The sequence below is a fragment of the Bacillus cereus group sp. N6 genome (genome assembly GCF_016483705.1).
Lineage (GTDB): Bacteria > Bacillota > Bacilli > Bacillales > Bacillaceae_G > Bacillus_A > Bacillus_A wiedmannii.
The window spans coordinates 1-41,624 of the sequence record NZ_JAEHBI010000048.1; the positions used below are offsets into that span (position 1 = coordinate 1).

Here is a 41,624-nt window from a genome sequence, read left to right on the forward strand (position 1 = left end):
CTCAGTATTTACAAATGAGAGGCATATGAAACTAGTAAAATTAAAAAAGCTTCCGTGAGGAAGCTGAGTAGTTACAATAGTTTTATAATACGAAACATAGTTTAGTTGAACGAATTATATATCGGCTTTGAAGGAATACTAGTAGCGACTTATATCCCTGTCTCAGAGAACTGATGGTTGGTGCGAATCAGTACATATACAAGCGTGAATTACAATTCTGGAGCTTCTTTCCCGTAGTGCACATAATGCATGAAGAGAAAGACGGATCTTTCCGTTATCTTAAAGTGAGTGGTAAACAATTTTTCTGTTTACAATTAGGGTGGTACCGCGATTTTTATCGTCCCTATCGGATTTTCCGATAGGGGCTTTTTTGCGTCCTTCCCTTTTGCACAATTTCATATATACGCGTTGAAAGAATCGCAGTAATATCTTATATCCCTGTTACAGAGAGCTAATGGTCGGTGGAAATTAGCACATATATAAATATGAATTACAATTCTGGAGCTTCTTTTTCGTAGTGCTTGTACGCATGAAGGAAAAGACGGAGTTTTTCCGTTATCATTAATTGAGATTTAAGTATTTTTTCACTTACAAATAGGGTGGTACCGCGATTCTTTCGCCCCTATCGGATTTTCCGATAGGGGCTTTTTCTATTTCTCACAGAAACAAATGTTAAATAATTCCGAATCTTATGATAAAATTTTATAAGCGCTTACAATTTTGAAAGGTGGTGGTTTCAGCTATACCCAACCAATATTCAATTTTATAGAAAACAAGGAGGATGTCTAAATGACAAAGAAAACAGAAATTCCATCGCATTTAAAACCATTCGTATCCACGCAGCATTATGATCAATATACACCGGTGAATCACGCTGTTTGGCGTTACATTATGAGACAAAATCATAGTTTCTTAAAAGACGTTGCTCATCCAGCCTATGTGAACGGACTACAATCATCTGGTATAAATATAGATGCAATTCCAAAGGTAGAAGAAATGAATGACTGTTTAGCACCAAGCGGATGGGGAGCTGTAACAATTGATGGACTTATTCCCGGCGTAGCATTCTTTGATTTCCAAGGACACGGATTACTACCAATCGCAACAGATATTCGCAAAGTAGAAAATATCGAGTATACACCAGCTCCAGATATCGTACACGAAGCAGCAGGACACGCACCTATTTTACTGGATCCTACATATGCGAAGTATGTGAAACGCTTTGGACAAATTGGTGCGAAAGCTTTCTCCACAAAAGAAGAACATGATGCTTTTGAAGCTGTTCGTACATTAACAATCGTAAAAGAAAGCCCTACTTCTACTCCTGACGAAGTTGCCGCTGCTGAAAATACTGTAATTGAAAAACAAAAATTAGTTTCTGGTTTATCAGAAGCTGAACAAATTTCACGTCTTTTCTGGTGGACAGTAGAATATGGGTTAATCGGAAATATAGATGCTCCAAAAATATATGGTGCTGGTCTCCTTTCTTCTGTTGGCGAAAGCAAACATTGCTTAACGGACGCTGTAGAAAAGGTTCCATTCTCTATCGAGGCATGTACAGGTACAACTTATGACGTAACAAAAATGCAACCACAACTATTTGTTTGTGAATCATTTGAAGAGCTGACTGAAGCACTTGAGACATTTGCTGAAACGATGGCCTTTAAAACAGGTGGAAAGGAAGGTTTAGAAAAAGCGATTCGCTCTGAAAACTATGCAACTGCTGAACTAACTAGTGGATTACAGATTACAGGTACATTCAGCGAGACAATTGAAAACGATGCAGGTAAAGTGATTTACATGCGAACAAATTCACCAACTGCATTAGCAATTCATAATAAACAACTAGCGAATCATTCTACATCTATACACAGTGACGGCTTTGGAACACCAATTGGATTACTCACTGAAAATATTGCATTAGAAAATTGTACAGATGAACAACTACAATCATTAGGAATTACAATTGGAAATATTGCTGAGTTTACTTTTGCAAGTGGTATTCATGTAAAAGGAAAAGTAACAGATATTATAAAAAACGATAAGAAAATTGCTCTTATTTCCTTTATCGATTGCACAGTTACTTATAACGCCCGCGTATTATTTGATGCTTCATGGGGCGCATTTGATATGGCTGTTGGCTCACAAATCATTTCAGTATTCCCAGGAGCAGCAGATGCAGCATCATTTTTCCCAATTGATGAAGAAACAGAGGAAACTCCAGCACCTCTTGCATTAACTGAGCTGGATCGTATGTATCAAACAGTTCGTGATATTCGAGGTGGAGGTATTTTACACGACGCACATGTCGATCAATTAGTAGCAATTCAAGAGGTATTAAATAAATTTTATCTGAAAGAATGGCTGCTTCGCCTTGAAATATTAGAATTACTTTTAGAGCATAACAAAGGACACGAAACATCAGCAGCATTATTACAACAACTTTCTACTTTCACAACTGACGAAGCTGTAACACGCCTTATTAACAATGGTCTTGCACTACTGCATGTAAAGGATGTGAAAAATGATGCTACGATTAACTGAAGAAGAAGTTCAAGGGGAATTATTAAAGGTGGATAAATGGATGATAAAAGATGAAAAATGGATTGAACGAAAATATATGTTTTCCGACTACTTAAAAGGAGTCGAATTTGTCTCTGAAGCCGCCAAACTATCAGAAGAACGTAATCACCATCCATTTATCCTTATCCAGTATAAAGCAGTCATTATTACTTTGTCATCTTGGAATGCAAAAGGTTTAACGAAACTAGATTTTGAGCTTGCAAAGCAGTTTAATGAACTATTTTTACAAAACGAAAAAGCAATTATAAGAAAGTAAAAAAAGAGAAGCCTTTTTTAGGCTTCTCCTTTAATTTTGAAATGGATACAATGTCCAAATGGATCTTGGGCTTGTAATATTCCATCTTTGTACGTAGCAATCTTGCCAATATTTTTTAAGCTTTCACATACTTGCTCTTTTTGTTTTTCATCTGCTAGTACAATTGTGAAATATTTCAAGCCAACAGAATTTGGCATTTGCGGCGGTATTCCTTCACCTTGCCACGTATTTAAACCGATATGGTGATGATAGCCACCTGCCGATACGAACAACGCGCCATTACGAGCTGGGATTGTTACTTCAAAACCAAGACCATCCACATAGAAACGTTTCGCTTCTTCCAAATCAGCTACATGGAAATGAATATGCCCCATCACAGTACCAGCTGGAAAACCATTCCACGCAATTCCTTGCTGCAATAATTCTTCACCAGCTAACGGGTTACTAACAAATGGTAGTTCTCCATTCTCATCACGCCAAACTTCTTTTTGGCGATCATGATAAATTTCAATCCCGTTTCCATCTGGATCAGCTAAATAGAGGGCCTCACTAAAGTAATGGTCGGCTCCGCCGTGCAGTGGATATACCATTTCTACAAGATGACGAAGAATATTCGCTAAATCCTGTCTACGTGGTAGTAAAATTGCGTAATGATATAACCCCGTTCTCCCTCTTTGCTTTGGTAAAGCTTCTGTCTTTTCTTCAATGATAAGGAGTGGTTCGTTATTTTCATTCCCAAATGTAACGACCATTTCATCTTCTTTTAGTACTTTCATACTTAGTACTTCTGTATAAAACTCTAGTGATTTCTTTATATTTGATACATATAAATGAACAACATCAAGTGTTGTATCGGGATGAAGTTGAAAACTCATCTTGTTAGCCCCCCATTTAATTTAGTTCTTCTTTGACATTTTCTCTTTTAAGAAATTATCTACAAAACCGTCTGCTTTCGCAACAAATAAGTACGCACCCATTGCTAACAATGCAAGTTCTAATTCGAAGCCAGGATTTTTTCCATCCCCTAATAAACCAGCTGACCATTTTACTTTTACAATTGCTCCAACCATTACAAGTGCAAATAATAATCCAATATATCTTACACCTAAACCTAGAATTAACAATATACCACCAACTACTTCCGCTGTTGCTACACCGTATGCAAGACCTCCTGGTAAACCAATGCTTGTAAACCACCCTGCAATATTGTCAATCCCCGATTGGAATTTTGTTAAACCGTGCATAAAGAATGTTACCCCTAACACGATACGAATAATTAAGTTACCGATATGTTGATTCATTTCATTCTCTCCTTTATAGTTTTCTTATACAAAACCTTTATTTACATTACAAAACATACACTAATTTTTTTTATTCGTCAATTCATTTTCACTGGGAAAAAATATATTTTTTTTGCTATGATACAAATAGTTGTTTACAAAAAGGAGCTTGATTTTATGAATATTGGTTCTGCAATACGTGAAATTCGTCAACGTAGAGGCATAACAATCGCACAAATTTGTGAGGGAACAGGTCTTTCTAAAGGATTTATGAGTCAGGTTGAAAATAATAAAACATCACCATCTATCTCAACTTTAGAAACAATCTCCAATTTTTTAAACGTTCCCCTTCCCTATTTATTATTAGAACAAAAAGATCGGTTGAAAGTTGTCAAAAAGGTAGAGCGTAAATACAGTGTATACGGAAAAGATGAACAAAGAATTGAACATGTTGCAGAGCAAGGTGGCCTCCGCCTAAACCTCGTGGAAATTCCTGCTGGGTTTCCGAAAGAAAATATACCAAATGCCCATGAAGGGGAAGAATGTCACCTTGTATTACGCGGAAAACTAGAAGTTCAACATGGAGAAGATATTGCAATAGTAGAAGAAGGTGATTCTTTCTCCTGGAATGCATGTGTTCCTCATATCGTTCGTAATATAGGGGAAGAAACTGCATTATTACTCATCTCTAGTCATGCAGAAAATCGAAAACGTGTTTATTAAATAAAAAAGAAGCCTGTAAATCAGGCTTCTTTTTTATCCCCTTATAACGCCATAACTTGTTCCAACTAGTACAGTCTTTTCATGTTGATTGCGATAAACTGACTCGATTGAAACCTTTTTATATCCTTCCATCTGTTCAATATTTGTTAAAGTTAATTCACAAGTGATCGTATCTCCTGTAAAAACCGGTCTAATAAACTCACTTACTAATTCTCTTGCTATGTAATGTAATTCTTCTCCTACTTTCGTTCCAATACTAGCAGTTAATAAACCATGAACCATTAAACGTCCTTTTTCATCATATTCCATATGATGCCTACCTTTATCTCCTGTAATATTTGCAAATTCAAAAACCTCTTCCTCAGTAAATCTTCTTTCGTATTTAAATACATCCCCAACTTTTACATTCATTTTTATCCCCCGTTTAATAAACAGAATTTTCTTTTATTTTATCATAAAATGAGTCTCAGTTCAGTTTATATTATTAAATAGCATCCTTTTTCTACACTATCTTACTTTTATCGGTGCCCATCTTTTTTTGCTACTTGATACCCGTAGTACGCACATGTTCCATTTCTCGATAATTCTCTCACCTCAAAACCACAACTTCTATAAAAATCAAAATTACTCGCAGATGTATGTGCAAACCAGTCTCCATGTGGCAACTTTTGCAAACAAAGAGCGACAAGTTTCTTACCTAATCCCTTCCCTCTATATTCACATTTCACAACTAAATTTACTATGTTCGCGATCATGATTCCATCAGAAATGACTCTAACCATCGCAATCATCTCTTCTTCATCCCAAATTGTGAATGCCCATGTTGAATTTTCAAATGCTATCGTGAATTTTTCAATTTGCCAAGAAGGGATATCATCATTACTCCAACCAGCATCTTCGAATAAAGTTTTAATTGCATATGCTGGCACACCATTCGTTCCCTCACGAATAATAAGGCCATTATGATAAATATACATGTAATCCCCCCTTTATTTTTATATACCATTCTTCAAAAGATGCAATTTACCTTTTTTCATCCAACGCGTTTAATGGAATAAACAAGAACGTCCATCCCATGAAATGAAGTTGTTTTCTCATAACTAAGCCCTGTTTTTCTAGCAACAAAGATTGAGGCGGGGTGATCCGGATTAATAAGAGAAATTAATTTATTCATTCGTAACGCTTGGAAACCATAGTCTCGAAATGCTGCCGCTGCTTCTTTCGCATACCCTTTTCCCCAATACTGAGGTAATAACCAATAACCAATTTCAATTTCTTCTTTTCCATCTATCTGCTGCTTTACTAACCCTGCATGACCAATTCGTATTCCCGTTTCCTTTTCAATCAATACAAATAAACCAAGACCGTTTTTATAGCTAGGAATCACCCACTCCTCCAAACTTTTTTTACATTGCATATATGTTTTTAACGTCCCATTTCCAATATAGCGCATTACCTTCTCATTTCCCCATAGCGAAGCATAGAACTGCAAATCATCCATTGTATATTTGCGAATTTGTAAACGATCTGTATGAAACATCTCTGCACTCCTTCCCACGAATTTGTACTTACCTACACGATCATGTTTTGTATGTATACTAAAATGTTACTATCTATTATAAATGAACCAAGAATAAAATACAGAATATTCAATCCCTCAAGAATCTAAAAAAGGCAGTAGACAAATATTGTCTACTGCATCCATATCATAACTAGCATAAAGAAAACTACAATTGAGGGGGGTGTAGGATTTTCAAATATACTAGATACTTATCCCGTTCTAACGGGCGGTAAACTTTTCAATTATATGAAAGTGAAAAGTTTACCGCACATAAGAACCTTTGCGGTCATTAAGAGATCACCGTTAAGTACTCAAATACACGCTGTGCTTGTTCTCCACCCATTCGTGCATGTTGAAGAAGGGAAATACCATGTGGACCCGATGCACGCAATGCCTCTGGTTGTGCTACTAAAATAGCTTGTACAACTTCTAATTCTCCAAGCATCGCGGCCGCGAAAATGTCCATTCGAGCACCCTTTTCTAGTAAATAGAGAGCAATATCTTTACGACCTACATGTGCCGCCGCTCCTAACGCACTTTCCCAATCTGATCCGCCCCAATTGTAAGAGGCATGAAGTAAGCTTGGCGATTCAGCCAACAGTTCTTGTACTTTTTCTAAATCTCCGTGAGCTGCCATAACAAATTCTCTTACTAACTCAGTGGTAATACATTCTTCTGTTCGCATCTTGCTCCTCCTTTTTTAGAAATTCGTTTTGGTGTGAAAAATGGCTTGTCACCTCCTTGAAAAATATCTACCTCTATGCCGAACACACGTTGAAACATTTCATGACATAACACTTCTTCTGGTATACCGTCATACTGAAGCTGCCCTCGCTTTAATACGAGTAAACGATCACTATATTGAGCCGCTTGGTTAATATCATGTAAAACCATTACAATTGTCATGCCAAACTCCTCGTTTAACCGTTTCACAAGTTCCATTACTTCCAACTGATGAACGATATCTAAAAAGGTTGTTGGCTCATCTAATAATAAGACATTTGTACGTTGTGCTAGCGTCATTGCAATCCAGGCACGTTGTCTTTCTCCTCCTGATAAAGATTGCAAAAGGCGATATTCGTACCCTTCAAGATTTGTAACAGACAATGCCCAATCAACAATTTTTTCATCGTCTTTATTTAAGCGACCTCTCCATGATTTATGAGGTCCTCTTCCAAATTCGATTAATTCTTTCACTGTTAAATCTAATTGATGATCATGCATTTGTGGTAACATCGCTAATTGCTTCGCTACATCGGCACTTTTCATCGTATGAATACTTTTTCCATCTAAAATGATATCCCCTTCGCTTTGTTTAAGTAGTCTTGCCATTAAACGAAGCAAAGTAGATTTCCCCGATCCATTTGGCCCAATTAAACTAACGACCTCTCCAGCTTTAATATGTACATTCATATTTTGCATTTGAAACCTTTCAGAATGTGCATAAAACACTTTGTTAACGGAAATCACTCTGTTTCCCTCCTCTATAAATTAAATATAAGAAGAACGGACCGCCTAAGAAGGATAATAAAATACCAACAGGCAATTCAATTGGATCGAACCAACTTCGAGCTATCGCATCCGCGAAAACAAGTAATATACCTCCGCCAAGGCATGATAATGGCAGTAAATATTTATAGTCATTTCCAACTAATAAACGTAACATATGTGGTACAACAAGACCGACAAATCCAATAAGACCAGAAACACTAACTGCAATTCCAGCTAATAGTGTACTTACTACTATTAAATAAAACCGGCTTTTCTCCACGTTATGACCTAATAATTTCGCCATTTCATCTCCAAGCATTAATACTCGAATATGTTTTATACCAAAGAAGGCTAATATAATAGCGAATATTGCATAATAAATAATCATGTTTAAATGTGCCCAACTTACACCACCAATGCCACCTGCTAACCAGGGTAACACCGATTGTACTTTGTCACTATGTAATAACATTAACGCTGACGTCGCTGCACCAATTAATGCATTTATTGATACACCTACTAAGACAATCCTTGAAGGCGGCGCCCCTTTTTGCCATGATAAAGCATAAATGACCATCGCCGTTATGAAAGCTCCTATAAACGCCCCGAGCGGTAAAAATGCCATATGCTGAGGGAATAAGATCATAATTACAATTGCTACAAGGCCTGCTCCAGATGAAACCCCGATAATACCAGGGTCTGCAAGAGGATTTCTCATAACCCCTTGCAGCAGTGCACCAGATGCTGCTAAACATGTTCCTACTATAAATCCAACGAGCACTCTCGGTATACGAAGGTCCCATACAATTCGATGAACCGTCGAACCTTCATCTTGTATCCCTGTTAGAATTTCTCGTAAAGAAAAGGATAGGCTTCCTGCGAAAAGACCGTAAAAAAGACCTAGAATCGTTAATACAACTAAAGTAACTGCTATTATCCATCTTTTTTTCGCAAAAGGATGTTCCTTTTCCCTTACTACTTCACTACTTTCCATACTTATCATTTCCTTACATCTTGTATACTTTTATACATAAAGTCCATTGCTTCTGTAACTTTTGTTCCAGGATTTGATCCAAATAAGTCTGGTGGCAAAATAACTACACGATTTTGTTTTACTGCATCTAAATTTTTCCACGCTTCATTTTTCATCATTTCGCCTTCAAATGCTTTTTTAACGCTATTTGGATCTCCATGTGTAATTAAATAAATCACATCTGGATTTGCCTCAATAATACGTTCTACACTTAGCTGCGCATATTGCGGATATTCCTTCATTTCCGGAAAATCAGCTGCAATATTTTTTCCGCCTGTTTTTTCTAAAATATTACCTGATAAAGATGTTGGTAATGCTGCTAAATAAGTACCTGGTGCTCCGTATACTAACAGTGCTTTCACATCACTCTTTTTCTCATATGTCTTCATTTGATCATTAATTTTTTGATTAAGTTCTTTTGCTTTATCTTCTTTCTTCATTATCGTTCCATATAGTTCAATATTCTTTTGAATATCTTGTACAGAATTCGCAGAAGAAATCATTACTTTCGTTCCTTGCCCTTCAACCGTTGGAACATTCTTTTGAAACCCATTGTTAGCAATAAGTACATCCGGTTTTAAACTAGCGATTTGTTCAAAATTCGGTTGATGTGCATTCCCGATTACTTGTACTTTCTTTACATCCTCTGGAAGAGTTATTTTTGCATCCGGACGACCTACTATTTTTCCACCTAAAGCATGAATAATATTCATGTCCCCCATACTTAATGTTGCAAAACTCTCTGGCACTTTATCGAATGTTACCTTTCTTCCTGATAGGTCGGTAACTTCGATTTTCTCTTTTCCTTTTTCTGTTTTTGTTGCAGATGCTTTTTCGTCTCCCTTTGCATTGCAACCTATTAACAAGAAAAAAATAGATAAAATCGCTGTGAATAGCGTAATAGATTTTTTCATTCTTTCACCTCTAACTGATAATGATAATCATTAACTACCATTCTACTTTAATTGATAAGGATTATCATTGTCAATATAAACCGCATACATTTTTTACAAAAACAAAAAGCACTACAAAAAGATTCGTTCTTTTCGTAGTGCTCTATTTCATAATATTACTCACATTCGTTTCCCTCTAACTGTTCTCGCATCACTTTCACACGCTGAAAGAAAAAGAATGATAAACTTAAAAATATAACGGTACTCCCCATCATAACAAAAGATTGTATTGCTTCTTTTGCTCCATTCGGAATCAATAAGCCAACCATTAACAATGTACTTACAGCGAGAAGGATTTGTCCGAACCGAGTATAATCTTCTATTTTTCCTTGTAATTCTTTCATTATATTCTCACTCCTCTATTTCACTGTATCATATTCTATTAAGCTTAAAGACCAGTAAATACAGCCATTCTGGGAGATGTTTTCCAAATGAAAAAGAGCCGCTTTATTGCGACTCTTTCATACCCATTACTCCCCTTTATATGCTTCCATATAAATTTCTTTCAACTCTGAAATGAGAGGTAATTTCGGATTAGCTGTTGTACATTGATCTTCAAAAGCTCTTTCTGCTAATAATCCAACAACCTCTTCAAATTGGTCTTTAGCAACTCCTTGTCCTGCAATACTCATATTTATATTTAAGCTTTTTCCAAGCTCAATAATTGCTTGGACGAGGGATTCCACACCTTCTGCTGTCGAGCCTGCTGGAAGCCCGAGCATTCTCGCAATATGTGCATAGCGTTCATCAGCCACAAAGTGCTCATATTTTGGGAACAATGCGTGTTTTCTTGGCTTAATAGCATTATAGCGAACTACGTGCGGCATAAGAATTGCATTCGCACGCCCATGCGGAATATGAAATTCCGGTCCAATTTTATGTGCTAAGCTGTGATTAATACCTAAGAAAGCATTTGCAAATGCCATCCCTGCGATTGCAGAAGCATTATGCATTTTTTCTCGTGCTTCTTCGTCATTTCCATCTTTAAATGCTCTTGGTAAATATTTAAATACGAGATCAATGGCCTTTAATGCTAATCCATCTGTATAGTCATTTGCTAGAACAGACACATACGCCTCGATTGCATGCGTTAATACGTCCATACCAGTGTCTGCTGTTACATGTGGTGGTACTGTCATTACAAACTGTGGATCAACAATTGCTACATCTGGTGTTAATTCATAATCCGCGAGCGGATACTTTATATTATTTTTCTTATCTGTAATAACCGCAAATGGTGTTACTTCTGATCCTGTTCCTGATGTTGTTGGAATGGCAACAAACTGCGCCTTACTACCTAATTCCGGATATTTACATGTACGTTTTCTTATATCTAAAAACTTCTGTTTAATTCCATAGAATGTTGTTTCTGGTTGCTCATAGAAAAGCCACATCCCTTTCGCTGCATCCATAGCTGAACCACCACCAAGTGCGATAATTACATCTGGCTTAAAACTTCTCATCATTTCCGCACCTTTAAACACAGTTTCATCTGATGGATCTGGCTCGACCTCAAAGAAAACTTCGACTTTTACATCATTTGCATGTTTACGTAAATAATGCGTAACCGTATCTACATATCCGTGCTCAACCATTCCTGGATCCGTTACAATAAATGCACGTGAAATGTTAGGCATATTTGCTAAATATGCTGTCGCATGTTTTTCAAAATAAATTTTTGGTGGTAATTTGAACCACTGCATATTCTTTTTTCTATTTGCCAACCTTTTTATATTTAATAAATGCGTCGCTGTTACGTTTTGAGAAACTGAGTTTTTCCCATACGAGCCACAACCGAGCGTAAGTGATGGAATAAATCCATTATATATATCACCGATTCCACCTTGTGATGAAGGGGCGTTTACAATAAGACGGCAAGCTTTCATACGTAATCCAAATTGTTTTTGTACTTCTTTATTTGTAGAATGAATGACTGCTGAATGTCCTAAACCACCAAGGTCTAACATGTCTTCGCAATATGTAAGTCCCTCTTCTAGTGAATTTGCTTTTACACAAGCTAATACTGGACTCAGTTTCTCACGAGATAGTGGATATGCTCCTCCGATACCTTGTATTTCAGCTACAAGCATTTTTGTATTTTCAGGCACAGTAATTCCAACTAATGCGGCGATGTACTGTGCTGATTTCCCTACAATATCACTATTTACTGCACATGTATTTTCATTAATAACAAGCTTTTCTAATTTTCTTCTCTCTTCTTCTGTTACAAAGTAACAATTGTTTGCAATCATTTCTTTTTTCACATCATCATAAATTTCCTTGTCTACAATGATTGCTTGTTCTGATGCACAAATCATACCGTTATCAAATGTTTTTGATAAAATTAAATCATTAACAGCTCGTTTTATATGCGCTGATTTCTCTATATAGCATGGTACATTACCAGGACCTACACCTAGCGCTGGTTTTCCAGTAGAATAAGCTGATTTCACCATACCTGCTCCTCCAGTTGCCAAAACAAGCGCAACACCTTCATGGTTCATTAATTGTTTCGTTGCTTCGACAGAAGGTCTTTCAATCCACTGAATACAATGTTTTGGTGCCCCGGCCTTCACCGCTGCATCATATACTGTTTTCGCCGCTGCAATGGAACAGTTTTGTGCTGAAGGATGAAATGCGAAAATAATTGGATTTCTCGTTTTCATCGCGATTAATGCTTTAAACATTGTTGTCGACGTTGGATTCGTTACAGGCGTTACCCCAGCTACTACACCGACAGGTTCCGCAATTTCTATTATTTCTTCATGAGGATCTTCGTGAATAATCCCTACTGTTTTATCTTTTTTTATGCTATGCCAAATATATTCAGTAGCAAAAATATTTTTAATACATTTATCTTCATATACACCACGACCTGTTTCTTCAACAGCCAACTTCGCAAGCGGCATATGTTGATCAACACCTGCTAATGCCATTTCATGAACAATGTTGTCAATTTGCTCTTGTGTAAAACTTTCTAATGCTTGTAAAGCCTTTCGACCGTTATTCACTAACGTATCAATCATCTCTTTTACTTCCTGCATTTCATTTACAACTTTCTCTTTGACTACCATGTAAATTCCTCCTATTCTGCTATCATGGACTAAATAAGACCCTATAGGTCATAATGAGTCCCGATTAGCGCAAAAAAAATAGAGTTGCTTTCCTACATGAACCTCATTGTTTGTGGAATATTTCACAAGTTTGTTCGTGAGTAACACTTCATGAACTTAATATACATGAAATGATTTCATTTGTGTATGTCTATTTTGTGAAGTTTTTCACAAAAAGATGTAATAAAAATGCACTGCCTATATGAGCAGTGCATTTTTACTATGCTAACGCTTGTGCTAGATCTTCAATTAAATCTTCACCGTCTTCAATACCGACAGAAATACGAATTAATGTATCTGTAATTCCTAGCTCTTTACGACGATCTGCTGGGATTGATGCATGTGTCATTTGAGATGGGATAGAAATTAAACTTTCTACTGCCCCTAAACTTTCAGCAAGTGTAAAGTATTGTAAGTTCTCTAGTACTTTATTTAATGTTTCTTCACTATCTACATCAAATGAGATAATAGCACCAAATCCATTTGCTTGTTCTGTCGCTAGTTCATGGTTTTGATGTGATGCAAGACCTGGGTAATATACTTTATTTACTTTTGGATGGTTATTTAAAAACTCAGCAATTGCACGTGAATTCGTTTCATGCTCTTCCATTCGAATTCCTAATGTTTTTAAACCACGAAGTAGTAAGAAGCTATCTTGTGGGCCAAGAATGCCTCCTGTTGAGTTTTGTACAAAGTGAAGGTCTTCTGCTAATTGCGGGCTATTTACAACTACTAGGCCTGCAACTACGTCACTATGGCCTCCTAAATATTTCGTTGCACTATGAAGTACAATGTCTGCTCCTAAAGTAATCGGCGACTGCCAATATGGCGTCATGAATGTGTTATCGATAATTGTTAATAAATCTTTCTCTTTAGCAAGAGTAGATATTTTCTTAATATCAGTAATTTTCAGTAATGGGTTCGTTGGTGTTTCCACATAAATCGCTTTCGTATTTGGACGAATCGCTTCTACAACTTCCTCTAGGTTTGTTGTATCTACAAATGTATGCTCAATGCCGAAGCGATTTAATACTTTCGTGATAACGCGGTACGTTCCACCATACACATCATCTGTTAAAATAACGTGGTCACCTTTTGAGAACAACATAATTGTAGCTGTAATAGCAGCCATTCCTGAACCAAATGCAAAACCAGCATGACCGTTTTCTAATACTGCAATCATTTCTTCTAAAGCTGCACGTGTTGGGTTGCCTGTACGTGAATATTCATATCCTTGATGCTTACCAACTGCTTCTTGTTTGTACGTACTTGTTTGATAAATCGGTACATTTACAGATCCAGTTGAAGGTTCTCCTATGCGAATACCATGAATTAACTTTGTCTTTGCTCTCATTTTTTATTCCCATCCTTTGTATATGTCTTTACTTAAATAGCGCTCACTACTATCAGGAAAAATCGTTACAATATTTGTACCTGGCGCCGCTTTCTCTGCTTCAAGTAAACTTGCATGAAATGCTGCTCCGGAAGAGCTCCCAACGAGCAGTCCTTCTTTTTGCGCTAATTCCTTCACTCGTAAAAATGCATTTCGATCAGAAATTGTATGAATTTCATCAAAATAAGATGTTTTCAAAAATGGCGGGATAAATTCAAGGCCAATCCCTTCTGTTTCATGCGAACCAGCTTTACCACCATTTAAAATAGATCCTTCTGGTTCGACAATAACCGTTTTTATATCTATATTTTTTTCTTTCAAATAAGATGCAGTCCCCATGAATGTACCACCAGTTCCTGCTCCTGCAACAAATATGTTAATCTCTCCGTTCAGTGCATCCCACAGTTCAGGACCTAGTGTTTTGAAATAAGCACGCGGGTTTGCTTCATTCGCAAACTGACTTGGAGAGTATGAATTCGGTATTTCATTTACTAATTCTTTTGCTTTTGCAATTGCGCCGGTCATTCCTTGCTCAGTCGGTGTATGCACGACCGTTGCGCCTAGTGCTTTCATTAATTCTTGTTTTTCAATACTAAATTTCTCTGGTACACAAACAATAACGCGTAAATCATGTTGTAACGCTGCAAGTGCCAGTCCAATACCAGTATTTCCAGCAGTTGGTTCAATAATTGTTCCACCCTGGGTAACAAGCCCTTTTTCTAGCGCATCTTCGATTAATTCTCTTCCTAAACGGTCCTTAACGCTTCCACCTGGGTTATAAAATTCAAGCTTTGCAAATAAACGGACCCCTTCTGGAAGTGAAAAACGAGTAATTTCTACAATTGGTGTATGACCAATCAACTCATGAACTCCACGATATACATTCATCGTGTTCTCCCCCTTATTTGCCAATAAAGAAAAGGCAACTGTATGTATTTTCTTTATATGAGACAGTTGCCTTTTTGTTACATTACTTTAACTCTTCTAGTACTTTTACGATAAAGTTTGTAGAATGAAGAGCTGCTTGATCTAAAAATTGATCAAATGAAACATTTGATTCTTTACCTGCAATATCAGAAAGCGCACGAATAATAACAAACGGAACTTCATATTGGTGGCATACTTGTGCAACAGCTGCTGCTTCCATTTCTACTGCATAAAGGTCTTCAAATTTATCACGAATTGCTGCAACGCGGTTCGGATCACTCATAAATGAATCACCTGTTGCAATCATACCTTTTACAACTTGAATATTTTCTTCTGCCTGCATACATTTCTCAGCTAATGTAACTAATGCTTCATCAGCCTTGAATCCAGGAGGCATTCCTGGTACTTGACCATACTCATAGTTAAATGCTGTTACATCTACGTCATGATGACGAACTTCTGTTGAAATAACTACATCTCCAACGTTTAGAGAATGATGGAAGCCACCAGCTGAACCAGTATTAATTACTTTTTCAGGCTTATATCTTTCTAATAAAATTGTCGTTGACATCGCTGCATTTACTTTACCAATACCAGACTTTAACAAGATTACTTCGTGTCCTGCTAATTGTCCTTTCGTAAATTCACAACCCGCAACCGTTTCTGTTTCTGCTTGTTCTAATTTGTCACGTAAAATACGTACTTCTTCTTCCATTGCTCCAATTACAGCAATTCTCAATCTAATCCCTCTTTCTATTGCTTAGTTGCCTCCATTACCCAAACGAAATGATTTAATCTCGTAAACGTTACATGGAAGCCATTGTTTTCAAAAATAGACTGCATGACTGGAATACGTGTATAGTATTCCGTTTGCAAATCGTTTGCTAACTGATGGAAACCTCTTTGTTTTGCTGTTTCAACAGTTTTATCATATGCATCTTGATCTGCAAATATCGTATCAGCAAACACTATTTTACCACCTTTGTTTAGCAATTGACTATACTTCGCAATCGCTACATTTTTTTCATCATCTGTTAAATGATGAAATGCGTAGGTGCTTACTATGGTATCAATTGAATTTGGGACTTCAAACGAAAGAAAATCACCTTCTGTAATGGACAATTCTTTTGGCAATTTCTCTTTTGCAATCATGCGCATTTCACGTGACGGTTCTATACCGTAAACTGTGCGTCCAGCAAACAATAATTTATTTGTTAAATTGCCAGTACCAACACCAAATTCTAATACATTACCAAATGACTTGTTAACTACATCCTCTAGAATGTCCTCATAATGGGCGAAAACTTCTTTATATTGTATATCTTCGCCTTGTACAAATGAGTCGTACGTATGAGCCCACTCATCAAATAAACCATTAAATTCTGTACCCATAAAAATTCCCCTTTTTCTTATCGGTTTTATCAGTATAATATGCCCTCTTTCTAAAAATGTCAATTGAAATGTACATGGTATTTCCTTCTTTTCTTTGTTACACTATAGTTGATTAAACAGGAGAGGGGCCGTCTTCATGTCATTTACCTTTGAAATGTTAGAAGATAAAGTAGAATTTTTTGAAGCGGGAGACTTAGCTTCTTTAGAACGAAAAATTAGTGAACAAATTGATAATAATAAAGCACTTATGCTTGAAGTTCATCACATCTCACATCAAATGGTTATGGATCCTGAAAGCAAAAGACCGTATTATAGCGCGGTTGTTCATTTTAAATTAAAAAAATTGCGTTAACAAAAAAGAGAAGCTCCTAAGGAGCCTCTCTTTTTTAGTTTAGAGTTTGAACAAGTACTGGTTTCCAGCCCTCATTCTCTACCCAATCAATATTTACATAATATTTTTTACCTGATTGTTTATCTTGTACGTTACCGTAAGCTTTATTTTTACCGTTATTTCCGATTCGATGAATAACTAATTGCTCTACTGGAACGTCAATTGCAGCTGAAATTGCTTGGTTCATCTCATTCCAATCTGCTGTACCTTTTTTAAACGTCATCGCAGGTGTTGCACCTTGCTCTGTACCTACTGGCTTCCAAGAAGACTTCGTATAAGCGTCAGTTGCCTTTGGCTGTGTTTTTTCAGCTGGTACTTTCTCGTTAGCTTTCGCTTCTTCTTCAGCTTTTTTCTGTTCTTCTTCAGCCTTTTGCTTCTCTTCTTCCTTATTCTTAGCCTCTGCCTTATCTTGCTCGTTCTTCTTCGTCTCTTCTTTGCCTTTAGCTTTCTCAGACTTATTCTCTTTTGTTGTTTGCTGAGCTACTTTTTTATCACTAGAAGACGCTTGTTCTTTTCTTTCAGGAACAAACAATTGATATGATACAATAGCTACTAATATTAATACAATTGCAATTGCAATATTTAAAACACCGTTTTGACGACGTTTTTGTTGTTTCTGTTGGAATCTAGATCCTCCTGCCATTCTTCAAACCTCCATGCAGTTTTTCATACTTGCTATTGTAACATTAAATCTAGAAAGGTTGAACATTTACAATAATATTTTCACGAAATGAAAACATTTCACTATGAATTGCAAGATTACTTTTCATTCTCTAATCGATAGATTGATTCTACGATAGCTTTGAAAATAGGTGTAACTTTATTTACATTGCTATTCGTTTCTATATCCACGACAACTAAAGCATATCTTGGATTTTCATATGGAAAATAACCTGCAAACCAACGATTCACTTTCATCCCTTTTCCTGTTTGCGCTGTCCCAGATTTTCCGGCAACACTTAGTGGTAACGACCTGAATGCTGCTCCTGTTCCTTTCTCCGTTGTTACAACGCCCCTTAATAACTCTTGTAATGTTTTCACCGTTTCATAGGAAAGCTGTTTTCCACCTAATGTATGGTCTTCAAATGTATAGAAGTCCGTTCCATTTTTATACATTATTTTTTCCACAGCTTTCACTTCCATCTTTTCTCCACCTCTAGCAATCGTCGCCATCATATTTGCAATCGCTAGAGGTGACATACGTACATCTTTCTGTCCAATTGCTGTTTGCGCTACTGCCTTTTTACTATTCTTATTTCCTTCACTACCCCAAATCGTAACCCCCTTCTCCTCTGGCATTTGCTCAAAATGAGTTGTATGAAATACAGAACCTTTCCATCCAACCTTACTAGCGGCTCCTAACGCTGCTACGTAAGTTTCTAACACCATCTTATCCTTTTGTATTAGCTCATTACCTAACTCTGAAAATGTCCTGTTACAGCTTCTAGCAAAGCTCTCTTTAAAACTAAGTGTACCCATCATAACTTGTGGGTGGTCTTCACCATATAAATCTTGATTACAATTAAATGTACGATTAAACACATTTTCATTTTGATCAATCACTGCCGCTGCAACTATTGTTTTAAAAACAGAACCAGGAAAATGTGGTGTCAACATTTGATTTTCAAGTGTAGTTGTATATAAACGCTCATCCTTCACCTGCACAGATGGTTTACTGACCATCGCTAAAATTTCATTTGTCTTTACATCAAGTAATACTAATCCCCCCTTCTTTATTTCGCTTGCTTCAACCACTTCTTCTGCTTTTTGCTGTAACCTGTTATGTAAAGTTGTTTGAATCGTCACTGGATAAAACGGATTTCCAGGTGCAGTATATTTCGCTTGTTTTCCAAAAATCGGTTCCCCTTGTCGGTCCACTTGATACAATACTTTTGCCTCTCCATCGGTCAAAAGAAATTCATCAAATGATTGCTGCAATCCTGAAATACCAATTGGCGTTTGCCTTGAAATTTTTCTTACTTCTCCGTATCGTTTTTGAAATTCTCGTTCATTCTCCCCCACATCGCCAATTAAATGATTCACCCTGCCAGTTTGCCGTAAACGAACTTCAGCTGCTACAATACCTAATACATTTAATTGATTTACCTTCTCCATCTGCTCTCGTGCCAAGCGAAATGGACCATTTCCCCTTTGCATGATAAATGCACTTTTCTTGTCTTTCATTTGACTTTCAATCTCTTGTCTCGACACACCAATGATATGCGCAATTTTCTCTAACATGTCATTTTTTATTTGTAGAAATGGAAAAACAATTAAAACAGGATACTTTTTCTCACCTATTCCCTTACCGTTCCGATCTATAAAATGGCCTCGTCCATCATCTACCGTAATGGACTGCGTCCGTTGTGTAACACTTTTTTCAATTAAATTTATCTTACGATCTGTAAATGATTCTGTATCTATAATTTGTATTTGAATTAAACGACAAAGTAAAATAAACATGATACATATAAAACAAATTAAAACAATTGTAATTCTCCGTTTTATTTTCATAAAAAAACACCTCGTCTATTATAGTTTGGACGGAGTGTTTCATCTTTTATACAAATAAAAAAATCACTCGCTTTTACACGAGTGATTTTTTATTATTTTACAGAGATAATCTCTACTTGCATTTCTCCACCTGGAGTTTGGATTGCTACCTTCTCACCAATTTGCTTACCTAATAAGCTTTTTGCAATTGGAGAATCGTTAGAAATTCTTCCTTCAAATGGATCTGCTTCTGCGCTACCTACGATTGTGTAAGATTCTTCATCTCCACCTGGTAACTCTTTAAATGTTACTGTTTTACCTAATGTAACAACTGTAGACTCTTCGCCGTTATCTGTGATGATAACTGCGTTACGAATCATGTTTTCTAATTGTGTAATACGTCCTTCTACGAACGCTTGCTCATCTTTCGCTGCATCATACTCAGAGTTCTCAGAAAGATCTCCGAAGCTACGTGCAATCTTAATTCGCTCTACAACCTCTTTACGTTTTACCGTTTTTAAATCTTCAAGTTCGTTCTCTAGCTTTTGCTTACCCTCTTGCGTCATAGGGTATGTTTTTTCTGTTGCCATATTTTCCACTCCTTTTATATACCAATCCCCCGAAAAAAAAGAGGAGTTCCATATGAAAACTCCCCCACTTATATGTATAGCGGAGGTTTCTAGCACGCCTGTACTAGCGGAGTTGTCACATACAACCCCGTATTCCCAATTCCTCTTTATATAAAGAAGATATGTATGGAAAGTTGATATAAATATGCCCTCACCTATATATAGATGAGGTTGCATGTTTCATTGTATTCGATAGGAAGGGAAAAAATCCCTTCCTATCGTATATCTTTTACTATGCTATTACAAATTTACTTTTTGTTCAAGAATTGTTGCAATTTTTGTCACCATAATATCAATTGCAACATGGTTTTGTCCACCTTCAGGGATAATAATATCCGCAAATTTCTTAGAAGGCTCAATAAATTGATTGTGCATTGGACGTACAACACTTACGTATTGATCAATAACTGAATCCATCGTACGGCCGCGTTCCTTAATATCACGCTGCATGCGGCGTAAAATACGAAGATCTGCATCTGTATCAACGAATAGCTTAATGTCCATTAACTCACAAAGACGTGGGTCTTCTAAAATAAGAATTCCTTCTAAAATGATTACATCTTTCGGCTCAACTGGAATAACTTCTTCTGAACGCGTATGCAATGTATAGTCATATACAGGCTTATCAATTTGCTCATATGCAAGTAACTGCTGCAAATGTTCAATTAACAGATCATTATCAAACGCAAGCGGATGATCATAATTTGTTTTTAAACGCTCTTCCATTGGTAAATGGCTTTGATCTTTGTAATAATAATCTTGCTCTAAGATTAAAATAGAATGACCTTTAAAATGGTCAAAAATCGCTTTCGTTACACTCGTTTTACCTGATCCCGAACCACCAGCAATTCCAATTACAACAGGCTTATTCGTCCCCATTCGACTATCAACTCTTTCTTATTGAAGTATGCTTTTGCGCATCATATTATTCACATACACTGGTTGATCCACTTTGAATTTCACGATTTGCAGCGGATGTCTCGCTGCATCTAATTCGTTTCCATCCTCATCCCAAATTTTCTCCACCGTCTGCGTAAAGTTTTCTATTTCTGGCCCAAAGAACTCCACTTCATGTCCTGGTTTGAAATGATTACGTTGCTCAATCGTTACGATGCCTGTTTCTTCATTATAATCTAACACTAAACCAGCGAAATCATACGTTGTTTTCTTACTATGATTTCCAAACATTTGCTCTTGATGTCCTGGAACCCCTTCAAAGAATGCGGGAGCTGTATCACGATTTGCACATTTATCAAGCTCATCTAACCATTCTTGTTTAAACTCAAAATTATCCGGATCCGCACAATACGCATCAATTACTTTACGGTATACCGTTGCTACAGTTGCTACGTAATGGATTGATTTCATACGTCCTTCAACTTTTAAGCTATCAATTCCAATTTCAATCATTTTGGGAATTGATAAAATTAAATTTAAGTCTTTTGGACTCATTGCAAAGTGAGCATCTTCTTCTTGGAATAGAGGAAGCTCTTTTGCATCTTTATGTTGTGATACTGTTTGAACTAAATCATAGTCCCAACGGCAAGATTGACAACAACCACCACGGTTAGAGTCACGTGCTGTCATATGGTTACTTAACGTACATCTGCCTGAATATGCGATACACATTGCACCATGGACGAACGCTTCAATTTCAATATCCACTTTTTCTTTAATTTCTTTCATTTCTTCATAGCTTGCTTCACGAGCTAATACAAGACGATGTAAACCTTCTTCTTTCCAATACTGTGCTGCTTTCCAGTTGGATAGTGATTGTTGTGTACTTAAATGCACTTCAACAGAAGGCGCTACACGTTTACAAGTCTCAATAATAAGCGGATCAGCAACGATAATTCCCGTTACGCCAGCTTTTTCAATCCCTTTTAAATATTCCTCTAGCCCGTCCATATTTTCATTATGTGCAAAGATATTTGTTGTTACATATATTTTTGCTCCATATTTCTTTGCAAATTCAACACCTTCTGCCATTTCTTCCAGTGTAAAGTTACCTGCATTCGAACGAAGACCAAATTCTTGTCCACCTAAATATACAGCATCTGCCCCATAATGGATAGCTACTTTTAATTTTTCTAAGTTACCCGCAGGGATTAACAGTTCAGGTTTCTTCACAATAACGCGTTTGCCATCGATTACTCGTGAAATTTCTTGTACAGTCATTTCCTACACCCTCCTCGTTTAGTAAACCGTCTCTTTAAAGAAGAATCCTGTATCTAACGGACGATTTACTGGTTGCATTTCTTCTATCTCTTTATATAAATCGTCTTTCACGTCATAATACGCATCACGATCTTCTACACATAAATCAATTGCTTTACGATATTTCTTCGTTACCTCAATAATGTATGCAGAGCTTTTTAGTACACCATCAACTTTTAAGCTAGCGACTTCAGCGTCAATTAGTTCTTCTAACTCATCGATGAAACAAATATCGTTTGGACTCATAATGTGAGTACCATTTTCATCTTCATAAATTGGATATTTATTGTTACGCTCTGGGTCATATAAGAACATATTCTCTTCATATTTTTTCTTTTCAATGTCAAGATTACGTCCTTGATACTCAAAGTAGTTTCCTACTAAGGAACGCTTCGATTGGAACATACAAGTCATACCGTGAATTTGTACTTCAAGTTCCACTTCAGCATTTTCTTTTAATTCAACAATTTCATCTAAGCTAAGCTCACGAGCTAATACAGCGCGTTTTGCTCCTCTTTGTCCCCAGTAGTTACAAGTAAACCAGTTTGTTGCTGTTGTTTCTGTATTCCAGTGCAATTGCATATTTGGCGCTACTTCTCGGACCGCCATTAATACTGCTGGGTCTCCGAAAACAATTGCATCTACACTTACTTCGTTTAAAAATGCAACATAATCTGTTAATTCGTCTACTTTATCATTGTGGAACATAGCGTTCATTGCTACGTATACTTTCACACCATTTTCATGCGCAATCTTCACAGCTTGTTTCACATCTTCACGTGAAAATTCCCCTGCTAAACGTAAACCGAACTTTTGCTCACCGATCATTACCGCATCTGCTCCTGCTTTCGCAAGAGGTTCGATATCCACTACTGCTTTTGGCGTTACTAACAATTCAGGTTTCTTCATACCTTGGTCACCCTCTCTTTTTACTAACAGCTACTCCATCACCAATTGGGAAAATCGTTGTATCATATCCTTCATGGTTCATAAGCCATTCATTGTACGTCTTAATACGACGGATTAAACCACGTGTACGTCTGTTTTCAATTTTCTCTTTTGTCGTTACAAGACCATGGTACATAACATTATCTGAAATAATTACCCCACCAGGGTTTAATAACGGTTCATATAAGTCAAAAAAGCGACGATATTGTCCTTTTGCTGCATCAATAAAAATAACGTCAAACGTTCCATGTTCTTCTACTTGCTCACCTGTTTCTAACGCATCACCGTAAATAACAGAAATACGCTCTTTAACTGATGAACGTTCTATATATTCAAGTGCTTTTTCATATCGCTCACGATTGCGTTCAACTGTCACAATGCGAGAATTTGGAATAGCTTGCATCATACGAATACTAGAATAACCAATTGCTGTACCAAGCTCTAAAATGCTTTTTGGTCCAATTAAACGTAAAAATTGCAACATAAATTCCATTCCAAGTCGATCCATAATCGGCACATGATTTTCTTTCGCATAATCTTCCATTTCAAGAATTAATTTATCTTTCGGATCAATAAATGATAATAGGTACTCGTTAACTGCATCCTCCATAATGGTCCTCCTTATTTACATGGAGAAGTGCCTCTATGACGTCTTTTCACACATAGAATGCAATAAAAATACAAGCCAGCTTCATCCTTAGCTTGTACGTCCCGTTTTGATATTAAAAACGATTCTTCTGCCAGTTTTTAACCCGATATATTTTACCACAAAAAAGAGGGATGTGCGACATTTTTCGCTATCCCTCCCCATTTCACTGTTTTTTCGTAATATATTTTTGCTTTAATGCATTATGCTCTTCCAATGTTTTCGCATAGTACACTTCACCAGTTGGTGCAGCTAAGAAATAATAATAATCTGTTTGTGCAGGCTCTAACGCCGCTTCCACTGAATGTTTACCAGAGTTTGCAATCGGACCAACCGGCAATCCTTTCACAACATACGTATTGTACGGTGAGTTTACCTTTAAATCTTCGTATAATACACGTTGTTTATGCTTTCCAAGTGCATATAATACCGTTGGATCAGTTTGCAGGGGCATACCTTTTTCCAAACGATTATAAAAGACACTAGAGATTTTTTGACGATCTGTAAAGCCTGTTGCCTCTTCTTCAATAAGTGAAGACAATGTTAAAAGCTGATGAACATCCCAGTTTTTCGCTTTCATTTTTGCCTCGTTTTGAACAATGATTGCATTCGTTTTCTCAAGCATTGGAATTACAATTTCTTCTAACGTCGTATCTTTTTTATAGAAAGAGTACGTCGCAGGATATAAATAACCTTCTAATAGATATTTAATATTGCTATCAAAGATTTTATCCGTTAACAACTTCGGATACTTTTGCTGCATTTTTTGAATAAATGCTTTATCGTTTAATTGACGTACGACATCATCTTTATTCCACTTTAATTCGTTTGCAACCGTTTCTGCAATTTCAGTTACTTGTGCACCTTCTTTTATCGTCACTTTATAAAGAGCTGGACGATGTACATTACCAGATGACATTTGTTCAATAACATCTGAGGCACTCATTGAAGGATTTAATAAATATGTACCCGCTTGTAAATTTTTAGATTTAGCCTTTGTATAAAAACTAAAAACTGTACCGTTTTTCACAGCACCTTTTTCTTCTAAAATCTCACCAATTTTACTAGTAGATGATCCTTTTGGAATTTCTACTTCAATCTCTTTTTTATTCCCGCTATCAACTGGTCCTAATGCGGATGAAATATACGCATAGACTGAACCACAAACTAAAAGCAGTGCAATAATCGAAAATAAAAAAAGACGTCTACGCTTTTTTTTCACTTGATTCTCTATCAACACTCTTCCTCCTTAATTAAATTGTAGACCGTATGTATATCTTTCTATACAACACGATATAAAAACACAATAAATTTATTTATCTTTTTTTAGATAGACATTTTATTTTTCTACAATCCGTCTCATTATACTACAAAGGATTACACGGTTTCGACAAAAAATCTTTCATTTTACATATAAAAAAAGGTGGACTATATGTCGTCCACCTTTTCAGTACTTATTATTCAGCTTCTTGCTCATCAGCTAGAGTGTTGAACATTTCTTGTACCATTTCCCACTCTTCTTCAGATTCGATTGGAAGTAAACTTCCGCCCTCTTCTTCATTTTGCTCATAAGCCATTGCATCATAAATTGGGTCTCCATCTTCGTCTACTTCACCGATTGGAGAGAAGACTACGTATGATTTTTTGCCAAATTTTTCAGCATCAAAAGTGAAAATAATTTCACATAAATGTTCGTTACCTTTTTCGTCTACAATTGTAATTTGATTTTCTTCCATTTTGGTCACCTCTTATTTACTATCTAAAAATCCTTGTAAGATTACGACTGCAGCCATCTTATCGATTACCTGTTTTCGCTTCTTACGACTCACATCAGCTGAAATGAGCAGACGTTCCGCTGCCATCGTTGACAAACGCTCGTCCCACATTACAACTTCTAATTGTAACAGATTTCGCAGGTTTTCTGCAAATTGCTGGCACGCTTCACCACGTGGGCCAATTGTACCATTCATATTTTTAGGTAAACCTACTACTATTTTGTCCACATTGTACTGCTTTACTAACTCAGAAATACGGTCAAAACCAAAGTGGCCTCGTTCTTCGTTAATCCTGATTGTTTCCAGCCCTTGCGCTGTCCAGCCCATTTCGTCGCTCATTGCAACTCCGACTGTTTTTGTACCTACATCTAAACCTAATATCCGCATAAACTACTCCTCACGATGATGTTTCAAGTACGACTTCACAAGCTCTTCAATTAACTCATCACGTTCAAGCTTGCGAATGATGCTTCGTGCATCTTTATGGCGAGGTATGTATGCTGGGTCTCCACTTAATAAATAACCGACGATTTGGTTAATCGGATTATAGCCTTTTTCTTGAAGTGCATCATACACAGTTAAAAGTACATCATTTACATGGACACTCTGTTTTTCATCTTGAATGCTAAACTTCATTGTTTTATCAAAACCGTCCATTTCAAGCACCTCACTTATATAGTAAGTATAGGGAGAAGAACTTCTCCTCTCCCTACCATTGTACACTACTATCTCTTTATTTTGAAACAGATTTAACGTACTCTTGTACAAATGCTAAAGCTTCCTCAACTTGCGCTGGGTTTTTACCGCCTGCTTGAGCCATGTCAGGACGGCCACCACCACCGCCGCCACAACGAGAAGCTACTTCTTTCACAAGTTTACCAGCATGGTAACCTTGGCTAATTAAATCTTTCGTTACGCCAGCTAAGATGTTTACTTTATCATCATTTACAGACGCTAATACGACAACTGCAGACTCTAATTTATTTTTCAGGTCATCCATCATCGTACGTAAGTTGTTCATATCTGCAACGTTTACTTTCGCTGCTAATACGTTTACGCCATCAACTGTCATTACTGAATCAGTTAAGTTTCCAGCTTCAATATTGCTTAATTTTGCAGCAAGAGATTCGTTTTCTTTTTGAAGTTGTTTTACTTCAGCAAATAAACCATCCACTCTTGTTAAAATATCTTTCGGGTTTGTTTTCATTTTTCCTGCTGCTTCTTTTAATAAACCTACTTGATCGTTCATTAATTCGTATGCAGATTTACCAGTTACTGCTTCAATACGACGCGTTCCTGCACCGATACCAGACTCAGCAACGATTTTGAAAATACCAATTGAAGCTGTGTTATCAACGTGACAACCACCGCAAAGCTCTAAGCTATAATCGCCTACTTGTACAACGCGTACAACATCACCGTATTTTTCACCGAATAATGCCATTGCGCCCATTTCTTTCGCTTCTTCAATTGCTTTTTGAGAAATCTCAACATCAATACTTTCCCAAATTTTCTCGTTTACCATACGCTCAATTTTTTCTAATTCGTCAGCTTGTACTTGACCGAAGTGAGAGAAATCAAAGCGTAAACGTTCAGAAGTTACAAGAGAACCTGCTTGGTTAACATGCGTTCCAAGTACGTCTTTTAATGCTTGGTGTAGTAAGTGAGTTGCTGTATGGTTTTTCACAACGCTACTACGGTTTTTCGTGTCGATAATAGCTTTCACAGCCGCATCTTTCGTTAATGTACCTTCTTCAACAACAACTTTGTGTAAGTTTTGACCATTTGGTGCTTTTTGTACGTCTTTTACAAGTACTTTCACGCCGTCAGCAAGAAGGTAACCACGGTCTGCAATTTGTCCACCGCTCTCAGCATAGAATGGTGTTACATCAAGCATTAATTGCCCTTCTTCACCAGCTTGTAAGCTATCTGTGTATTCGCCGTTTTTCACAAGTGCAACAACGTTACTTTCTGTTGCAACTGTACCGTAACCAACGAACTCGCTCGCTACTTTCACTTCTCCAAGGACACCGCCTTGAACTTGCATAGAATCAACGTCTTGACGAGCAGCACGTGCGCGCTCACGTTGTTTTTCCATTTCACTTTCAAAGCCTTCCTGATCAACTGTCATACCAGCTTCTTCTGCATATTCTTCTGTTAATTCAATCGGGAAACCATATGTGTCATATAGACGGAACGCATCTACTCCAGAAATAACAGTTGTTTTTTCTTCTTTTGCTTTTGTGATAACTTCAGCTAAAATTGCTTCCCCATCATGAAGTGTTTCATGGAAACGCTCTTCTTCATTTTTCACAACTTTTGCTATGAAATCTTTCTTTTCAAGTACTTCTGGGTAGAAGTCTTTCATTACCTCTCCAACAACCGGCACTAATTCAAACATGAATGGACGGTTGATGTTTAATTTCTTCGAATAACGAACCGCGCGGCGTAATAAACGACGTAATACATAACCACGGCCTTCGTTAGATGGAAGAGCACCGTCACCTACAGCAAATGTTACTGTACGGATATGGTCAGCAATTACTTTAAACGCCATATCTTTTTCTAAGTCACCATTACGATACTTCTCACCAGAAATTGATTCTGTTGCGCCAATCATCGGCATGAATAAGTCTGTATCAAAGTTTGTAGGTACATCTTGAACGATAGATGTCATACGCTCTAGACCCATCCCTGTATCGATATTTTTCTTAGGAAGCGGTGTATATGAACCGTCTGGATTATGGTTAAATTGAGAGAATACAAGGTTCCATACTTCTAAGTAACGCTCGTTTTCTCCGCCTGGATATAATTCTGGGTCACTAAAGTCATTACCATAAGCTTCTCCGCGGTCATAGAAAATCTCTGTATTCGGTCCGCTTGGTCCTTCACCGATATCCCAGAAGTTTTCTTCTAAACGGATGATGCGCTCTTTTGGAACACCCATTTTTTCATTCCAAATTGTGAATGCTTCTTCATCTTCTGGATGGATTGTAACTGATAGTAATTCTTTATCGAATCCGATCCATTTGTCGCTCGTTAAGAATTCCCAAGCCCAAGTAATTGCTTCTTCTTTAAAGTAATCACCGATTGAGAAGTTTCCTAACATTTCAAAGAATGTATGGTGGCGAGCTGTTTTCCCTACGTTTTCAATATCGTTTGTACGAATTGATTTTTGGGCATTTGTAATACGTGGATTTTGCGGGATTACACGTCCATCAAAATATTTTTTTAATGTCGCTACACCACTGTTAATCCATAACAGAGATGGATCTTCATGCGGAACTAGTGATGCACTAGGTTCTACTGCATGTCCTTTTTCTTGGAAAAAGTCTAAAAACATTTGACGAATTTGTGCGCCTGTTAGTTGTTTCATTGTATTTTCCTCCTTAAATATAAAAAACTCCCGCCCCTATAAAAGGGACGAGAGTTAACTCGCGATACCACCCTAATTATGAATTGATTATTATAACAATCAATTCATCACCTCATGGTGCCGTAACGTGGCAAGACGGCAGTGATTAGCTGCTCTCAGGATTAGCTTTCTGTTACCCTTCATTTAAAGCTTCTTTCAGCCATATGGAAGCTTCTCTCTATAAATGGACTGTAACGTACTTTTTCCGTCATTGATTTAATGTATTATATGACTAAATATAATAGAATTCTCTTAAGTTTGTCAATGTAGATAATCATTTATATTGCATTAACCATAGTTATTCTACTATTCATTCTTAACAGCCTTTCAATATATTATGCATTTATTAATAAATTGTACTACCTCTATATTTTTTTCAGAATATTATTTTTTTGTTATAATTAAATTATCAATAATAAAGGAGTGAGCAAAATGACAACTTTATTGAACAAGGCTAAAAACATATTAACGACTGACGAAACGATATTATTTTACACTGCATGTTCATTAGATATATTTATTTATCGTTCCGTTGCAAGACCAGGACTGTTAATTTTAACGAACAAACGGCTCTTCTTTTATGGACCAGATGTAAGTAAGAACCCAATATTTGAAGAGTACTCTTTTGCAAACATTTCTAATCTAAAAGAGCAAAAGCGGCTTTTCAGCAATCAAATTATATTTATGTACGATAATGAATGGAAAAAAATAAAGCATATTCAAACAAATGATGTAAGCTCTCTCGTTCAACAAATACACGAGCAACTCTCTAAATAATGAAAGCCCTCTACTTTTATAAGTAGAGGGCTTTCATATTACACATCTTCTTTTTTCCAAAGAGGTCTTACATGAACAATCACTGTACGAATAACCGCTAAAATTGGAACTGATATTAGTAATCCTACAATCCCAGCTATCTCTCCTCCAACTAGTAATGCAAGCATAATAATAACAGGATGCATACGAAGTGACTTACCAACGATGTAAGGTGATAAAATGTTACTTTCCAAAAACTGCAAAATAGCAATCGTAATTCCCGCCTTAATGAGTAAACTCGTTGATACCGTTGCCGCAATCATCAATGTCGGAATCGCCCCTAAAATAGGACCGAAGTACGGGATTATATCCGTTACCCCAATAATAATGCCGAGTAATAGTGGATATTTCATACCGATAAACCAAAAGGAAAGAACAGATACTCCCCCTAATACTAAGCAAACAAATAACTGTCCTCGAATATAACTTCCGAGTGACTTATCAATTTCTTTCGCCAGCATTTGCCCTGTACTACGCCACTTACTTGGGACTAGTTTCCAAAAGATGTGATAAAATTCACCGTAATCTTTTAATATGTAAAATACAATGAACGGTATTAAGAAAATAATAAGCAACGAATCCAGTACGCCACGAGCCGTACTCATCACTTTATTTAAAAGTGATTGTATCTTCGTTTCTACACCAACAAAAATTTGTTTCACCTTTTCATGAATAAATGATGGGAAATTTGCTGTTTGTTCTGTGACGCCATCCATCCAAGAATCATACATTTTTGTAAACTGCGGAAATTGTTCATTAATCTCTTGTAACTGTTTAATAACAACTGGCGTTCCTTTATAAATCCCATAACCAATTCCGCCAAAGAAAAGGATGTAAATAAGCAAGATAGCAAGTGTACGTGGCATCCCCTCTTTATGAATTTTTTCAATTAAAGGATGCAATAAATACGCAATAAAGCATGCAATAAGAAACGGTGTAATTGCCACTTTAAATACAAAAATAATCGGTGCCCATAGCGGCTTAATTTTTAAAAAGACAAGTAAACAAAGAAATACAAGTAACAATAACCCTAAACGATATATCCAAATGATTTTAAGATTCTTCACACGAAAAACCTCCTCCACCTTTATTTTGAAAATAAACAGGGTAGGTTATGTGCAAAAGTTTTAAAATCTTTTCGTGCAGACCATACTGTTTTGTAAAGACATACATATACATAACATAACAAGGACAACCACCCCTGAGAATGCAGCATGAAACAATATAATCAGGAGGGCTAATAATGGTTTTATTTATGCTCGTATTATCAGCACTTTTTATGATTCTTGAATGGGTTTGTATCGGGTTTGGGATTTGGAAAGGTTTCTTTATTCGTTCCTCCCGAAAAGAAAGGGCGAAGCAGTTATTTCATTACGGAATGCTTGGCGTTGGATGTTACGGCCTATCGTATCTCTTCTCTGAAATTGGACTTTTATATTTACATACAAGTGCATAAAAAAACTCCCTTATTATGAAGGGAGTTTTTTGCGCTTATAAATAAGATTTAATCATCTTACGTGCTTTTTTCATATTGCGTTTTGAAAATACATCTTGCTTGCGAGCATATTGATATGCTGCCGCTCCAACACCTAATGCGATTAATGAATTGCGTAGATTCAAAGTAAATCCCCCTTTTCGTTATCCGATCGTTCTTTCGTTCTCATCAAATAAATCATCAAGAGAGCTTAATGAACCATCTTCCTCTACTTGATGCGTATGGATTTTCCCTTTTGAAACCGATAATTCGATATAACAATTCCAGCAATAAAATTGGTTGACACCTATTTTTCCAATGTCTTTCCCTTTGCAATTTGGACAAATGAACATATGGCTTTCATCTCCTTACAGTCTCCCAGATTCTATTCGCCATTATGTCCAAACCGCATTCATTTATACATTACTGGAGCCTTTCAACGATATACGTTTGAAAGTTTCACTATATAATTTCACCTTGTTACATGAAATCATACGGTGAAATGTTTTCCACGTCCATTTCTTCGCCATTAACTGTTACCATCTGTACTTCTCCTTGTGATTCTTGCAAACGATTCGCTAAAGTCGTTTGACGCATTGCATCATCAAGGCGATTTACACCAGATTGGAAAGCTGCTTCCTCCCCGCAAATAATGAGGAACTTTTTACTTCTTGTAATACCAGTGTAAATTAAATTACGACGTAACATACGATTGTAACTTTTCACTATCGGCATAATCACAATCGGAAACTCACTACCTTGCGATTTATGAATCGAACAGCAATAGGCATGTGTAATTTGATTTAAGTCTGGCTTTGTATACGTTACCTCAATTCCATCAAATGAAACGATAATCATATCTTGTTGTTCAACGTTCTCTTTCGCATAAAACACCGAAACAATTTCTCCGATATCACCATTAAACACTTGGCTCTCCGGTTGATTAACGAGTTGCAGTACTTTATCGCCTCTTCGGTATACAACATCACCGTAAGCAATTTCTTTACTCTTTTCCCTTTTCGGATTAAACACTTCTTGCAACGCTTCGTTTAGTACATTAATACCGGCAGGGCCACGATACATCGGGGCCAGTACTTGTACATCTCTTGCGCTAAACCCTTTTGTCTTAGCATTTTCACAAACCTTCTTAACAACCTCAACAATTTGAGCTCCTGTACAGCCGATAAATGAACGATCTTTTTGATTTTGCGCTAAATCTGGTGGAAGCGTTCCATTTTTTATCGCATGGGCGAGTTGAATAACAGATGAGCCTTCCGCTTGACGATAAATTTCAGTAAGCTTCACTGTTGGAACTGCACCTGCATTCAATAAATCTTTCAACACTTGTCCAGGTCCTACAGATGGTAATTGATCTTCATCACCTACAACGATAACTTGAATGTTAGTCGGCAATGATTTAAACAGCTGATTTGCAAGCCAAATATCAACCATTGAAAATTCATCAATAATAAGCAATTTCCCTTGTACCGGATCCGTTTCATTACGCTGGAAAGACCCTTCTGGGGTCCAGCCAAGTAAACGGTGAATTGTACAAGCTGGAAGCCCTGTTGATTCACTCATTCGCTTCGCTGCTCTTCCTGTTGGGGCCGTTAATAATATCGGAAATGGATTATCGTCACTGTATTCATTCGGATTTAACGATAGCCCGTGAAGTGACGCATACATTTCAACAATTCCTTTAATAACTGTTGTTTTCCCTGTTCCTGGTCCACCTGTCAATAACATCATCGGTTTATGAAGTGCCGTTTGAATCGCTTCTTGTTGAAACGGTGCATACTGTACATTCAGTTGTTCTTCAATTTGACCTAACGTCTTTAACACTTCTGCTTCAGGAAATGAGGGTGTTTCCTCCTGATTCATAAGCCTGTGAATAGACTTTACAACACCTTTTTCTGAGTAGAATAACGATGCTAAATACACTCGTTCTTCTTCTATGATAACTTTCCCTTCACTTTGCATCATTTCAACGCAAGCTACAATGTCTTCCTCGGTCACTCTTCCTTCTTGATTATTTAAAAGTGACATCGTTTCTCTTACAAGTTGATTTTTTCCCATATAAACATGACCAAGTTGCAAAGAAACATTCTCTAACGTATAAAAACAACCCGCACGTACACGGTCATCATGATTACCCGATATACCTAACGCACGTCCTATATCATCCGCTCTTCCAAATCCAATCCCGTCCACTTCTTCAATAAGCTTATACGGATTATTACGAATCACTTCTAATGTCATCTCTTTATATTGCTGGTAAATCTTAATAGAAAGCTTCGTTCCAAAACCGTAACCATTTAAAAAACTCATTACTTTCTCTAGTCCTTGATGTTCAACAATTGTCTCATATATTTCTTGAGCTTTTTGCTTATTGACAACACCATTTAACGCATCTGGATCATCCATAATTTTAGAGATGGCATGTTCCCCAAGATGATCCACAATTTTTTCAGCTGTACGCTTTCCTATCCCTTTAAATAAATCACTCGCTAAATATTGCACCATACCAGCTTTTGTTTGCGGCAATTCTTTCTTAAATGTTTCAACTAAATATTGTTTCCCATACTTCGGATGGTCTTTAAAATGCCCTGTCAATGTAAACACTTCATCTTCATGCATGCGGGGAAAATGACCGTTTATCATCACTTTTTTTTCGTCGTACGTTTCATTCGTCTCAATGACTTTCATACTGACAACGGAATAGAGGTTTTCTTCGTTGTGGAAAATGGTGTGAAGAACTTGCGCTTTTATAAACTTTTTATCTTCCTCAAACAAATCCATTGCATGTTGATTTCCCATCTTTCCTCTCCTTTCCGGTTCGTTTCACTTTAATGAGCAGTACATCCCCCACCTATTTAGATGAGGGATAACTACCCATTAAACTATATTTTCATCTTATTCAGCTTCTTGCTCCAATAAACGAACACCATTACCAGCTAAAAAGTGATCTGGCTGAATTTCAGTTGCTTTCTTAAATAAAGTAAGAGCCTTCTCGTTATTTTCTTCAAATACGTACGCAACACCTAAATTATAATACGCATCTGCATGCTCTTCATCCATTTCTAATACCTTTTCAAAATAAGGTTTCGCCTCTTGAATATGTTCTAAACGTGCAAAGCAAAGTCCGCACTGGAACACAGCCTCTACATCGTTTTCATCTAATTCTGTTGCTCTTTGTAAAAATGGAAGTGCAAGACGATCATTTCCAAGCTGCACATGTGTAATACCTAACATAAATGTTACATCAGCTGATTGTAATCCCGCTTGCATCGCTTGTTCAAATACAGCCTTTGCCTCTGCAAATTGCTCTTGACCGTAATATACATTTCCTAATCCATAATAAGCAGCCGCAGATTTATCATCTAATTCTAATGCACGTTTATAAAATAAAATTGCTCTTTCACTATCACCTAGTACATCTAATAAGTTCGCAAAATTAATGTATCCAAGCGCATCTTTCGGATTTTCTTCGATTGCTTCTGTGAAATTTTTAGCAGCTTCTTCCCAGTTTCCTTCTTGCATATATTGAATACCTGTTTCAAGTTTGTTTGACATGTCCTTCACCTCTACAACAAATTATAACAAAGAATGTATTTTCCAAGCGAAAGAAAATTCGCTTTATGTAAAAGAAACCTCTAACCGCTAATCGGCAGAGGCTTCTCATTTTATCCTAAATAATCCAATTTCTTACCACTACGATATACTTCATCAATTGTAGCACCGCCTAAGCACTCATCTCCATCATAGAAAACAACTGCTTGTCCTGGTGTAATTGCACGAATTGGCTCATCACAAAGAATACGAACTGTATTTTCATCAACGATTTGAACCGTTACTTTATTGTCTTCTTGACGATAACGGAATTTCGCTGTGCACTTAAATTCTTTTTCTTTCGCTTCATTACTTACCCAGCCGATATTCGTAGCAATAACTTCATCACCATATAGAAGCTCGTTATGGAATCCTTGATCAACATATAAAATGTTTTCTTTCAAGTTTTTCCCAACAGCAAACCACGGATCACCGTTACCACCAATACCAAGGCCATGACGTTGTCCAATTGTATAGTACATTAAACCGTCATGCTTCCCTTTCACTTCACCAGATAATGTTTGCATCACACCTGGTTGCGCTGGTAAATAGTTGCTTAAGAAATCTTTAAAGTTACGCTCACCGATAAAGCAAATACCAGTACTATCTTTCTTCGCCGCTGTCGCTAAACCAGCTTCTGTCGCCATTTCACGAATTTGCGGTTTCTTTAATTCACCTAATGGGAACATTGTTTTTGATAATTGCTCTTGGCTTAATTGATTCAAGAAATACGTTTGGTCTTTATTATCATCAACGCCGCGAAGCATTTTATATTCACCGTCCATATAAGCAACGCGTGCATAATGACCTGTCGCTACATAATCAGCACCAAGCGCAATCGCATGCTCTAAAAATGCTTTAAATTTAATTTCTTTGTTACACATTACATCTGGGTTTGGTGTACGACCAGCTCGGTACTCATCTAAGAAGTACGTAAATACTTTATCCCAGTATTGTTTTTCAAAGTTTACTGCATAATATGGAATGCCAATTTGGTTACACACTTCAATTACATCATTGTAATCTTCTGTTGCTGTGCAGACACCATTCTCATCTGTATCATCCCAGTTTTTCATAAAAATTCCGATTACATCATAACCTTGCTCTTTTAATAAAAGAGCTGCTACAGATGAATCGACGCCACCGGACATCCCGATGACAACGCGTGTTTCTTGAGGTAGTTTGTTCATCATGTCACCTCCCATGCTAATTTTGTGTTAATCGCTTCACGATTTTCACTGTTTCGTACGCCGCTTTCTCAATTTGCTCTTTCGTATTTCCAAGTCCGAAACTAAAGCGTACGGATGAACGTATTTGATCGGAGTCTTTTCCGAACATCGCTACTAATACATGTGATGGATCAATCGAACCAGCTGTACACGCCGAGCCACTTGACACTGCAATGCCAGCTATATCTAAGTTCACAAGGAACGGTTCAATGTTCATTCCTGTAAAACTGATATTAAGCACATGTGGTAAGCGATATTCTAAGTTTCCGTTTACCTCGAAAGTAATGTCTTCATTTTTGAAGACAGATACCATTATATCTTTAAACTCTTCATATTGGGCATTTTTTTGCTCACGCGTTTTTTCAGCTAACAAAATTGCATGTTGCAAACCAACGATACTCGGTACATTTTCAGTACCAGCACGGCGTTTTCTTTCTTGCTCCCCGCCTATTAATAACGGTTCAAATTTCACATTTGCACCAGCATATAGGAACCCTACACCTTTTGGTCCATTAATTTTATGAGCTGAAATCGATAATAAATCAATGCCGAACTCTTTCACATCTATTTCTACTAATCCGTAAGCTTGTACCGCATCTGTATGAAAATAAGCTTGATGCTCTTTTAGCAACTTCCCTATTTCCGCGATTGGTTGCATCGTCCCGACTTCATTATTCCCAAACATAACGGATACGAGAATCGTCTCTTCTGTTAATGCATTTTGTATGTCAGAAACTTGAACGCGTCCTGTTTCATCAACAGGTAAATATGTCACTTCAAACCCTTCGCGCTCTAACAATTCACACGTATGCAAAATTGCATGATGTTCAATTCGCGTCGTTATAATATGGTTACCTTTATGACGATTCGCACGTGCTACACCTATAAGCGCTAAATTATCAGCTTCTGTACCACCGCTCGTAAATATAATTTCATTCGGATTCGCATGAATGCTACGTGCTCCCGCGCGTCTCGCCTCATCTACTGCATGGCGCGTTTGACGTCCATAAAAGTGAATACTAGACGGGTTCCCGAATGTTTCTGTCATATATGGAATCATCTTTTCGACCACTTCTGGGTGAGTCGGAGATGTCGCAGCATGATCTAAGTAAATGCGTTCCATTAAATCTCCTTCTTTCCAAATCGTTTCACAAGGAATTAAATGTAAAACATATAGCCCCCGTGATTTTCTTCCTCATAACGTACTAAATCTTCTAACGTTGTACTATCTAACACTTCTTGCACCGCATCACGAACACGCATCCATAATTGGCGTTGTGCCGGTTCCTCTTCTTCTATCATTTCTACAACACTAATCGGACCCTCTAATACACGGATTACATCCCCAGCTGTAATGTTAGCTGGCTGATCAGACAATACATATCCGCCATATGCCCCGCGCGTACTCTTTACTAGACGAGCGTTACGAAGTGGTGAAATTAATTGCTCTAAGTAATGTTCCGATAAATCATGTGCCTGCGCAATTGATTTTAAGGAAATTGGACCTTCACCAAACTTTTTTGCAAGATCGATCATAATTGTTAAGCCGTAGCGGCCTTTCGTTGAAATCTTCATCTATTTTGCACCTCTTTTCAAATTTTCACTTCTATTGGTTATATCTTATTTATAAAAGAACACAATTTAAAATCCTATGAAATTATAGCATAATATAGTATTATAAGAAATTTCAACTTGTGTATCAAAATGATAACATAAAATCACATTGAAAAACTCGGAAATTATTACAATTGAAAGAAAAATGAAAATATTTATATTCATTTTTCCCACAAAACAGCATCCTATTTCAAATTCCACTAAAAAAAATGATACGATAGAAAGAGATTATACATTAAGGGAGACGGTAAAAATGAAACAGCCACTCGCACATCGAATGCGCCCTACAAATATTCAAGAAATTATCGGACAACAACATTTAGTTGGTGAAGGAAAAATTTTATGGCGAATGGTCCAAGCAAATCATTTTCAATCTATGATTTTATACGGCCCTCCAGGCACAGGAAAAACATCCATTGCGAGCGCAATTGCAGGAAGTACTGGAACCCCTTTTCGCCTATTAAACGCTGTTACTCATAATAAAAAAGATATGGAAGTTGTTGTACAAGAAGCAAAGATGCATCGACACCTCGTTTTAATTTTAGATGAAGTACACCGTCTAGATAAAGCAAAACAGGATTTTCTATTACCTCATTTAGAAAGCGGACTCCTTACCTTAATCGGTGCAACAACGAGTAATCCGTTCCATGCTATTAATTCTGCTATTCGAAGTCGTTGTCAAATCTTCGAATTACACGCATTAACAGAAGATGATCTTTTAATTGGCTTAAAACGAGCACTTGAAGATAAAGAAAAAGGTCTTGGGGAATATGATGTAACGGTTACGTCGGAAGCATTACATCACTTTGCAAATGCATCTGGTGGAGATATGCGTTCTGCTTATAATGCACTTGAACTAGCTGTTTTATCTAGCTTTACAACGGACGAAAAAGCTGCGGTAATTACGCTAGAAATTGCAGAAGAATGCTTGCAAAAAAAGAGCTTCGTTCACGACAAAGGTGGAGATGCTCATTATGACGTATTATCGGCATTTCAAAAATCGGTGCGCGGAAGTGATGTAAATGCAGCACTTCATTATTTAGCACGTCTTATTGAAGCTGGTGATTTACAAAGCATTGGTAGACGTCTTCTTATTATGGCATATGAAGATATCGGACTTGCTAGCCCACAAGCCGGACCGCGTACACTAGCAGCTATAGAATCAGCGGAACGAGTTGGATTCCCGGAGGCACGCATACCACTTGCAAATGCTGTTATCGAGCTTTGCTTATCACCAAAATCAAACTCAGCTTACAAAGCACTTGATACTGCATTACACGATTTACGTAACGGTCAAACAGGCGACATTCCAAGTCATTTAAAAGATAGTCATTACAAAGGCGCAGAATCACTTGGAAGAGGCATTGGATACTTGTATCCACACGACCATCCAAATGGATGGGTACAACAACAATACTTACCTGATAAAATAAAAAACAAACAATATTATAAACCGAAAACGACAGGGAAATTTGAGCAAGCACTTTCTACTGTATATGAAAGATTACAAAGTTCGAATAAAACGAAAAATAAAGGGTAACCTAAGCGAAAACGTCACCATTATGGAGGCTTCGCTTATGAAAACACGTCAAGATGCATGGACAAAAGAAGACGATCTCCTTTTAGCAGAAACTGTTTTACGACATATTCGCAGCGGTAGCACACAAATAAAAGCATTCGATGAAGTCGGCGATACATTGAACCGCACTTCCGCAGCTTGCGGATTTAGATGGAATGCTGAAGTAAGACCGAATTACGAAGATGCGGTGCAACTTGCAAAAAAACAACGTAAAGAATTAAAACGCTCTGAAGCTAAAATAGAAAAAGAGCATTTCACGCAAACGAAACAACTCGTAATTGATGCCGAGTTTTCAGAAGATATTATGCCAAACAAACAGGATCTTACAATGCAACATGTCATCTCGTTTTTGCAAAACTTAGAGCATACCAACCCTTCACTCGCAAAGTTACAAACTGAAAATGAAGTATTACAAGCTCAGCTCACGACTTTGAAAAAAACGAATCATGAACTGGAAGCAAAATTAGCGGTACTCTCAAAAAAACAACAAGCAATCGAAGAAGATTATGCAATGCTTGTTAGAATTATGGACCGTGCTCGAAAACTCGTTTCGGTTGAAGAACAAGAGGAACAGATCGCTCCAATTTTCAAAACAGATCAAAATGGAAATTTAGATATTATTTATTCTGCAGAGAATTAAAAAGGATGTCACCTAGTCGGGGTTTCTGACTGTGTGGCATCTTTTTTTCTTCGGTAAAAATAATATTTGTGAATATAATTATATAGATTTATAGAAAAAATTGACAACAATAGACCTCAAGTTCACACAAGGAAACACCAGGGAATAATTGGATATTACTTACTTAAATGTTACTATAAAGATATATGTTTGAAAGGAGATGGTTGCTATTTCATTAATAGTCTTCAAAATAACACTCGGTATTCTCGTTCTAATATTAGGCCTTTTTACCATTAAGAGTTTAAAAAAGACTTCCGCCTATAAGTCGGATAAATACGATTATTCTTTATTAGGATTACTTACATTCGAATTATTAGTATTGCAAATATATGCAATTCTTTAAAACATAATAGAAAAAGCATATACCCTTGACGGATATATGCTTTCTTTTTATTCTTGCCCTACACGCTTCACTTCAACGTTTTTAATACGTTCACGTACAACGTGACTTGCCATGATTAGGCCTGCCACAGATGGTACGAATGCATTTGATGAAGGTGGTAATTTCGCTTTACGAATTTTTGCATTTTCGTCTGGTACGATTTCTTTACGTACTTCTTCACGAATTACGATTGGGTTTTCGTCAGAGAAGACAACTTTTACACCTTTTTTAATACCATCTTTACGAAGCTTCGTACGAATTACTTTCGCAATTGGATCTGTATGTGTTTTAGAGATGTCCGCAATACGGAAACGAGTTGGGTCCATTTTATTTGCTGCACCCATGCATGAGATAATTTTAATTTTTCGACGTAAGCATTGTTTAATTAAATGAATTTTGAACGTAATCGTATCAGATGCATCTACTACGAAATCCAATCCATGTTTGAAGAACTCTTCATATGTTTCATCAGTATAAAACATTTCTAGTCCAATTACTTCACACTCTGGATTAATGTCTGCGATACGCTCTTTCATTAATTCTACTTTTGAACGTCCTACAGTAGATACTAACGCGTGAATTTGACGGTTTACGTTTGTAATATCTACAACGTCTTTATCAACTAATACGAGACGTCCTACGCCAGAACGTGCTAACGCCTCTGCCGAAAATGACCCTACGCCGCCAATTCCTAAAATACCGACTGTACTATTTTTTAATATTTCAAGTCCTTCTTTACCAAAGGCTAATTCATTACGTGAAAATTGATGTAACATTCAGCTCTACACTCCTATTACAAAAATGGTCTATCATGTATTCTAGCGTTTTTCCGACTATTTGTATAGAAAAAGTTATAGAATTCCTAAAAATACATATTTCGAGAATAAAAACATAGTGTAAACCGGCTTTTATTTTTTCCTAAATATCCGTTTAAAAAGGAGGATTCAGAGAACCGAGCAGATCGAGGCACGTATGCTAGGAGGAGCGCAGTGTAGGAGTACTACTCGAGCACCGGACTAGCAT

General features: G+C 36.9%; 44 protein-coding genes and 3 other annotated features. Of the genes, 8 read left to right on the top strand and 36 right to left on the bottom strand.

Annotation, left to right across the window (positions count from 1 at the left end):
• The first annotated feature begins 118 nt into the window (after positions 1-118).
• Positions 119-348 (top strand) — a binding site (T-box leader).
• Positions 349-399: 51 nt separating this feature from the next.
• Positions 400-627 (top strand) — a binding site (T-box leader).
• Positions 628-789: 162 nt separating this feature from the next.
• Both JDS99_RS24680 and JDS99_RS24685 read left to right on the top strand, forming a co-directional pair.
• Entirely contained in the window at positions 790-2,544 is a 1,755-nt protein-coding gene (locus tag JDS99_RS24680; protein WP_088064447.1) for an aromatic amino acid hydroxylase, read from the top strand.
• Positions 2,525-2,839, top strand: coding sequence for a 4a-hydroxytetrahydrobiopterin dehydratase (locus JDS99_RS24685; RefSeq protein WP_087985280.1), 315 nt, complete (start codon positions 2,525-2,527; stop codon positions 2,837-2,839). The genes JDS99_RS24680 and JDS99_RS24685 overlap by 20 nt, the downstream gene beginning before the upstream one ends.
• A gap of 17 nt (positions 2,840-2,856) precedes the next feature.
• On the opposite strand, the gene JDS99_RS24690 is transcribed toward JDS99_RS24685, so the two are convergent.
• Positions 2,857-3,714, bottom strand: a complete 858-nt coding sequence (locus JDS99_RS24690; RefSeq protein ID WP_199695867.1) for a VOC family protein — start codon at positions 3,712-3,714, stop codon at positions 2,857-2,859.
• Positions 3,715-3,735: 21 nt separating this feature from the next.
• Positions 3,736-4,140: a DoxX family protein gene (locus JDS99_RS24695; protein WP_001071550.1), complete on the bottom strand. Its 405-nt coding sequence runs from the start codon at positions 4,138-4,140 to the stop codon at positions 3,736-3,738.
• A 156-nt stretch (positions 4,141-4,296) separates the two neighbouring features.
• Between JDS99_RS24695 and JDS99_RS24700 the strand changes: the two genes are divergently transcribed.
• Positions 4,297-4,842, top strand: coding sequence for a helix-turn-helix domain-containing protein (locus JDS99_RS24700; RefSeq protein ID WP_001020697.1), 546 nt, complete (start codon positions 4,297-4,299; stop codon positions 4,840-4,842).
• Positions 4,843-4,875: 33 nt separating this feature from the next.
• On the opposite strand, the gene JDS99_RS24705 is transcribed toward JDS99_RS24700, so the two are convergent.
• The 13 genes from JDS99_RS24705 to JDS99_RS24765 form a co-directional block, all read right to left on the bottom strand.
• A complete protein-coding gene (locus JDS99_RS24705; protein ID WP_001101451.1) occupies positions 4,876-5,253 on the bottom strand; it encodes a hotdog family protein in 378 nt (125 codons plus the stop codon).
• 107 nt (positions 5,254-5,360) lie between these two features.
• Positions 5,361-5,819 carry a GNAT family N-acetyltransferase gene (locus JDS99_RS24710; protein WP_087985282.1) on the bottom strand — a complete coding sequence of 153 codons (459 nt, stop codon included), beginning with the start codon at positions 5,817-5,819 and terminating at the stop codon, positions 5,361-5,363.
• Positions 5,820-5,875: 56 nt separating this feature from the next.
• Positions 5,876-6,382: a GNAT family N-acetyltransferase gene (locus tag JDS99_RS24715; protein WP_000469127.1), complete on the bottom strand. Its 507-nt coding sequence runs from the start codon at positions 6,380-6,382 to the stop codon at positions 5,876-5,878.
• Positions 6,383-6,692: 310 nt separating this feature from the next.
• Positions 6,693-7,088, bottom strand: coding sequence for an ankyrin repeat domain-containing protein (locus tag JDS99_RS24720; protein ID WP_087985284.1), 396 nt, complete (start codon positions 7,086-7,088; stop codon positions 6,693-6,695).
• Positions 7,055-7,873 carry an ATP-binding cassette domain-containing protein gene (locus tag JDS99_RS24725; protein WP_199695869.1) on the bottom strand — a complete coding sequence of 273 codons (819 nt, stop codon included), beginning with the start codon at positions 7,871-7,873 and terminating at the stop codon, positions 7,055-7,057. Before JDS99_RS24725 ends, JDS99_RS24720 begins: the two co-directional genes overlap by 34 nt.
• Positions 7,860-8,888 (bottom strand): FecCD family ABC transporter permease, encoded by a 1,029-nt coding sequence (locus JDS99_RS24730; protein WP_199695871.1) that lies wholly within the window; start codon positions 8,886-8,888, stop codon positions 7,860-7,862. The genes JDS99_RS24725 and JDS99_RS24730 overlap by 14 nt, the downstream gene beginning before the upstream one ends.
• A 5-nt stretch (positions 8,889-8,893) precedes the next feature.
• Positions 8,894-9,841: an ABC transporter substrate-binding protein gene (locus tag JDS99_RS24735; RefSeq protein ID WP_048541454.1), complete on the bottom strand. Its 948-nt coding sequence runs from the start codon at positions 9,839-9,841 to the stop codon at positions 8,894-8,896.
• A 155-nt stretch (positions 9,842-9,996) separates the two neighbouring features.
• A complete protein-coding gene (locus tag JDS99_RS24740; protein WP_048541451.1) occupies positions 9,997-10,224 on the bottom strand; it encodes a YrhC family protein in 228 nt (75 codons plus the stop codon).
• A gap of 126 nt (positions 10,225-10,350) precedes the next feature.
• Positions 10,351-12,954, bottom strand: a complete 2,604-nt coding sequence (adhE, locus tag JDS99_RS24745) for a bifunctional acetaldehyde-CoA/alcohol dehydrogenase (protein ID WP_088064453.1) — start codon at positions 12,952-12,954, stop codon at positions 10,351-10,353.
• 259 nt (positions 12,955-13,213) lie between these two features.
• Complete coding sequence (locus JDS99_RS24750) at positions 13,214-14,347, bottom strand: bifunctional cystathionine gamma-lyase/homocysteine desulfhydrase (protein ID WP_046956311.1); 1,134 nt, start codon at positions 14,345-14,347, stop codon at positions 13,214-13,216.
• Between the two features lie 3 nt (positions 14,348-14,350).
• Positions 14,351-15,274 (bottom strand): O-acetylserine dependent cystathionine beta-synthase, encoded by a 924-nt coding sequence (locus JDS99_RS24755; protein ID WP_097906792.1) that lies wholly within the window; start codon positions 15,272-15,274, stop codon positions 14,351-14,353.
• A gap of 82 nt (positions 15,275-15,356) precedes the next feature.
• Entirely contained in the window at positions 15,357-16,052 is a 696-nt protein-coding gene (gene mtnN, locus JDS99_RS24760; protein ID WP_048531328.1) for a 5'-methylthioadenosine/S-adenosylhomocysteine nucleosidase, read from the bottom strand.
• Between the two features lie 14 nt (positions 16,053-16,066).
• Positions 16,067-16,705, bottom strand: coding sequence for a class I SAM-dependent DNA methyltransferase (locus tag JDS99_RS24765; protein ID WP_098133951.1), 639 nt, complete (start codon positions 16,703-16,705; stop codon positions 16,067-16,069).
• Between the two features lie 136 nt (positions 16,706-16,841).
• On the opposite strand from JDS99_RS24765, the gene JDS99_RS24770 reads away from it, so the two are divergent.
• On the top strand, positions 16,842-17,057 hold the full coding sequence (locus tag JDS99_RS24770; protein WP_000010984.1) for a YrzA family protein: 216 nt from the start codon (positions 16,842-16,844) through the stop codon (positions 17,055-17,057).
• A gap of 34 nt (positions 17,058-17,091) precedes the next feature.
• On the opposite strand, the gene JDS99_RS24775 is transcribed toward JDS99_RS24770, so the two are convergent.
• From JDS99_RS24775 to alaS, 12 genes are all read right to left on the bottom strand, one after another.
• Positions 17,092-17,739: a YrrS family protein gene (locus JDS99_RS24775; protein WP_060488236.1), complete on the bottom strand. Its 648-nt coding sequence runs from the start codon at positions 17,737-17,739 to the stop codon at positions 17,092-17,094.
• A gap of 116 nt (positions 17,740-17,855) precedes the next feature.
• Entirely contained in the window at positions 17,856-19,610 is a 1,755-nt protein-coding gene (locus JDS99_RS24780) for a peptidoglycan D,D-transpeptidase FtsI family protein (protein ID WP_199695872.1), read from the bottom strand.
• A gap of 92 nt (positions 19,611-19,702) precedes the next feature.
• On the bottom strand, positions 19,703-20,179 hold the full coding sequence (gene greA, locus JDS99_RS24785; protein WP_000179964.1) for a transcription elongation factor GreA: 477 nt from the start codon (positions 20,177-20,179) through the stop codon (positions 19,703-19,705).
• A 279-nt stretch (positions 20,180-20,458) separates the two neighbouring features.
• Positions 20,459-21,097 carry a uridine kinase gene (udk, locus tag JDS99_RS24790; RefSeq protein ID WP_000537082.1) on the bottom strand — a complete coding sequence of 213 codons (639 nt, stop codon included), beginning with the start codon at positions 21,095-21,097 and terminating at the stop codon, positions 20,459-20,461.
• Positions 21,098-21,115: 18 nt separating this feature from the next.
• Positions 21,116-22,396: a peptidase U32 family protein gene (locus JDS99_RS24795; RefSeq protein ID WP_000217969.1), complete on the bottom strand. Its 1,281-nt coding sequence runs from the start codon at positions 22,394-22,396 to the stop codon at positions 21,116-21,118.
• A gap of 18 nt (positions 22,397-22,414) precedes the next feature.
• A complete protein-coding gene (locus JDS99_RS24800) occupies positions 22,415-23,344 on the bottom strand; it encodes a peptidase U32 family protein (RefSeq protein WP_000742789.1) in 930 nt (309 codons plus the stop codon).
• Positions 23,345-23,351: 7 nt separating this feature from the next.
• Positions 23,352-23,993 carry an O-methyltransferase gene (locus tag JDS99_RS24805; RefSeq protein ID WP_046956307.1) on the bottom strand — a complete coding sequence of 214 codons (642 nt, stop codon included), beginning with the start codon at positions 23,991-23,993 and terminating at the stop codon, positions 23,352-23,354.
• 202 nt (positions 23,994-24,195) lie between these two features.
• A complete protein-coding gene (mltG, locus tag JDS99_RS24810; protein ID WP_199695874.1) occupies positions 24,196-25,266 on the bottom strand; it encodes an endolytic transglycosylase MltG in 1,071 nt (356 codons plus the stop codon).
• 220 nt (positions 25,267-25,486) lie between these two features.
• Positions 25,487-25,765, bottom strand: a complete 279-nt coding sequence (locus JDS99_RS24815) for a DUF1292 domain-containing protein (RefSeq protein WP_000392245.1) — start codon at positions 25,763-25,765, stop codon at positions 25,487-25,489.
• A gap of 12 nt (positions 25,766-25,777) precedes the next feature.
• Positions 25,778-26,191, bottom strand: a complete 414-nt coding sequence (ruvX, locus tag JDS99_RS24820; RefSeq protein WP_001221204.1) for a Holliday junction resolvase RuvX — start codon at positions 26,189-26,191, stop codon at positions 25,778-25,780.
• Positions 26,192-26,194: 3 nt separating this feature from the next.
• Positions 26,195-26,461, bottom strand: a complete 267-nt coding sequence (locus tag JDS99_RS24825) for an IreB family regulatory phosphoprotein (protein ID WP_000348590.1) — start codon at positions 26,459-26,461, stop codon at positions 26,195-26,197.
• Between the two features lie 76 nt (positions 26,462-26,537).
• A complete protein-coding gene (gene alaS / locus JDS99_RS24830) occupies positions 26,538-29,180 on the bottom strand; it encodes an alanine--tRNA ligase (protein WP_000811817.1) in 2,643 nt (880 codons plus the stop codon).
• A gap of 40 nt (positions 29,181-29,220) precedes the next feature.
• Positions 29,221-29,440, bottom strand: a binding site (T-box leader).
• A 211-nt stretch (positions 29,441-29,651) separates the two neighbouring features.
• On the opposite strand from alaS, the gene JDS99_RS24835 reads away from it, so the two are divergent.
• Positions 29,652-29,996, top strand: a complete 345-nt coding sequence (locus tag JDS99_RS24835) for a PH domain-containing protein (protein WP_060488234.1) — start codon at positions 29,652-29,654, stop codon at positions 29,994-29,996.
• Positions 29,997-30,034: 38 nt separating this feature from the next.
• Here the strand turns inward: JDS99_RS24835 and JDS99_RS24840 are convergent, their stop codons facing one another.
• Complete coding sequence (locus tag JDS99_RS24840; protein ID WP_048541428.1) at positions 30,035-31,102, bottom strand: AI-2E family transporter; 1,068 nt, start codon at positions 31,100-31,102, stop codon at positions 30,035-30,037.
• Positions 31,103-31,278: 176 nt separating this feature from the next.
• Between JDS99_RS24840 and JDS99_RS24845 the strand changes: the two genes are divergently transcribed.
• On the top strand, positions 31,279-31,491 hold the full coding sequence (locus JDS99_RS24845; RefSeq protein WP_000242555.1) for a hypothetical protein: 213 nt from the start codon (positions 31,279-31,281) through the stop codon (positions 31,489-31,491).
• Between the two features lie 35 nt (positions 31,492-31,526).
• Here JDS99_RS24845 and JDS99_RS24850 read toward each other — a convergent pair whose 3' ends face one another.
• The 7 genes from JDS99_RS24850 to cymR all read right to left on the bottom strand — a co-directional run bounded on the left by JDS99_RS24850 (position 31,527) and on the right by cymR (position 37,922).
• Entirely contained in the window at positions 31,527-31,655 is a 129-nt protein-coding gene (locus JDS99_RS24850; RefSeq protein ID WP_001053553.1) for a YrzQ family protein, read from the bottom strand.
• A gap of 18 nt (positions 31,656-31,673) precedes the next feature.
• Positions 31,674-31,862 carry a hypothetical protein gene (locus JDS99_RS24855; protein WP_000469281.1) on the bottom strand — a complete coding sequence of 63 codons (189 nt, stop codon included), beginning with the start codon at positions 31,860-31,862 and terminating at the stop codon, positions 31,674-31,676.
• A gap of 127 nt (positions 31,863-31,989) precedes the next feature.
• The gene (gene recD2 / locus JDS99_RS24860; RefSeq protein WP_088064458.1) at positions 31,990-34,326 is read right to left on the bottom strand and encodes an SF1B family DNA helicase RecD2; all 2,337 of its coding nucleotides are present in this window, start codon (positions 34,324-34,326) and stop codon (positions 31,990-31,992) included.
• A gap of 96 nt (positions 34,327-34,422) precedes the next feature.
• Entirely contained in the window at positions 34,423-35,082 is a 660-nt protein-coding gene (locus JDS99_RS24865) for a tetratricopeptide repeat protein (protein ID WP_000066396.1), read from the bottom strand.
• A 110-nt stretch (positions 35,083-35,192) separates the two neighbouring features.
• The gene (mnmA, locus tag JDS99_RS24870; RefSeq protein ID WP_001038022.1) at positions 35,193-36,308 is read right to left on the bottom strand and encodes a tRNA 2-thiouridine(34) synthase MnmA; all 1,116 of its coding nucleotides are present in this window, start codon (positions 36,306-36,308) and stop codon (positions 35,193-35,195) included.
• Positions 36,309-36,324: 16 nt separating this feature from the next.
• Positions 36,325-37,470, bottom strand: coding sequence for a cysteine desulfurase family protein (locus tag JDS99_RS24875; RefSeq protein ID WP_000439914.1), 1,146 nt, complete (start codon positions 37,468-37,470; stop codon positions 36,325-36,327).
• Positions 37,471-37,505: 35 nt separating this feature from the next.
• A complete protein-coding gene (gene cymR / locus JDS99_RS24880; protein WP_000704116.1) occupies positions 37,506-37,922 on the bottom strand; it encodes a cysteine metabolism transcriptional regulator CymR in 417 nt (138 codons plus the stop codon).
• A 292-nt stretch (positions 37,923-38,214) separates the two neighbouring features.
• Between cymR and JDS99_RS24885 the strand changes: the two genes are divergently transcribed.
• Together JDS99_RS24885 and JDS99_RS24890 are read left to right on the top strand one after the other, a co-directional pair.
• Positions 38,215-39,501 (top strand): replication-associated recombination protein A, encoded by a 1,287-nt coding sequence (locus JDS99_RS24885; RefSeq protein ID WP_098133953.1) that lies wholly within the window; start codon positions 38,215-38,217, stop codon positions 39,499-39,501.
• Positions 39,502-39,538: 37 nt separating this feature from the next.
• Positions 39,539-40,180 carry an RsfA family transcriptional regulator gene (locus tag JDS99_RS24890; protein WP_048541421.1) on the top strand — a complete coding sequence of 214 codons (642 nt, stop codon included), beginning with the start codon at positions 39,539-39,541 and terminating at the stop codon, positions 40,178-40,180.
• Positions 40,181-40,609: 429 nt separating this feature from the next.
• On the opposite strand, the gene JDS99_RS24895 is transcribed toward JDS99_RS24890, so the two are convergent.
• Positions 40,610-41,377: a tRNA threonylcarbamoyladenosine dehydratase gene (locus JDS99_RS24895; RefSeq protein WP_000903181.1), complete on the bottom strand. Its 768-nt coding sequence runs from the start codon at positions 41,375-41,377 to the stop codon at positions 40,610-40,612.
• Positions 41,378-41,624: the final 247 nt, after the last annotated feature.

What these genes read in the sequence shown, in the direction of transcription:
- JDS99_RS24680 (WP_088064447.1), top strand. Translation starts at nt 790, where the DNA reads ATGACAAAGAAAACAGAAATTCCATCGCATTTAAAACCATTCGTATCC.
- JDS99_RS24685 (WP_087985280.1), top strand. Translation starts at nt 2,525, where the DNA reads ATGATGCTACGATTAACTGAAGAAGAAGTTCAAGGGGAATTATTAAAG.
- JDS99_RS24690 (WP_199695867.1), bottom strand. Translation starts at nt 3,714, where the DNA reads ATGAGTTTTCAACTTCATCCCGATACAACACTTGATGTTGTTCATTTA.
- JDS99_RS24695 (WP_001071550.1), bottom strand. Translation starts at nt 4,140, where the DNA reads ATGAATCAACATATCGGTAACTTAATTATTCGTATCGTGTTAGGGGTA.
- JDS99_RS24700 (WP_001020697.1), top strand. Translation starts at nt 4,297, where the DNA reads ATGAATATTGGTTCTGCAATACGTGAAATTCGTCAACGTAGAGGCATA.
- JDS99_RS24705 (WP_001101451.1), bottom strand. Translation starts at nt 5,253, where the DNA reads ATGAATGTAAAAGTTGGGGATGTATTTAAATACGAAAGAAGATTTACT.
- JDS99_RS24710 (WP_087985282.1), bottom strand. Translation starts at nt 5,819, where the DNA reads ATGTATATTTATCATAATGGCCTTATTATTCGTGAGGGAACGAATGGT.
- JDS99_RS24715 (WP_000469127.1), bottom strand. Translation starts at nt 6,382, where the DNA reads ATGTTTCATACAGATCGTTTACAAATTCGCAAATATACAATGGATGAT.
- JDS99_RS24720 (WP_087985284.1), bottom strand. Translation starts at nt 7,088, where the DNA reads ATGCGAACAGAAGAATGTATTACCACTGAGTTAGTAAGAGAATTTGTT.
- JDS99_RS24730 (WP_199695871.1), bottom strand. Translation starts at nt 8,888, where the DNA reads ATGGAAAGTAGTGAAGTAGTAAGGGAAAAGGAACATCCTTTTGCGAAA.
- JDS99_RS24735 (WP_048541454.1), bottom strand. Translation starts at nt 9,841, where the DNA reads ATGAAAAAATCTATTACGCTATTCACAGCGATTTTATCTATTTTTTTC.
- JDS99_RS24740 (WP_048541451.1), bottom strand. Translation starts at nt 10,224, where the DNA reads ATGAAAGAATTACAAGGAAAAATAGAAGATTATACTCGGTTCGGACAA.
- adhE (WP_088064453.1), bottom strand. Translation starts at nt 12,954, where the DNA reads ATGGTAGTCAAAGAGAAAGTTGTAAATGAAATGCAGGAAGTAAAAGAG.
- JDS99_RS24750 (WP_046956311.1), bottom strand. Translation starts at nt 14,347, where the DNA reads ATGAGAGCAAAGACAAAGTTAATTCATGGTATTCGCATAGGAGAACCT.
- JDS99_RS24755 (WP_097906792.1), bottom strand. Translation starts at nt 15,274, where the DNA reads ATGAATGTATATCGTGGAGTTCATGAGTTGATTGGTCATACACCAATT.
- JDS99_RS24765 (WP_098133951.1), bottom strand. Translation starts at nt 16,705, where the DNA reads ATGGGTACAGAATTTAATGGTTTATTTGATGAGTGGGCTCATACGTAC.
- JDS99_RS24770 (WP_000010984.1), top strand. Translation starts at nt 16,842, where the DNA reads ATGTCATTTACCTTTGAAATGTTAGAAGATAAAGTAGAATTTTTTGAA.
- JDS99_RS24775 (WP_060488236.1), bottom strand. Translation starts at nt 17,739, where the DNA reads ATGGCAGGAGGATCTAGATTCCAACAGAAACAACAAAAACGTCGTCAA.
- JDS99_RS24780 (WP_199695872.1), bottom strand. Translation starts at nt 19,610, where the DNA reads ATGAAAATAAAACGGAGAATTACAATTGTTTTAATTTGTTTTATATGT.
- greA (WP_000179964.1), bottom strand. Translation starts at nt 20,179, where the DNA reads ATGGCAACAGAAAAAACATACCCTATGACGCAAGAGGGTAAGCAAAAG.
- udk (WP_000537082.1), bottom strand. Translation starts at nt 21,097, where the DNA reads ATGGGGACGAATAAGCCTGTTGTAATTGGAATTGCTGGTGGTTCGGGA.
- JDS99_RS24795 (WP_000217969.1), bottom strand. Translation starts at nt 22,396, where the DNA reads ATGACTGTACAAGAAATTTCACGAGTAATCGATGGCAAACGCGTTATT.
- JDS99_RS24800 (WP_000742789.1), bottom strand. Translation starts at nt 23,344, where the DNA reads ATGAAGAAACCTGAATTGTTAGTAACGCCAAAAGCAGTAGTGGATATC.
- JDS99_RS24805 (WP_046956307.1), bottom strand. Translation starts at nt 23,993, where the DNA reads ATGGAGGATGCAGTTAACGAGTACCTATTATCATTTATTGATCCGAAA.
- JDS99_RS24815 (WP_000392245.1), bottom strand. Translation starts at nt 25,765, where the DNA reads ATGGAAGAAAATCAAATTACAATTGTAGACGAAAAAGGTAACGAACAT.
- ruvX (WP_001221204.1), bottom strand. Translation starts at nt 26,191, where the DNA reads ATGCGGATATTAGGTTTAGATGTAGGTACAAAAACAGTCGGAGTTGCA.
- JDS99_RS24825 (WP_000348590.1), bottom strand. Translation starts at nt 26,461, where the DNA reads ATGGACGGTTTTGATAAAACAATGAAGTTTAGCATTCAAGATGAAAAA.
- alaS (WP_000811817.1), bottom strand. Translation starts at nt 29,180, where the DNA reads ATGAAACAACTAACAGGCGCACAAATTCGTCAAATGTTTTTAGACTTT.
- JDS99_RS24835 (WP_060488234.1), top strand. Translation starts at nt 29,652, where the DNA reads ATGACAACTTTATTGAACAAGGCTAAAAACATATTAACGACTGACGAA.
- JDS99_RS24845 (WP_000242555.1), top strand. Translation starts at nt 31,279, where the DNA reads ATGGTTTTATTTATGCTCGTATTATCAGCACTTTTTATGATTCTTGAA.
- JDS99_RS24855 (WP_000469281.1), bottom strand. Translation starts at nt 31,862, where the DNA reads ATGTTCATTTGTCCAAATTGCAAAGGGAAAGACATTGGAAAAATAGGT.
- recD2 (WP_088064458.1), bottom strand. Translation starts at nt 34,326, where the DNA reads ATGGGAAATCAACATGCAATGGATTTGTTTGAGGAAGATAAAAAGTTT.
- JDS99_RS24865 (WP_000066396.1), bottom strand. Translation starts at nt 35,082, where the DNA reads ATGTCAAACAAACTTGAAACAGGTATTCAATATATGCAAGAAGGAAAC.
- mnmA (WP_001038022.1), bottom strand. Translation starts at nt 36,308, where the DNA reads ATGAACAAACTACCTCAAGAAACACGCGTTGTCATCGGGATGTCCGGT.
- JDS99_RS24875 (WP_000439914.1), bottom strand. Translation starts at nt 37,470, where the DNA reads ATGGAACGCATTTACTTAGATCATGCTGCGACATCTCCGACTCACCCA.
- cymR (WP_000704116.1), bottom strand. Translation starts at nt 37,922, where the DNA reads ATGAAGATTTCAACGAAAGGCCGCTACGGCTTAACAATTATGATCGAT.
- JDS99_RS24885 (WP_098133953.1), top strand. Translation starts at nt 38,215, where the DNA reads ATGAAACAGCCACTCGCACATCGAATGCGCCCTACAAATATTCAAGAA.
- JDS99_RS24890 (WP_048541421.1), top strand. Translation starts at nt 39,539, where the DNA reads ATGAAAACACGTCAAGATGCATGGACAAAAGAAGACGATCTCCTTTTA.
- JDS99_RS24895 (WP_000903181.1), bottom strand. Translation starts at nt 41,377, where the DNA reads ATGTTACATCAATTTTCACGTAATGAATTAGCCTTTGGTAAAGAAGGA.